The organism is Actinomadura kijaniata (assembly GCF_014138665.1).
GTDB classification, from domain to species: domain Bacteria; phylum Actinomycetota; class Actinomycetes; order Streptosporangiales; family Streptosporangiaceae; genus Spirillospora; species Spirillospora kijaniata.
Window position 1 is genome coordinate 1010912 of record NZ_JACJIA010000001.1, and the last position, 55793, is coordinate 1066704.

Genomic DNA, 55793 nt, shown 5'->3' on the forward strand with positions numbered 1-55793 from the left:
ACAACACCAAGTACGTCAAGGACGAGATCAACAGTATCGCCCAGCTCTTCGACCCCAGGTACCGGGGCAAGGTCGGGATGATGGGCGACTCCCAGGAGCTCGGCAACTTCGGGATGTTCGCCATCGGCGTCGACCCGGAGAAGTCCACGCCCAGGGACTGGGAGAACGCCGCCCGCAAGCTCCGCGAGCAGCGCGACCAGAAGATCGTCCGCAAGTACTACGAGCAGAACTACATCGACGCCGTCGCCAAGGGCGACGTGTGGCTCACCATGGCCTGGTCCGGCGACGTGTACTCGCTGGCCAACGACGACGTGAGGTTCGTCGTCCCGCGCGAGGGCGGCACCATCTGGTCGGACCTGATGATGATCCCCGAGCCCGCCGCCAACCCGGCCGACGCGCTGACGCTGATGAACTGGCTGTACGAGCCGCGCAACAACGCCACCCTCACCGAGTTCATCAACTACATCACGCCCGTCCCCGAGACGCAGCGGTTCGTCCGGGAGGACGCGGCCAAGGCGACCGGGGAGGACCGGGCCGACCTGGAACGGCTCGCCGGCAGCCCCCTGGTGTACCCCACCCAGGCCGACCTGTCGCGACTGCGGACCTACCGGGTGCTCACCCAGCAGGAGGAGCCGCAGTACCAGAAGATCTTCACCCCGATCGCGCAGGGGAGCTGACCGATGACCGGACTCAAGGGGCGGCTCACGCCCTACCTGCTCATCCTGCCGGGCGGGCTGTGGCTGACGGCGTTCTTCGCCATCCCGCTGATCTTCATGGCGTCGGTGTCGCTGATGACCGGCAACCTGATCGACGGGTTCACCCAGACCTGGCACTGGCAGAACTACACCGACGCCATCGGCACCTACGGCGACAAGATCGTCCGGTCGCTGTGGTACGGCCTGCTGGCCACCGCGGCGTGCATCGCGCTGGCCTACCCGGCGGCGTACTGGATCGCGTTCAAGGGCGGACGGCACAAGTCCACCTGGCTGTTCCTGCTGCTGCTGCCGTTCTTCGTGTCGTTCGTGCTGCGCACCATCTCCTGGAAGCTGGTGCTCACCGACAACGGCCCGGTGCTCGGCCCGCTGAAGTCGTGGGGGCTGCTGCCCGACGGCTTCCACGTCCTCGACAGCGGCTTCGCCGTGGTGTCGGGGCTGACCTACAACTTCCTGCCGTTCATGATCCTGCCGATCTACGTGGCGCTGGAACGGATCGACTACCGCGTCATCGAGGCCGCCTACGACCTGTACGCCGGGCGCTTCGAGGCGTTCCGGCGGGTGGTGCTGCCGCTGTCGCTGCCCGGCGTGTTCGCCGGAGTGATCATGACGTTCGTGCCGGTCACCTCCGACTACGTCAACGCCTCGGTGCTCGGCGGCCCCGGCAACACCATGATCGGCAACGTGATCCAGTCCGAGTACTTCACCCAGAGCAACTACCACACGGCCTCGGCCCTGTCGTTCGCCCTGATGGCGCTGCTGCTCGCCGGGATCTTCGCCTACGCCCGGGCGCTCGGCACCAAGGACGTCCTGGAGGCGGCAGCACGATGACCACCACCGTCACCTCCCCCGCCCCGGCCGCCCCGCCCCGGCCCCGCCGCCGCAACCCGCTGCGCGGCCGCGGCCTCCAGCTCTACACGATCCTGCTGGTCGCCTGGCTGGTCCTGCCGGTCGCCGTGATGATCCTGTTCGGCTTCAACGACACCTCCTCCAAGCAGAACTTCCAGTGGGAGGGCTTCACCCTCAAGTGGTACGCCCGCCTGTTCGAGAAGAAGGACCTCACCACCGCGCTGGTCAACTCGCTGACCATCGCGCTGCTCACCACCGTGTTCGCCACGGTGCTGGGCACGCTGGTGGGGCTGGCGCTGGGCCGCTACCGGTTCCGCGGCCAGGGCGTGGCGAACCTGGTGATGTTCGCCGCGATCTCCTGCCCCGAGCTGGTCATGGGCGCGTCGCTGCTGTCGATGTTCGTGGCGCTGGAGACGCCGCGCGGCTACCTGACGATCCTCGCCGCGCACGTGATGTTCTCGGTGTCGTTCGTGGCCATCACCGTGCGGGCCCGCGCCGTCGGCCTCGACCCCCGCATCGAGGAGGCCGCCAAGGACCTGGGGGCCGGGCCCCTGACCACGTTCCGGCTGGTCACCCTGCCGATGATCATGCCGGGTGTGGTGTCGGGCGCGATGCTGGCGTTCGCCCTGTCGGTGGACGACTTCATCATCACCAACTTCACCAGCGGCGCGACGCAGACGTTCCCGCTGTGGGTCTGGTCCTCCACCCGCACCGGCACCCCGCCCCAGGTCAACGTCATGGGCACGCTCATCTTCGCGGTGGGCGTCCTGCTGGCGGTGGTCAACATCGCGGCGTCCCGCCGCCGGGCCCGCAACACCTGACGCCCGCGACACCCCCCAAGGCCTCCCGACCCACAACTTCATAAGGAACCAACGGAAAAGAATCCTGGTCCGCGCCGGGCGAACGGTCCGGCGCGGACCGCCAAGGGAGCTGAAAGTGTGAACGCTCTAAAGGCGCTCACCCACGCTGAACCGTCCTCTTACTGGCTCACCGACCCGTCCCGGCCCGATCCGGGAGCCGCCCTGGCCGGGCGGGTCACCTGCGACCTGGCCGTCGTCGGCGGCGGTTACACGGGACTGTGGACCGCGCTGCGGGCCAAGGAACGCGACCCCTCGCTCGACGTGGTCGTCCTGGAGGCCGACCGGGTCGGCGGGGCGGCCTCGGGCCGCAACGGCGGCTTCTGCGCCGCCAGCCTCACCCACGGCATCGGCAACGGCCTGGACCGCTGGCCCGACGAGATGCCCGTCCTGGAACGCCTCGGCCGCGAGAACCTGGTCGCCATCGGCGAGACCCTCGAACGCTACGGCGTCGACGCCGAGTGGGAGCTCACCGGCGAGATGAACGTCGCCACCGAGGAATGGCAGATGAAGGACCTCCAGGAGGTCGCCGACCGGGCGGCCGAACTGGGGTGGCGTCCGTCGCTGCTCGGGACCGACGAGGTCCGCGCCGAGGTGAACTCGCCCACCTACGTGGGGGCGCTGTGGGACCGCGAGGGCGTCGCCATGGTGAACCCCGCCAAGCTCGCCTGGGGCCTGGCGGACGCGTGCCGTTCGCTGGGCGTGCGCGTCCACGAGAACACGCGCGTGACGTCGCTGCGCCGCGAGACCAACGGCGATCTCCGCCTCGGCGGCGCCTACGGGTCCGTCACCGCCCGGAAGGTCGCGCTGGGCACCGGGGTCTTCCCGCCCCTGCTGAAGCGGCTCAGGCACTTCCTGGTGCCGGTCTACGACTACGCGATGGTGACCGAGCCGCTGACCCCCGGGCAGCGCGAGGCGATCGGCTGGCGGAACCGGCAGGGGCTCGGCGACAGCGCCAACCAGTTCCACTACTACCGGCTGACGTCCGACGACCGGATCCTGTGGGGCGGATACGACGCCATCTACCACTTCGGCAACGACCTGCGTTCGGACCTGGAACGCCGCCCGGAGACGTTCGCGACGCTGTCCAAGCACTTCTTCACGACGTTCCCGCAACTGGAGGGCGTCCAGTTCACCCACACCTGGGGCGGCGTCATCGACACGTGCAGCCGCTTCTGCGCGTTCTTCGGCACCGCCTACGACGACCGCCTGGCCTACGCGGTCGGCTACACGGGCCTCGGCGTGGGCGCGACCCGGTTCGGCGCCGACGTCATGCTCGACCGGCTCGGCGTGGGCCTGGCCAAGGGCGAGGAGACCGAGCGCACCCGGCTGAGGATGGTCCGCACCAAGCCGGTCCCGTTCCCGCCGGAGCCCCTGCGGTACGCGGCGATCGAGCTGACCCGCCGCGAGATCGCCCGCGCCGACCGCAACGGCGGCCGCCGCGGACTGTGGCTGAAGACCCTCGACCGCTTCGGTCTCGGCTTCGACTCCTGACCGGAGGGTGAGGCGCGGTCCCCGCCGGGACCGCGCCTCACCTGCGTTTTCTCCCCCTTGTCCACCGATCGGTGGACAACGGATTCCACCGGTCGGGGCTGCCGCGCGGGACGGCCCGCACGCGAGCGTGGGGGCCATGAGAGACCTGACCGTACGCATGGCCCGGTGGAGCGCCGGGCATCCCTGGCGGGCGATCGCCGGGTGGTTCCTGTTCGTCGCGCTGTGCCTGGGCGCGGGCCTGGGGATCGGCTCCAACCCCGCCGCCACCGAGGACTACCGGATCGGCGAGGCCGGACGCGCCGAGGCCATCGCCGCCGAGGGCGGGCTGGCCCGGCGGCCGGTGGACCGGGTGCTGATCACCGCCCGGCCGGGCGCGACGGCCCTGGACCCCGCCGCCGCCGACGCCGCCGCCCGGGACGTCTCCGAGCGGATGCGGCGGCTGCCCGAGGTGAGCTCGGTGGCCGCGCCGGTCCGTTCGGCCGACGGCACGGCCGTCCGCGTGGACGTCACGATGCGCGGTCCGGAACTCGACGCCGCCAAGCACGTCGCGCCGCTGCGGGCGCAGACGGTCGAGGCGCAGCGCGCGCACCCGGGCGTGCTGATGGAGGAGACCGGCAGCCCGTCGGTCAGCAGCGGCGTCGCCAAGCTGCGCTCGGACGACCTGGCCCGCACCGAGATCATCGCGATCCCGATCACGCTGCTGACGCTGCTGCTGGTGTTCCGCTCGGCGGCGATGGCGACGGTGCCGCTGCTGCTGGCGCTGTCCTCGATCGCCGCCGCGGTCGGGCTGTCGGCGCTGGCCTCGCACGTGTTCCCGGACGCGGGGGTCGGCGCGAACATCATCCTGATGATCGGCATGGCGGTCGGCGTCGACTACACCCTGTTCTACCTCAAGCGGGAACGCGAGGAACGGGCCCGTTCCGGCGGACGGCTGGACTCCCGCGCCCTGGTGGAGCTGGCCGCCGCCACCTCGGGACGCGCCGTCGTCCTGTCGGGCATCGCCGTCGCCGTCTCCAGCGCCACCCTGTACCTGGCCGACGACGTCATCTTCTCCTCGATCGCCACGGCCGCGATCGTGGTGACGCTGGCCGCCGTGCTGAGCTCGCTGACCGTTCTGCCCGCCCTGCTGGCCGTCCTCGGGGCGCGCGCCGAACGCCGGGCCGCCCGCCGCGCCGCCAGGAGCGGGACGCGACGGCCGAAGGCCCGCGCGGGCCGCTTCACCGAGGCGATGCTGCGCCCCACCGTCCGGCGTCCCGGCGTGACCCTGGCCGTGTCGACGCTGGCGATGCTCGCGCTGTCCCTGCCGCTGCTCGGCCTGAACCTCACCGACATGGGCCAGGAGACCCACTCCCGTTCCATCCCCGCCATGCGGACCTACGACCGGATGAACCAGGTGTTCCCCGAGCTGAAGGCCAACCACCAGGTGCTGGTGCGCGCGGAAGGGACGGGCCGCTCCGCCGAGCTGACCGGCGCGCTGCGTGACCTCCAGCGCCGCGCCGCCGACGAAAGGATCTTCGCGGGCACGCCGGTGCTGCGCACCTCGCCCGACGGACGCATCGCGATGCTGCACCTGCCGGTCCCGCACTACGTGAGCGACAGGGCCGCGCAGGACTCCCTCGCCCGGCTGCGCGCCGAGCTGATCCCGGCCACCACCGGCCGCCTGTCCGGCGTCGAGACGGCGGTGTCGGGGGAGGTCGCCCGCTACGTCGACTATCCCGCGCACCAGAAACAGCGGCTTCCGCTGGTCATCGGGGCGCTGCTGCTGGTGACCTTCGCGGTGACGGCGTGGGCGTTCCGTTCGGTCGTGCTGGGCGCGGTCGGCCTGGCGCTGAACCTGCTGTCGGCGGCGGCGTCGCTGGGCGTGCTGGTGGCGGTCTTCCAGAACGACTGGGCGGAGGGGGCCCTCGGCTTCACCTCCACCGGCTCGATCGGGGCCCGGGTGCCGCTGTTCCTGTTCGTGATCCTGTTCGGGCTGTCGATGGACTACCAGGTGTTCGTGCTCAGCCGGGTCCGCGAGGCCGTGCGAAGCGGCGTCCCGACCCGCACGGCCGTGCTGGACGGCCTGCGCGCCTCGGCGGGCGTGGTCACCAGCGCCGCGTTCGTGATGGTGACGGTGTTCGCCAGCTTCGTCGGGCTGCACATCATCGAGATCAAGCAGATCGGGTTCAGCCTGGCGGTGGCGGTGCTGCTGGACGCGTTCGTCGTCCGCTCGCTGATCCTGCCCTCGCTGTTGCTGCTGCTGGGCGAGCGCACCTGGTGGCCGTCGCGCGGCGTCCGGCGGGACGGCGTCGTCGTACCGGCCCGGACCGACGCGACCGTAGGCTGATCGACATGGATGAACGGTCCGGAACCGGTCGGCTCCGCCGCTGGTACACCCTCGCCTGGGTGCTGTGCGGCCTGTGGCCCCCGGTGATCGCCGTGCTCGACGAGCCCGGACCCGCCAAGTACTGGTCGCTGACCCTGTCGATCGTGCTCGGCCTGGCCTACGCGGCCGTGGGGCGCCTCCCACGGCCGCTGGGCCCGCGCGTCTACCTGTGCGTCCTGGTCCTCGGCCTCGGCGCGCTGTCGCTGATGTCGGGCGGGGCCCCGCTGTTCGTGGCGGCGGCCCCGCAGTTCTGGTTCCTCGCCCGGCGGCCGCGCGAGGCCCTGGCCGCCAGCGGGGCCGGGGCGGCGGCCGTCGTCGTCGGCGGCCTCGTCGGGCACGGCCAGGTGGGCGCCGGTGCCGCCGTCACGGTCATCGCCTACATCGTGTCGGCGCTGCTGGGGCTGGGGGTGCACCGGTTCGTCCGGGACAACGAGGAGCGCACCCGCCGCCTGAACACCGAACTGGCCGAGACCCGGGACCAGCTGGCCGAGGCGCACCGGCGGCAGGGCGCGACCGAGGAGCGCGAACGCCTCGCCCGGGAGATCCACGACACCCTCGCCCAGGGGCTGGCGTCCATCGTCGTGCTGGCCGAGGCCGCCCGCACCAACCTCGACGGCGATCCCGCCCAGAGCGCCCGGCAGCTCACGTCCATCGAGAACACCGCCCGCGAGAACCTCGCCGAGGCCCGCGTACTGGTCGGCTCCGCGCCGCAGGAGGGCGTCGCGTCCGGCTCGGTGGCGCGGGCGCTGCGCCGCACGCTGGACCGGTTCGCCGAGGACACCGGCATCACCGTCACCGCCGAGCTGCCCGACGTCGAGTGCGACCGGCCGACCCGGATCGCGCTGCTGCGCTGCACGCAGGAGTCGCTGGCCAACGTCCGCAAGCACGCGGACGCCACCACGGTCGGCGTCGTGCTGGAACGGCACCCGCACGGCATCGAGCTGGAGATCACCGACGACGGGAAGGGCTTCGTGGTCGCGCGGGCGCGGGGCTTCGGCCTGGACGGGATGCGCCGCCGGATGGCCGAGCTCGGCGGCGAGCTGACCGTCACCAGTTCCGTCGGCGACGGCACCCGCGTGCTCGCCGTGCTTCCCCTCAGCGACGACCCGGAGGTCAGGTGAACGAACGGACGATCCGCGTCGTCCTGGTGGACGACCACGTCGTGATGCGCGCGGGGGTGGCCGCGCTGCTGGCCGCCGAACGCGGCATCGAGATCGTGGGCGAGGCGGGCGACGGCCGGGAGGGCGCCGAGCTCGTCGAGCGCCTGGAGCCCGACGTCGTCCTGCTGGACCTGCGGATGCCCGAGCTGGACGGGGTCTCCGCCACCGCCCGGATCGTCGCCGGGCCCGCGCCGACCCGGGTGCTGATCCTGACGACCTACGACACCGACGAGGAGATCGAGCGCGCCGTCGAGGCGGGGGCCGTCGGGTACCTGCTCAAGGACGCCACCCGCGCGCAGCTGGTCGACGCCATCCGCGCCGCGGCGCGGGGCGAGACCGTTCTCGCGCCGCGGGTCGCCGAGAGGCTGGTCGCCCGGATGCGCCGCCCCGCGCCGGTGACGCTCACCCCGCGCGAGGTGGACGTGCTGACCGCCGTCGCCGACGGCCTGTCCAACGCCGAGATCGGCGACCGGCTGTTCATCGGGGAGGCGACCGTCAAGACGCACCTGCTGCGCGTGTTCGCCAAGCTGGACGTCAGCGACCGCACGCGCGCCGTGGTCGTCGCGATGGAACGCGGCCTGCTGCCCCGCCGGGGATCAGTCCGGTGACGCGTCCTCGGCGCCGAAGATGACCGAGGAGACCTCCAGGTACAGCTGCTCCGGGTACGGCATGAACTTCACGTTCCGCAGCGCCTGCTTCTGGCCCGCCGACTCCATCACGAACTCGCCGTAGCCCAGCAGACGGCCCGTCAGCGAACGCTCCAGCTTGATGTCGGTGACCTTCGCCAGCGGCATCATCGCGACCGTGCGGTTCAGCACGCCCCTGATGACCATCACCCGGTGCTCGGTCACCAGGAAGAACTCGATCGACCAGGCGAGGACCTTCCACATCAGGTAGCCGAGCGTCACCACCCACAGCCACCACACCCAGGCCGTCCCGACCGCCGCGCTCAGCAGCGCGCACGCGACCAGCCCGACCACCACGACCGCGACCGGGGTCAGCAGCACGGCCGGGTGCCGCCGCACCGCGATGACGCGTCCCTCGTGGGACATGAGATACCGGTCAACGGTCCGTGATCCCGCGTCGCGGAAGACGACCATGTCCTGCACGTTCATCGCGATGTCCTCGTCATGATCTGTTGGTGTCAACGGTAGCCGACCCGGACGGCCCGGGGCAGTGCCCGCGCGGAGGGTTGTGGGCAACACCCCGACGACGGCCCGCCCCCCATCGAGCGCCGGCCCACCGTGTTCGCCGCGGTGACGGCAGGCGCGCGGCGCACGCCTGCCGTCCTCCGGCCCGGTCAGCAGTGGGCGGCCAGGTTCCACGGGGGCTGTGCCGCGATCTCGGCGGCCGTGGGTGCGCGCAGGCGCGCCCGGACCGCGTGGACGACGATCAGGTGATCGCGGTAGACCGGCCGCAGCGCGCCCCGGTTGGCCGTGAGGAAGGCGCGCACGTCGGCGGCGACGGGGGTGCGGCAGCGCGGCCGGCCGATCACGACGGTGTCCACCCGGCTCAGGTCGGCGGGAACCTGGTAGAGGACGGCGCCGGGCAGCGGTACGCCGGTGAACTCCCAGTTGTAGAGGCCGCCGGCCAGGACCTCTCCGCGCAGGTGGTGGAGCGCCATCACCTTCGGGAGGTGGGCGGTGCCGACCGGCCGTGCGTGCAACGTGCGCCAGGTGTCGGCTGCGGCCAGCCCTGCGGTCCAGGTGAGCGCGCCGATGAGCAGGGCCGCGGCACCCGACCGGACCCCGCGGGGGGCGGCGCGGCTCCGCCGGGCCAGGGCGGCGAGGCCGAGCGCGGCCGCCGCGATCGCCGCCGGCAGCCACATCGCCCAGTAGAAGCCCAGGACCACTCTCGCGAGAAAGCAGTGGAACAGCACCGGCGCGACCAGCGCGGCGGCGCACCAGCCGACCAGCCGGTCCCGGCGCAGGACCAGGGCGGCCACCCATCCGATGACGAGTACGCCGACCACCACCGATCCGAGGCCGTGCCCGGCGAACCACAGGTTCGCCCACCAGGGCGGGTGGGCGGTGACCCGTCCGGCAAAGCCGATCAGGTGGCCGTCCTCCACGTGCTTCAGCTGGTACTCCAGCAGGAACCGGATGCGCGGCAGCGGGTTGCCGAGCGGCAGGTACAGCGCGACGAACGTCAGCGCGGACAGGGCGCCCGCGGCGACGGTCTGCGCCAGCCGGTCGATCAGCTCGCGCCGCTCACGCAGGACGAGCACGAGGCCGAGCAGCACCGGGCCGACCAGGCCGAGGAAGCCGTTCGCCTTGGCCCCGGCGGCCAGCCCGGCGAGCACGCCGGCGGAGGCGGCCCAGCGCCAGCCGGCACGTCCACGGCGCTGGAACCAGAACCACCCGGCGGCCACCGCGCCGACCGCGAACAGCTCCGCGACCGGGTCGAGCATCGCGTACCGGCCGAAGCGGTACTCCACACCGGGGATGTGGGTGGGGACGAGGGTGATCAGCGCCCCGGCGAGCAGGCCGGTCCACCTTCCGGCGACGCGGCCGATCCAGCAGCCGAGCACGACACCGGTCGCGAGCGTGCACGCGGCGGCGACCAGCCGGGCGGCGGTCAGGCTCGGGTGCCCGGCGATCACCTGGGCGATCCCGAACAGGTACTTGACCAGCGGCGGATGCTCGAAGTTGTCGACCGTGAACTCGGCGGCGGGGCCGAGCGGAAGCTGCTGGCCGTGCAGGTAGCGCCAGCCGGCCGTGACATAGACCAGCTCGTCGACCAGGTGCCTCGGCACGGCGAGATTGGCCAGGTTCTGGACCGCGGCCCACAGCGACACCGCGACGAGCGCGGCCGGGAACGCGCGGCCGCGAAGGCGCGCGGGCATCTTCGGCCCCGCGACCACCGGGCGCCGGGGCGGCGCGGTCACCATGCCGGTCATATCCGGCTCACCCGCGCGGGCCACCGGCAATGCCGGTCTCCTCGTGGGCGAACCCTTCTGCCGACATCCCCCTGAACGATCACTTCCACCCCGAACCCCCGTAATCCGGTGCCCCCTAGCACGGAAGTCAAGATCGTAAAGGGCGGATGATCAGTTCGTGGCCGTTTCGTGGTATTCCGGTGACACCCGACCACGCGCCGGTCCTGGGACCAAGGCCCCGGCAGCGGCCTCCCGACACCCCGACCCCGTCATCGGGTTCGCGGACGTCGGGCTCGATCTCGGCCTCGGCGCGGCCCGGCTCCTGGAAGGAGGAGACGTGGAACTCCTCCTCCCCGCCCATCCGCGCGAAGACCTCGCCGGGGCGGGGTCCGCACGACCGAGACGTTGTCCTCCACGAGGTCGAGCATCTGGTACGCGTCGGTCGCGACCGGGCTGGAGGAGCGGCCGTAGCCGCGGGCCTCGGAACCGTCGTCGGAGCTCGCGCCGTGTCAGGGGAGCGTGTTGTTTCCGTTGGTCTTGTGCGGGGGGTGATCGGCGACGGAGGATGGCGGCATGGACGGCACGAAGGTGCCCCACCCCCGGGCGGGCGACGGAGGGCCCGGGGCGGGGAACGGCGGGCCGCGGGGCGCGCGCGGGGAGTTCGTGTCCGACGTCACCGGGCGGCCGGTGTGGCGGCTGCTGCTGCGCGGGCTCGGCGTCTACCTGCCGGGGTGGCGGCCCCCCGAGGGCGCGTCGCCGGTGGCGGGCGTGACGGTCGGGCCGCCGGCGTTCGTGAACGGCGGGTCCGGCTTCGGCCTGCACCTGCCCGCCCGGCGCGAGGGCCTGGAGCCCGACCGGGAGATCTACGTCCGGGGCCGCGAGGACCCCAGCTTCGGCATCGTCATCGCCGGGCCGTCGGAGGCCGTCGGCAGCCGCGTGGTGGACGCCGAGGGGCTGGTGCGGTTCGCGCGGCGGCTGACGTTCGAGGAGCTGTTCGAGAACGGCGACCCCAAGTCGGTGCCGTACGCGGTGCGCGCGGCGCGGGCGGTGCAGAACGTGGTGTTCCTCGACCGCGCCGCCGGGGTGGGGCTGTGCGCCGAGGTCGATCCGGCGGGCGGGGCCGTGTGGTGCCCGGTGCTGGTGCGGATCGGGGCCCCGCACGAGCGGACCGTGCGGGCCTACGGGTTGGCGCCCCAGACGGTCAGGTCCCACAGCTGATGGGACGGCAGGCGGCGCAGGCGCTCGGCGGCGGCTGAGGGGTCCCAGAACACCTCGTCGCTCTCCAGCTCCAGCGACTGGGCCGGGGTGAGGATCGCGCACAGCAGCTCGTCGCGGGTGCGCACGGCCATCAGCGGCCCGATCTGGGCGACCGCGCCGCCGCTCTCGTACAGGGTGCGCAGCAGCGCCTTCAACGCCACCTCGTCCTCGGGCGGCCGGACCGGGCTGACCCGCTGGGGGAGCGCGCCGCCCGGCTCGCGGGACAGGCCGCCGGGCCCGCCGTTGCGGGGCAGGTCCGCGCCGGTCGAGATGAGCACGGCGGTGAACGCGCCCGCCAGGTCGTCGGAGTGCTGGCCGCCGAGGAAGTAGCGGCGGCGTTCGGGGGAGCCGGGGGCCGTCCCGTCGGGGCCCTCCACGGTCCGGAACCGGATCTCCAGCCGGCCGGCCAGCACCGACCGCTCGTACACCTCGGTGAGGATGTCCTCCAGCGGCGCGTCGCGCGTCCACAGCCGCCCGGTCGCGGTGACGGCCGCGCCGCCGTTGCCGCGGTGGCCGGTCAGCGCGGTGGTGACGGCGTCGTCGAGGCTGCCCTCGGTGAACTGGAGCAGCTCGGCGACGACGTCCTCGACGTCCTCCAGCGTGCGGGTGAGGGTGCGCTGGAGCTCCAGGATCTCCGCGCCGCTGCGTTCCAGGTCGGTGAGGCGGTCCAGGGCGGTGTCGACCTTGCCCTCCATGGTGGCGGCGCCGGTGGCGGTGACGGTGCGGACCGAGGTCTCGACCTCGCCGAGCTTGCGGCGCAGCGCGGCCAGCGTGACGCGCTGCTGCTCCAGCTCGTGCAGCCGCCCGGCCTGGGCGCGGACGAACTCGTCGGCGTGGTGCACGACGGTCGCCAGCTCCTCGACGCGGTCGGTGTTGTGCCGCAGCCGCGAGTCCAGGGCGGGCAGCACCTCGCGCTTGACCTTCGACAGCTCGGCGGTGAGCTGCTCGCCGACCGTCACCAGCACGCTGTTCTGCTTGGTGACCTGCTCGTTCAGCTCGTCGATGCGCCGGACGAACGCGCGCTGCTGGTCCCGGCTCTGCTTGCTCGCGTACAGTTCGAGCGCCCCGACCATGACGCACATCACCACGAGGATGGCGGTGGTCATGGCGCCGTCTGGCCGGGCTCGGGGAGCGACACGGTCGGGAGCTGGTGAGTGAGGAGGGAAGGTCGGGCGTCACGGAGCCGGGGGCCGCCGCGCCGGGGGCGTGGCAACGGGTAGGGCATGGACACTCCTCGCCGGCCGGTCGGCATTTCCGAAACGTGTTGTGATCGCGACCATAACTTACGATCACGCGCGGCGACCATGACTTACGTAACCGACAGATCTCACTGACCGGGGAAGGGGACACCCCCTGCGTCGGATACCGGGGGCGCCGGCTCGTCGCAGCCCTCGAACTGCGGCACGGTCCGGGTGTAGTGCAGCCCGACCGGGCCGAACCAGCGGCCGAGCAGGCGTTCGGCGGTGCCGTCCTGGTACATGGCGGTGATGGCCTTGTTGACCGCCTCGCAGCCGTCGACGTCGTCGCGGCGCAGCCCGATGCCGTAGGGCTCGTCGCTGAACGGCGTGCCCGCGATCCTCAGCTTCGGCCCGCCGGTCCGGGCCGCCTGCGCCGCCAGGCCCGCCAGGATCAGGTCGTCGGTGGAGACCGCGTCGAGCCGCCCGCCGCTCAGCATCGCCAGGCACTGGGCGTACCCCCGGGCGCGGCCGGGCACGACGGGGACGCCCTTCTCCTCGCGGACGCGCCGGTAGGACACCGAGCCCTCCACCTCGCACAGCCGCTTCCCCTTCAGGTCGCGCGGGCCGCGCACGCGTTCGGACGCGGGCACCAGGATGTCCTGGTGGGCGATGTAGTAGGGGCCGGCGAACGTGACGCGGGTCTTGCGTTCGGGGGTGATGGAGTAGCTGGCCACCACCATGTCCACGGCGCCCCGCTCCAGCAGGGCCTCGCGGTCGGCGGAGGTGACCGGCCGGAACGTCAGCCGCCCGGCGGGCACGCCCAGCCGCCGCGCGACCTCCCGGGCGATGTCGACGTCGAAGCCCTCGTAGCCGCCGCCGGGCGTGCGCATCCCCAGTCCGGGCTGGTCCGGGTAGACGCCGACGACCAGGGACGGCCGGGTGGTGACCGACTCGGCGGCGGCCACCCCGCAGGCGCCGGCGCCGGACGCGAGCGCCACGGCGGCGGCCAGGGCACGGAACGCCCGCGCGCCCCGAGCGGCGGTCACCGGTATTCCGCCAGCCGGGGACGGACGCCGACCAGCACCAGCACCAGGATCAGCAGCCCGGCGGCGGGCACCACGAACTCCCAGCCGCGGGTGCCCTTGTCGCCGTCGGCCACGGCCTGGTCGAACGCCCTGCGGTGGATGCCGCTGAGCTGGACCAGGGAGGCGTCGTAGGCGGCGAAGTCCCGGGCCGAGCCGCCGAGCCGCTCGCCGATCGCCTCGCCGCGCCGCCCGCCGTTGACGAGCTGCCGGATGCGCTGGTCGTCGCGCTGGTACCGCTGCCAGTGCCCGAGCACCTGCGGCAGCGTCCGGTCCAGGTCGGGCATGGTGTCGTCGGCCGCGACCCGCTTGGCCTCGCTGCCGAGGAACCCGAGCATCTGCGGCGAGCGCAGGTCGCTTACGCCCGTCTGCACCTTCCCGGCGTACTCGCTCAGGCTCCGGGCCGGCAGGTACAGCACCGACTGGGACTTGCTGAGGAACACCTGCTCGTAGGTGTCGGCGCGGCCGGGGTCCAGCAGGTAGCGGGTCTGGTCGGCGTTGGCGCTGTTGCCGATCGCGCGGGCCCGCGACAGCGCCAGGATCGAGTCGAACCCGTCCTGCTTGGCCTTCTTCAGGTGCCCGGCCTGGCCGCCCAGCATCACCGCCGCCGACGCGGTCAGCAGCAGCGCGACGACCGTGGCCGCCGCCAGCGCCGGGTTCAGCAGCCGCCGGAACCGCACCATCAGGAACAGCTGCAACCCGACCAGCAGCGCCAGCAGCAGCACTCCGGTGACCACGACCCAGACGGTGCCGGAGACGACCGCGCGCCGCTCGTCCTCGTAGGTGTGGCGGACCAGGGTGCCGTTGTCGAGGGTCAGGTTGTAGGCCTTGGGCAGCAGGTCCAGCTTCATCAGGTCGGTGGCGTTCCGGTAGAGCGCGATGACCTCCTGCGACGGCGGGCCGGGCGCGTGCGAGGACTGCCCGTCCAGTTGCAGGGCGCGACCGGCGAGGTTGTCGTAGCGGCCCAGCGCGTCCAGCAGGTCGCGGGCGGTCCGCTGCTCGCTGGTCTCGTCGGCGAGCTTGCCCGCCGCCAGCAGCGCCTCGCCCGCCGCCCGGCGGTTCTGGTCGTACCGCGACAGCGCCTGCTCGCGGGTCAGGCCCAGGCCGGTGCTGCGGCCGACCAGCAGCGCGTTGGCGAGCTGGGCGTCCATGTCGGTGAGCGCGAAGTACAGGTCGCCGGTCGCCACGACCTGCGGGCCGGCGTCGTGCCCGATGACCCGCACGCCGTCCCGGGCGTCGTCGACCGCCGCCCACAGCACCCCGAGGGACACCCCGAGCGCGACGACGACGGCGGTGGTGAGCGCGCGGACGCGTCCCGCGGTCGTGGACGGCGTCAGCCGCCGCCGGCGGCGCGGGGCGGCCGGCGCGGCGGCCGGGACGGCGGCGGGCGCGGGCGTGGCGGGCGCCTGGGCGGGGGGGCCGGGCGACGGGGAGACGGCGGTCATGTCGGCTCGCCTCTCGTGAGGGTGATGGTGGTCCAGGCGCCGACGTGGATGCGGTCGCCGTCACCGACGGGGACCTCCACGTTGAGCGCGATGGGCTCGGTGGCGCCGTTGAGGCAGGTGCGGTTGCGGGAGCCGGGGTCGACCAGCGACCAGTGGTCGCCGGGGCGGGCCAGCAGCACGGCGTGGACGTGGCTGACGCCCGGGTCCTCCGGCGGCTCGCGCAGGTCGATCTCGGGGACGACGCTCTTGGACGAGCTGCGCCGCCCGATGCGGATCTGCGAACCGGTGAGCGGGATGCGGCGTTCGGGGCAGTAGGGCGGGAACGTCAGCCCCGTGTCGGGGCCGAGCTCGGCGAGGACGCGTTCGAAGTAGTCGCGGTCGGCGTTCACCACCGCGAACCATCCGGTGTCCGGAGCCGTACCACCGGCCGGGGCCGCCGGGAAGGAGGGCGTGACGCGGACGGGGGGAGAGGAGGGGTCGGCGATGGTCGGCGGGTCGGCGTCGGGGAGCTGGACCGGGTCCCGCGTGGAGGGGGACGGGGAGGACGGGCCGCCGCGCATGAGGGCGAAGTCGTAGCCGCACGCCTCGCAGAACCGGTCGGTCTTCGGGGTGCCGCAGTCCGGGCAGGGCGTGCCGGAGGAGGAGGCGGAGGTTCCGGCCGCCGCGCCGCCCGGCGGCGCGGCCGTGCCCTCGATGAGCTCGCCGCAGACGTCGCAGTAGTCGGGGGTGGCGGACCGGTGCCCGGCGGGACAGTCGACCGTGCTCAACGGCGTCACCCCTCGTCTCTGCGGGTGCGCACGGTCTTGGTGGAGGAGGTGTCCAGGGACATCTCGTCGGCCTTGTCGACGTTCTTCTTCAGCCGGATGGTGCCGGTGGCGGCGTCCTCGATGTCCACGACCTTGCGCAGCGCGGAGGTGATGGCGTCGTTGCCCGCCTCGTCGGCCAGCTGCACGGCGCGGCCCAGCCGGGCGGTGGCGGTGGCCTCGTCCCCCTGCCGGCGGGCCTCCAAGCCCTGCTGGATGACCTCGGCCAGCTCGGCCTGCCCGGTGTAGTGCGCCACCCGCTTGTTGATCTTGGTGGAGGCGGCCTCGTCGTCGGTCCAGTGCGCCAGGATGTTGCCGGTGGCCAGGACCTGTTCCGGCTGGCCGTTCGCGCCGGGCACCACGAGCTGCACCCAGGCGGCGCGCCGCTCCTTGCCGACCTCGCCCGGCTCGACCTCCACGCACAGGTGGTAGTCGCGGCTCTCGGTGCCCCACGCGCCCAGCGGGTAGTCGCCCGCCTGCGGCGCGGCCTCGGAGCGGCGGCCGGTGAGGTCCTCCACGCTCGGCAGCACCTGCTTGACGAACCGGACCTTGGCGGTCTGCGGCGTCCGCACCCGCAGCGCCACGTCGGCGACGGCCTTGCCCATCGCGGCCTCGGTCATCGCCTGGAAGTCGGCGACCAGGTCGGCGGGGTCGGCGACGATGTCGACGCTGCCCAGCAGCGCGCTGGACACCTTGCGCAGCTCGGCGACCTCCCAGTCGGTGCCGACGCCCCGGCAGTCGCACACGAACCGGCCGGTGCAGCGGAACAGCGCGGCGTCCAGCTCCTGCGGGGTCTCGTGCTGGTTCTTGCCGTCGGTCAGCAGGATCGCGTGCCGGATGCCGTCCTGGTAGGGGTCGAACAGCTGGTCGGCCAGCCGCAGCCACGAGCCGATCGCGGTGCCGCCGTGCGCCCGCAGGGCCCGCAGCGCGGCATTGGCCTCCTGCCGGGTGCGGTCGTCGGCCGGGACGAGCCGCTGCTCGCGCGGGTAGATCATGGAGGCGGTGTTGGCGCCCGACACCACCGCGAACATCACCCCGTCGCGCAGGGTGTCGACCGCGGTCTGCGCGGCGGCGACGGCCGCGCGCAGCTTGGTGTCGGGGTAGGACATCGATCCCGAGGTGTCGATGATGATCACTTCGGCGGCGCGGGCGGGGGCGGCGGCGACCGGGCCGCCGGTGGACTCGACGGAGACGATCGCGTGCACCTCGCGCCCGCCCTCGGGCAGGTACCTGTTCTGGTCGATCGCGATGCTGAACTGCGGCTGCTCGCTCATGGCTGCTCCGTGCCGGTGAGGGTGACCGGGATGACGGCCACGGTGATGTTGTCGCGGCCGCCCGCGTCCAGCGCGTGGCGGACCAGCGCGCGGGCGGTGCCGAGGGGGTCGCGGGCGGGGTCGCCGACGGCGTCGTCGGTGGTCGCGGCCAGGGCGTCGGCGCGCGGCAGGTAGTTCCACAGGCCGTCGCTGCACACCAGGACCGTGCCGGGCCCGCCGAAGGAGTAGGTGCGCACGTTCGGCCGGATGCGGCCCGCGTCCGCGCCGAGCCAGCCGGTGATGACGTGCGCGTTGGGGTGCGCCTCGGCCTCCTGCTCGGTGAGCGCGCCCTGGGCGACCATGTAGGCCGCCCAGGAGTCGTCCTCGGTGAGCTGGGCGGGCGCGGTGAGCGCGGTGAGGTCGGCGGTGTCGGGGGCGGTGGCGTTCAGGTCGGCGGTGTCGACCTCCACCGGGTCGGCCGCGGGGAGGTCGACGCGGGTGGCGTCGGGGTCGGCGTCGGGGTCGGGCGACGGCAGCCAGTAGACGCGGCTGTCGCCGATCCAGCCGACGGTGACCGACTTCGGCGTGGTCACCGCCGACACGTAGGTGCAGGACGGGGCCTCGTGCTCGGAGGCCGCCAGCGCGGTGACGGCCTCGGCGGCCCGGTGGATCGCCGCCCGCGTCGCCGACTCGGCGTCCTCGCCCGCCGCCAGCCGGGACGCCAGTTCCGCCGCGGCGGTGTCGGCGGCGGCCCGGGACGCCTCGTGCGGGCGCGGCGACGACCCGACGCCGTCGCAGACCACGGCCGCGACGCCGGTCGGGTGCGCCGACAGCGCGAGGGCGTCCTCGTTGCGGCTGTAGCGCTTGCCGCGGTCGCTGGCGCCGACCGCCAGCGGGTGCCCGTTCACGCCGGGCAGCTCCAGCTCCAGGTGGTCGCGGGCGGCGGGCTGGCGCAGCCCGCACCGCTCGCAGTAGCCCTCGGCGTCGATGCTGGTCGCGCCGCACCCGGTGCAGGTGCGCGCGGGCTCCGGCGGGGTCGCGCCGCCCAGCCTCTGTCCGCACGCCTCGCAGTAGCCCTCTCCGGCGTAGACCACCTCCCCGCACTGGGGGCAGGCCAGTTCGGCCGTCTTCTCCACGCTCGGTCCTCCGTTACAGCAACGTCCGGGGCCGGACCGCGTTGGCGGCGTCGATCAGTTCGCGTCGCTCCCGTCGGTCCTGCGAGTGGCGGGCCAGGGCCCGGTAGGTCTTCTCCAGTTCGCGGCGCAGCGACGGCTCGTCCAGCGGGACGCCGAGGACCTTCCCGCCCTGTCCGGGGCTCTGCCCGGCGGGCCGGCGCGTCCACTCCAGGGCGGCCTCCAGCACCTCGGCGGCGAGCCGGTCGCGCCGCCGCCCCTCCAGGTCCAGGCGGCCCAGCCGGTCGCCGACGCCGGTCAGCTCGGCGGCGGTCAGCTCGGCGGGCGGGCGGCCGCGCACGGTCGTGGTGATCGCCGCGACCTGCGCGGGGACGTACCGGATCGACAGGCGGGGCACCGAGTCCAGCACCGCGACCGCCGCCGCCCGGTCGCCGCGCGCCAGATGGACGCGGGCCAGGCCGAACGCGGCGTTGATGTAGGTGTCGTCGGTGCGCCACACCGTCTCGTAGAGGCGGGCGGCGTCGGCGGGCGCGTGCGCCTCGCGGCAGTGGGCGAGGGCGAGCCTGGGCGCGGCCTCGCCGGGCAGCAGCGCGTAGATCTGGTCGAACCGGGGCCCGGCCTCGGCCAGGCGGCCCTCGGCCAGCAGCGCGACCGCGCGGTGCCACGCGATCCGCCAGTCGCCGGGCAGCCCGGCCTCGACCTGGTCCAGCAGGGCGTGCGCCGCCGGGAACTCGCCGCTCTCGGCCCGGACGCGCGCGGTGGCCAGCAGCACCTCGGGGGTCTGCTCGGGGACGGACGCGAGGGCGGCGGCCTGCTGGGCCGTCTCCAGCGCCGTCAGCCCGGCCACGAGCTGGGCGGCGGGGTCGGCGGCGTCCACCAGCGGGACCGGCAGGGACGCGGCGGCGACGCGCGGCGGGACCGGCGGCAGCGCCTCGCCGGTGGCGGCGGCGTCGGTGGACACGGCCGCGCCGGGCGCGAAACGCTCCGGGCCGAACAGCGTCGACTGGGCGGGGCGCGGGTGGCCGTCCTCGGCGGCCAGCACCTCGCGCAGCACCCCGGTGAGCTGCTCGGCCATCTCGACGGCGTCCTGGAACCGCTCGTCGGGGTCCCGGTGGGTCGCGCGGCGCAGGAACCGGTCGAACGACTCGAACCGCGCCAGCACCGGCACGTCCTCGCGCGGCGGCAGATCGTACTCGTAGGTGGTCTGGTAGCCCTTGAACTCGAAGCTCATCACCGCCAGGGCCCGCCCGACCGTGTAGAGGTCGGAGCCGACCGAGGGGCCGTGGTCGGCGATCTCGGGGGCCTGGTAGCCCTTGGTGCCGTAGATCGCGCCCTCGTCGTCGCCGATCCGCCGCACGCCGCCCAGGTCGATCAGCCGCAGCTGCTCCTCGGACTGGATGACGTTGTCGGGCTTGAAGTCGCAGTAGACCAGGCCGCGGGCGTGCAGGTAGGCGAACGCCTGGAGCACCTCCAGCGCGTAGGCGATGGCCTGCGCCAGCGGCAGCGACCCGCCGCCGTTCTCCTCGCGGTGCCGCAGCAGGATGTCCTTCAGCGACTCGCCGCCGACGTACTCCATGACGATGTAGCCGTCGGAGCCGTGCTGCACGAAGTTGTAGATCTTGACGATGTTGGGGTGCTCGACCTCGGCGAGGAAGGCGCGCTCGGCGGCGGCGGCCTCGATCGCGTCGGGGTCGGTGGTGTTGAGCAGGCCCTTGAGCACCACCCAGCGGTCGGAGACGTTGCGGTCCTTGGCCAGGTAGATCCAGCCGAGGCCGCCGTGCGCCAGGCAGCCCAGCACCTCGTACTGCCCGGCGACCAGGTCGCCGGGTCCCAGCTTGGGCGTGTAGGAGAACGCGGTGCCGCACTTGGGGCAGAAGCCCTCGGTCCGGCCGGGCTTGCCCTCGCGGGTGCGGCCGACGGGCTCCTCGCAGTTGGAGCAGCGGCGGCGCTTCTCGGGGACCCGCGGGTCGCGCATCACCGCCGCGGACGGGTCGCGGTAGGGCACGCGCGGCACCTCGACCAGGCCCGCGCCGAGCATCCCGCGCCGGGCCGAGCGCCCCGAGCTGCCGCGGGTGCCGCCGGTGCGCAGGCTGCCGCCGGACATCCCGGTGCTCGCCGAGACCGAACCGGCGGTCGGGGAGGTGCCCGTGGTGCCGGGTCCGGTGGGCGCGGCGGCGGGTGGCTCGCCGCACGTGAGGCAGTAGCCGTCCGCGATCGTGCCGCCGCAGCCGGGCTGGGCGCAGCGGTCCGGCGCGGCGGACGGCGCGCCGCCGCCCCCGGGGACGGCGCCGTCGCCGGAGGTGGTCCCGGGGGCCGGAGCCGACGAGGGGGGCATACCGCATTCGACGCAGTAGCCGTCCTGGACGGTTCCGGAGCAGCCCGGCTCGGTGCATTGGGTCGTCATCCGTTCGCCCCTTTCGAGCGTGCGGCGATGGCCTGCTGGTAGCCGGACAGGGCCGTGGTCGCCCTGCGCAGGTCGCACGGCGATGTCCAGAGGAGTTCGCGGATCCGCCGGTAGGCGTCCGACAGCCCGGGGTCCTCGGCGAGCCCGAGCCGGGCGGCCTTCACCCGGTAGGCGTCCAGCCGCCCGCGCAGCTCGTCGCGGCGCTCCAGCAGGCCGGTGATGAGGTCGGCGGCGGTGCGCGCCTGCTCCAGGGCGGTGGCGGCGGCGCGTTCCAGGTCGGCGACGCGGACGGCCAGGTCGCTCCAGTCGCCCCGGCCGGTCGACGCGCGCAGGGCGTCGAGCCGTCCCGCCAGGACGGCCGCGGCGGCGGGCTGCGGCGGCAGCACCGGTTCGTAGATCTTCACCAGGACCGTCTCGCGGGCGCGCGCCGCCTCCACCTCGGCGGCCGCGGCGCGCTCGATGGTGGCGCGCAGGGCGTCGAGCCGCTGGGTGAGCCCCGAACGCAGCCGCGCCACCTCGGCGATCCGTTCGCGCAGCGCGCTCAGGTCCGCGCCGATCCGGTCGAACCGCGCGGTGTCGGCCCGGCCGTCGCGGCCGAGCGACAGCGGGTCGGTGCGCACGGTCGCGGCGAGCGCGTCGAGCTCGTGGCCGAGCCGTTCCAGGCCGGGGTCGGACAGGTCCAGCGAGACGGCCAGGTCGGCGGCAGCGTGGCGGTCCCGCAGGGTCTCGTCCAGGCGGGTCAGCAGCGGCGACCACACCGCGTCCACGGCGGCGACGAGCCGCACGGTCTCCTCGTACAGCGGGGTCATCCGGGCGACGACCTGCTGGAGGGTCAGCCTCTCCCCGGCGGGCGGGCCGAGCAGGGTGCGCCGCTCCAGCGGCACCTCCGGGGCGGGCAGCTCCACCGACGGCCCGGCCAGCAGCCAGGTCAGCTCGGCGAGCTGGGCGGGCCCGGGGCGCGGGTGCCGGGCGCGCAGCGTCTCGGCCGCGTCCAGCGCCCGCTGGTAGTGGTCGAACAGCTCCCACAGCGCGCTGGTGCGGGAGCGGACCTCCGCCTGGCGGCGGGCGGTCTCCCCGGTGAGGGCGGCCCCGTCGAGCAGCCGGTGACCGGGGTGGTCCGCCAGTTCCAGCAGCGCCGCCCCGATCCGCTCGCGCTCGTCGCGCAGGTGATGCAGCGTCCGGTCCGCCTCGTCCCGGGACATCGGCGGACGGCCCGCTCCGGAGTGGTTCAACGGCGGCCCCGCAGACGACCCATGATCGACCCCCGATTCCCCCGATGGAGCTCTTAGGGAGATCAGTGTTCCGTATCGGGAGGGGTCCGCTCAAGGGGTGCGAAGTCCTACGACAAGGGGCATGCGGGGGGTTCGGAAACCCCTGCCGCGGAGCCCTCCAGAATGTCAGTGTTCGAACGTATTATCGAACTATGGCGAACGATGCGACCCACCACGAGACCGCACTCACCGCCGCCGAGATCGCCTCCCTGGCGCTCTCCCTGGCGCACCTGGGCGCCGGACCGCAGGCGGCCACGGCGCGCCGTGCCCTGCGCGGCCTGCTGGACACCGACGCCCACGCCGACGACCTGTACGGCGACCCGCACGACGCGGTGATCGCCATGACCCTGGCCACCCTGACCGACCCGATGGACGCCGCCACCGCCGACCGCGCGCGGGTGATCGCGGCGGCCATCACCGAGCACCGCGTCGTGCGGCTGTGCTACGGCGACGCCGCCGCCAACGTCACCATCCGCGAGGTGGAGCCGGTGACCTGCCTGGTCCACCGCGACCACTGGTACCTGGTGGGCTGGTGCCGGATGCGGCGCGGCGTGCGCGCGTTCCGGTTCGACCGCATCCTGGCGGTCGAGTCCACCGGGATGCCCGCCCGTCCCCGCCGCGCCGAGCGCTACCTGCCGTTCCAGCGTCGCACCGCCACCGCCGCCTGACCGCTCGCGCCGCCCGGCCCGGCCGGGCGGCGTGCGGGGAAGGGCGCGGGCCACGGGACCGTGCGGGGCGGTTCCGTGGCCCGCGTTCCCTCAGCGTCCGATCAGGCCCGGCAGTGCGCGGGGCAGTGCGCGGGGCAGTGCGCTGGGCACCGCGCGGGGCACGGCGCGGGCGGCGCGCGACAGGTTCCGGCCGATCCGGCCGAGGGGCGTGCGACAGGGGTCGGCGGCCTGCTCGGCGCGCAGCCCGTCGATGATCTCCTCGACGGCCTTGCGGGCCAGGTCGCGCACCTCGGTGACCGCCAGGTCGTCGTCGTGCGTGCCGCGCCAGGGCGCGGTGTCGATGGGCTTGCCGAAGCCGAAGTACAGGCGTTCGGGGCGGGGGATCGGGGTGGGGCCGATGCCGCGCGTGACCGGCACCATCACGTCGTCGCGCGCGCCGCGCTCGCCCAGCAGCAGCCGGCCGAGGGCGCGGCCCGGGGCCAGCAGCGGGCTGTCGGGGTCCAGCACGGTCGTGAACATCTCCTCCGCGCCGACCGTCCCGAACGGCACGATCGGGCAGCCCGCCTCCACCGCCAGCCGGGCGAAGCCGAGCCGTCCCTCCCACTGCAACCGGTAGAGCCGGTCGCGCCCGCGGGTGGCCTCCCGGGCCCCGCCGGGGAACACCACGACCATCTGGCCCGCGTTCAGCAGCGCGCGGCAGTTGTCGCGGGTGCCGTCCACCGATCCGCCCAGGTCCATGACCGTGCGCCAGCCGGGGACCATCCAGTGCGCGTGGTCGGCCACCGAACGCACCCACACGCCGCGCCGCCGGTGGATCTCGAAGAAGATCAGCGGCGCGTCGACGATCCCGTAGACGGTGTGGTTGCCGACCAGCAGCGCCGGCCCGCTCTCGGGCAGGTTCTCCAGGCCGTGGAAGACCGGGGAGGTCCAGGCGCGCCACGGCTCCAGCGCCAGGTCGGCGGCGCGGATCAGGGGCGCCGGGGGCGGGGTCCAGTCAGCGGGGGAGGCCATGGCGCGCATGCTAGGCGAAACCGACCGGGCGCCTGACACGCGGGTCAGTGCCTACTTACAAACGTGCTGGTGGCGGCCGCTGTGAGGCTCCTCACAGCAGCCCCGCGTACTCGCCCCCGTCCACCGGGATCGCGCTGCCGGTGACGAACCTGGCCTGCTCGGAGCAGAGGAACGCCACGAACGCCCCGAAGTCGCCGGGGTCGCCGACGATCCCGGCCGGGATCTCGCTGGCGACCTGCTCCCAGTCGCCGCCGCGCAGCGTGCGCAGCCGCTCGGTGGCGTGGAAGCCGGGCAGCAGCGAGTTGACGGTGACGCCGTCCTTGGCGACCTCCAGCGCGAGGGTCTTCAGGAAGCCGGTCGCCCCGGCGCGGGCGGTGTTGGACAGGATCAGGGTGGGGATCGGCTGCCGCACGGTGATCGAGGTGATCGCCACGACCCGACCCCAGCCGCGCTCCTGCATGGCGGGCACGGCGGCCTTGCACATCGCCACCGTGGACATCAGGTTCAGGTCGATCGCGGACTGGTAGGCGTCCAGCGGGGTGGCCGCGAACCCGCCGGGCGGGGGCCCGCCCGCGTTGGTCACCAGGATGTCCACGCCGCCCAGCGCGTCCTGAGCCTCGCGCACGAACGCGGTCGCGCCCTCGGGCGTGGACACGTCGGCGACGACCGGGTGGGCGCCCTCGCCCAGCTTCCGGGCGGCCAGGGTGAGCCGGTCCCGGTCGCGCCCGCAGATCGCCACCCGCACGCCCTCGGCGGCCAGCGTTCGCGCGGCCGCGTAGCCCAGGCCGCTGCTGGCGGCCGCCACGGCGGCCCGTCGGCCGCTGAGTCCAAGATTCACTCTTGAGAGGCTATCGTCCCCGGGCGGACGCGCAGCGTACGGGCCCCGCGGCACGGCCGGCGGGGGTCGGCGGCGGCCGGCGGCTTGCCGGATCCGGCCAACACCGCCGTGCGGACGGTGGAGCGTTCTAACGTCGCGGCATGGACATCACCGACATCCGTCCGTTCCGCGTCGAGATTCCCCAGGAGGACCTCGACGACCTGCGCGAACGGCTGGCGAGGACCCGCTGGCCCGCCTCCCCGGCCGGGGAGGACTGGGCGCGCGGCGTCCCGCCCGGCTACCTGCGGGAGCTGGCCGAGTACTGGCGCACCGGCTACGACTGGCGGGCGCAGGAGGCCGAGCTCAACGGGATCCCGCAGTTCGCCACCGAGATCGACGGGCAGCGTGTCCACTTCCTGCATGTGCGGTCGCCCGAGCCCGACGCGCTGCCGCTGCTGCTGGTGCACGGCTGGCCCAGCTCGCCGCTGGAGTTCCGGGACGTGATCGGCCCGCTGACCGATCCGCGCGCCCACGGCGGGGAGGCGGCCGACGCGTTCCACGTCGTGATCCCGTCGCTGCCCGGCTACGGCTTCTCCACGCCGCTGGCCGGGGAGGGCTGGGGGAACCTGTTCCGCGTGGCGCAGGCGTTCGCCGGGCTGATGGACCGGCTCGGCTACGGGCGGTACGCCGCGCAGGGCACCGACGCCGGGACGGGCGTGGTCGGCATGCTGCCGATGCTCGCGCCGGGGCGGATCGTCGGCACGCACCTGACCGGGACGACGGCGGGCATGCCGTTCGGGCCGCCGCTGGACCCGGGCGCCTTCACCGGCCGGGACCGCGAGCGCGCCGAGCGCTTCAACGCCTTCCGCGAGGAGGGCTCGGGCTACCTGCACATCCAGGCGACCCGCCCGCAGACCCTCGGCTACCTGCTCAACGACTCCCCGGCCGGGCAGCTCGCCTGGATGACCGAGAAGTTCCACGAGTGGACCGACCCGGCCGCCAAGCTGCCCGACGACGCGGTGGGCCGGGACCGGCTGCTGACGGCCGTCAGCGTGTACTGGTTCAGCGGCGCGGGCGCGTCGTCGGCGCACGCCGTCCACGAGGGCGTGCAGGCGTGGAGGCAGATGGCCGCGCACCAGCCGCGGGGGGAGATGCCCGCCGGGCCGCCGACCGGGGTGGCGGTGTTCGCCGCCGACACCACGATCCGGAGCCTCATGGACCCGGACGGGCGGATCGCGCACTGGTCGGAGTACGACCGGGGCGGGCACTTCCCGGCGATGGAGACCCCGGACCTGCTGGTCAGCGACCTGCGGACGTTCCTGCGCCCGCTGCGCTCGGTATCGCGTCCCAGCGGCACCTGATCTTCCACTGGATCACGTGTAGCCGATCACGTGGTGCCGGACATCTCGGGGTGATTCAGAAATGAGAACCCCCGGGAGGTCAGGTGTACGTGCGAAGATCACGCCCGTCCATGGCGGCACTGGCGGCGGTGGCGGGATTCGCGGTGTCGGCGGGGGGTACGGCCTTCGGCACGCCGGTGAGCGCGTCCGCCGTGGCGCCGCCGGGTTCCGCTCGAACGGTCACGCTCATCACCGGTGACAAGGTGAGGGTCAGCGGTGGCCGGGTGAGCGTGACCCCGGGCGCGGGCCGGTCCGGCGTCACGTTCCAGGTGTTCACGGTGCGCGGGCACCGCTACGTGATCCCCAAGGACGCGGCGCGCCTGGTGGGCGAAGGGCGCGTGGACCGGCGGTTGTTCGACGTGACCCGGCTGGTGGCCTGGCGGTACGACGACGCCCACCGGAACGCGGTGCCCGTCATCGTCGAGAACGCCCGTGGCGTCCGTTCCGCGCAGGTCACCGGGCTCGCCGGTCGGCGGTCGTTGCCGTCCCTCGGCCTGGACACCGCTGCGGTGCCCAAGAAGGACGCGGCCTCCGTGTGGCGGACCCTGGCGGGCCAGAAGGGCCGTGGACTCGCCGCTGGAAGCGTCGCCAGGCTCTGGCTCGACGGCAAACGCACGGCACGGCTCGACAAGAGCGTCCCACGGATCGGCGCCCCCGAGGCCTGGCGCCAGGGCCTGACCGGCAAGGGCGTCACGGTCGCGGTCCTCGACAGCGGTTACGACGCCGGCCACCCGGACCTGAAGGGCGTGGTCACCCGGTCGCGCGGCTTCACCGACGCGGGACCGCGGGACGTGGCCGACAAGCTCGGCCACGGCACCCATGTGGCCTCGACCATCGCCGGTTCCGGAGCGGCCTCCGGCGGCAGGCACAAGGGGGTCGCCCCGGACGCCAGGCTCGCGGTCGGCAAGGTGCTCGACGACGAGGGGAACGGAAGCGACAGCGGAATCCTGGCCGGGATGGAGTGGGCCGCGACGGAGGTCCGCGCCAAGGTGATCAATATGAGCCTGGGCGCCCCGGACGAGGACGGCGTCGACCCGGTGGAGAAGGCCGTCAACGACCTGAGCGCCCGGACGGGCACGCTGTTCACGATCGCGAGCGGCAACAACGGGCCCGGCGCGCGGACGCTCGACAGCCCCGGCGCCGCGGACGCCGCGCTCACGGTGGGCGCGGTGGACGGTGACGACCGCGTCGCCGGTTTCTCCGGCCGGGGCCCCCGGCGGGTGGACGGCGCGATCAAGCCCGACGTCACCGCTCCCGGCGTCGACATCACCGCCGCGCGGGCGGGCGGCGGATACGCCACGGCGTCCGGCACGTCGATGGCCACCCCGCACGTGGCGGGTGCGGCAGCCATCCTGGCCCAGCGGCATCCGACCTGGACGGGCGGCCGCCTGAAGGCGGCCCTCATCGGCTCGGCCGCGCCCACCCCCGGCGCCCCGGCCCCGCACCAGGGCTCGGGCCGGATCGACGTGGCCAGGGCGGTCGCCACCGGCGTCGTACCGGAATCCGGCAACGTGTCCACGTACCTGCGCTGGTCGAAGCGACCCGCGCCGGTCACCCGCGAACTGGGCTACTTCAACTCCACCGACCGGCCGGTCACGCTGAAGCTGGAGCTCCGGACCGACCGGCCGACCGGCCGGAACGTCTTCGGGCTGGTCACCACCTCGCTGACGGTGCCCCCGGGCCAGAGCGCCGCGGCCGGCCTGCGGGTCACGGGTGAGGGCGTCCCTCCGGGCGTCTACGGCGGGGTCGTCACCGCCACTGCGCCGGGGGTCTCGGTCCGCACCGTGGTCGGGGCGTTCGCCGAGCCCAAGTCCCACGACCTCGACCTCAGGCTCACCGACGCCGCCGGGCGGCCCGCCTCGAACCCGTTCTGGATCGTGCCCGCGGACATGTCGACCGAGCCGGAGGCCGTGCTGGTCCGCGACGGCGCCGTCCGGGTCAGGCTGCCGGACGGGGAGTACCGGCTGATGGGCTCCGTGCCGGCCGATGCCGAGGGCGGCGGATGCGGCGCGATGATGGCGTTCCACCCGGTCCGGCTCGACCGTGACACCACGGTGCACCTGGACGCGCGCCGGGCGGCGCGGATGTCGGCGACGATCGACGACCCCGCCGCCAAACTCAGCGAGTACCGCGATTTCGCTCTCGCCTACCAGCGCGACGGCAAATCCACGGGATACACCGTGCTGACCGACTGCCCACCGGACAAGAACGGACTGTTCCCGGTGAAGGACCCCGGCCTCACCTACTACCACCACCTCTTCTGGATGAAGCAGGGCGCCGCGGGCACGCCGCCGACCCGGTTCGACGCGTATGACCTGCGCCACGGGGGGCTGCCCGCCGATCCCGCCTACGCCGCGCGGACCGCCGACATGGCCAAGGTGACCCAGACCGTCAAGGGGCAGGGACGCCCGACCACCGGATACTTCTCGCTGGTGGCCGACATGCCCGGCATCAGCCCCGCGTTGATACCCGTCTGGCCGGTGAGCGCACCGTCCACCCAGACTCTGTACGTGACGTCCGACCCGCGCTTCCGGTGGTGGGCCTCCTTCTACTACGGCGAGGGGGAACCCGGATACATCACCGGCGATGCCCGGACATGGGTCAAGGGCCGCGCGAACACCGGCACCTGGAACACGGCCGTGATCGGCCCGTCGGTGGCCGGGGTGGTCAACCAGGTCCGGACGCCGTTCGGTTCCCGGGACGGCGACGAGATCGCCGTCCTGGGCGGAGCGCTCTATGGCGACAGTACCCCCGGCCGTGGAGGGTGGGACGACCGCGCCACCGGAACGATCAAGTTGCTGCGCGGCGGCAAGGCGCTGAAGACCGTGCCGCTGAGGGAGGGCGAGCTGAGGGCGAGCGTGCCCGCCGGGCCGGGCGACTACACGGTGACCGCGTCGGGCACCCGCAAGGACTCCGACAGCCCACTGTCCACCCGTGTCGACGTCAAGTGGCGGTTCGCCTCCTCCACCACCCGCAAACCGACGCCGCTGCCCCTGCGTTCGATCCGGTTCGCGCCCAGGGGCCTGGACGGCCTGAACCGCGCCCGGGGCGGGTCGGCCACCACGCTGCCGATCTCGGTGGACGCCGTGGCCGGGACCGGGCCGGTCGCCGTCAAGAACCTGAAGGTGTGGGCGTCCACCGACGACGGCCGCACCTGGAAGCCACTGGCACTCACGGTGAAGGGCCGTGGCTGGGTGGCCCGGGTGACCAACCCCGCTCAGGGGTTCGTCTCACTGAAGGCCGCGATGACCGACAAGGCGGGTAACGCCGTCGACCAGACGGTCATCCGGGCGTACGCCATCTCCTAGGCCACGGCCGGGGAACATCCGCCGATCCCGCACTCAGCGCGCTCCGAAAAGGCGCATGAGTGCGAGGTCGGCGGTCTGGTGCCGTGTCCCGCGGCACGGCCACCGTCCGACCTCGAAGGATGGCCGCCTCACGTCCGGGCCGTCGCCGACCCGTGATCTCCAGGTGCGGCCGGAGCGTTGGGAGGGACACCGAGCAGCCGCAGGTACATGGCGGTGACCTGGGCGACCACCTCGTCGTGCCGGGCGGGATCGGCGGTCACGATCCGCGCGAACCGCTCCAGCACCCCGGCCATGGCCTCGGCGATGGCCCGGCCCGGCGCGGCGGGGTCGGCCAGGCCCCGCGCGGTGACGCGTTCGATGTAGCGGGCGGCGCGGCGGACCGGGCGCTCCCGGATCTCCCGCCAGATCTCCTGGATCTCGGGGTCGGCCAGCGCCTGGTGCTCGATCACCGTCATCAGCTCCAGGTGCGCGGCGTAGGCGGCCAGCAGCGCCGTGATCGACTCGTGGGCGAGCGCGTGCGGGTCGTCGGCGTCCACGCCGGGCACCTCGTGCGCGGCCAGGAACGCGTCGCGCACCCGCCCGGCGACCGCCCGGAACACGTCGGCCTTGGAGGCGAAGTAGACGTAGCAGGTGGCGCGGGACACCCGCGCCTCCTCGGTGATGTCGGCGATGGTGGTGCGGGCGTAGCCGAGGCGGGCGAAGACCCGCGCCGCGCTGTCCAGCAGCAGCGTGCGCGTCTCGCTGTCGCGCCCCGCGCGGACGGTGCGGGCCGCCCAGGGGGTCTTCGCCGGTGCCATCGGACCAGGGTAGACGCTCGCCCGGCTCAGGGCCGGGCGCCGAACGCGGGCCGCCCGGTCAGCTCGGGGAGCAGCCGGTAGGCGTCGCGGACCCAGTCGCACAGCAGGGGGCGGCTGTCGCGCGGGTCGATGAGGTCCTGCACGCCGAACCGCTCGGCGGTGCGGAACGGGGACGCCACCGCGGCGAGCCGCCGGCGGATGAGGGCGATGTCGCGTTCGGGGTCGTCGCTGTCCTGGAGCCGCGCGCGGAACGCGGCCTCCACCCCACCCCGCATCGGCAGCGAGCCCCAGTCGCCCGACGGCCACGCCCAGCTCCGGACGGCGCGGTGCCGGTTGACGATCCCGGCCCCGCCGACGCCGTACACGCGCCGCAGGATCAGCTCGGCCTGGGGGACGCGGGCCTGGTAGACGGCGGTGATCGCGCGGGCCCCGTGGCGGATGGTGGCGCGGCGCTCGGCCGCCGACCCGATCGTCATCCCGGCCTGGTCGGTGAGGCTGACGATCGGCAGGTGGAACGTCTCGCACAGGTCCACCAGCCGGGTGACGGCCTGCGCGCCCTCGGCGGACATGGTCGCGCCGCGGAACGGGTCGGCGGCGATCACCCCGACGGGGTGGCCGTCGAGGCGGGCGAGGGCGGTGACCGTCCCGCCGCCGTACTCGGCGTACCGGAACACCGAGCCCGCGTCGAAGACCGCGTCGAGGATCGGGCCGAGGCGGTAGGGGGCGCGGGGGTCGCGGGGGATCGCGGACAGCAGGTCGTCGGCGCGGCGGTCGGGGGAGTCGGCGCCGGCCGTGACGGGCGGGGTCGCGAAGACGCTGGCGGGCAGGTAGGACAGGAAGGCGCGGATCACCTCGAACGCCTCCGGCTCGGTGCGGACGAAGCGTTCGACGGTGCCGTTGCCCCGGTGGACGGCGGCCCCGCCGAGCTGCTCCTTGGTGAGGTCCTCGCCGGTCCCGCCGCGCACGACCGGGGGTCCGGCGGTGAACAGTTGCCCGACGCCCTCGACCATGACCGCCAGGTGCGACATGACCAGGCGGGCCGCGCCGAGGCCGACGGTGGGCCCGAGGCAGGCGGCGACGACCGGGACCAGGGACAGGTTGTCCACGACGGCGTCCCAGGCGGGGTTGACGGGGACGTAGGAGTAGCCCGCCTCCATCGCCATCTTGACGCTGCCGCCGCCGCTCGCGCCGTCCAGCAGCCGCACCACCGGCAGCCGCATCTCGCGCGCGTACTGCTCGGCGAAGACCTGCTTGGCGTGGATGGCGGCGTCGCCGGAGCCGCCCCGGACGGTGAAGTCGTCGGCGCCGAGGACCACCTTGCGGCCGTCGATCCGGGCGGTCCCGGCGACGAAGTTGGCGGGCAGGACGCCGGTGAGGTTCCCCTCGTCGTCGTGGTCGGCGAAGCCGGTGAGCGCGCCGATCTCCTGGAAGGTGCCGGGGTCGGCGAGGGCGGCGACGCGCTCGCGGACGGTGAGGCGGCCGGTGGCGTGCTGGCGTTCGACCTTGGCGGGGCCGCCCATGCGGTGGGCCAGTTCGCGGCGGCGTCCGATCTCGGCGACCTCGGCGGACCAGTCGCCGCCCGGGGCCCGCTCGGCGGCGGCCCGGTCGGGGACGTCGGCGGGTTCGAGGAACAGCAGCGCCGCGCCCTCGTCGACGAGGTCGCCCTTGGCGGCGTTGAGGAGGCGGACCACGCCCCCGGCGTCGGCGCGCACGACGTGCTCCATCTTCATGGACTCCAGGGCCATGAGGGGAGCGCCCCGGTGGACGCGGTCGCCCTCGGCGACCTCGACGCCCACCACGACGCCCTGCATGGGGGCGGGGACGGGCACGGTGCCCTCGGGCGCGGGGGTCCGCGTCGCGGTCTCCTCGCGGAGGGGTTCGGGGGCGGTGAGGAGGGGGCGGTGCCCGGCGGCCAGGAGCTCGGCGAGGTGGTCGGGGACGAAGGCGGTGTCGGCGCCGGGCAGGCCGGGGTGGCGCAGGACGGCGCGCAGCAGGCCGATGTTGGTGGGGACGCCCTCGACCTGGAACTCGGCGAGGGCCCGCTCGGCGCGGGCGCGGGCGGCGTCCTGGTCGGGACCCCAGGCGATCACCTTGGCGAGCAGGGAGTCGTAGCGCAGGCTCGTGCGGTACCCGGTGTAGCCGTAGGTGTCGACGCGCACGCCGGGGCCCGAGGGCGGGGTGAAGGCGGTGAGGGTCCCGGCGCGGGCGCGGGGCGTGCCGTCGGGATCGATGGTCTCGGCGTTGACGCGGGCCTGGACGGCGACGCCCCGGACCTGCGGCGTGCGCGCGAGCCCGACGTCGGCCAGCGTCGCGCCGTAGGCCAGGCGGATCTGCGTCTGGACGAGGTCGACGCCGGTGACCTCCTCGGTGACGGTGTGCTCGACCTGGAGCCGGGGGTTGGCCTCGATGAACCAGAACTCGTCCCCGCGCACCAGGAACTCGACCGTGCCGAGCCCCTCGTAACGGACGCGCCCGGCCAGCGCCGTGGCGGCGTCGAGGACGCGCCGGCGCAGGTCGCCGGGGAGGCCGTGGGCGGGGGCGATCTCGACGAGCTTCTGGTGGCGGCGCTGGACGCTGCAGTCGCGCTCCCACAGGTGCACGACGCCGGTGCCGTCGCCGACGACCTGCACCTCGATGTGGCGGGCGCGTTCGACGAGGCGCTCCACGTACAGGTCGCCGTCGCCGAACGCCTGGAGCGCCTCGGAACGGCAGCGCTCGTAGGCCTCGTCCAGTTCGCCGACGTCGTAGACGGCGCGCATCCCGCGTCCCCCGCCGCCGGACAGGGCCTTCACCATGACGGCCCCGTGCTCGCCCGCGAACGCCCGCGCCTGCTCCAGCGTCGTCGGCCCGGTCGTCCCCGGCACCACCGGGATCCCGGCCTCGCGCGCGGCGTCCCTGGCCCGCGCCTTGTCGCCGAACAGCTCCAGCACCTCGGGCCGGGGCCCGACGAAGACGAGCCCGGCCTCGGCGCAGCGGCGCGCGAACCCGGCGTTCTCGCTCAGGAACCCGTAGCCGGGATGGACGGCGTCGCACCCCGCGGCGAGCGCGGCCTCGACGACCGCCGCGCCGTCCAGATAGGCGGCGACGCCCTCGCCGGGCAGCCCGCGGGCGGACCCGGCCCGCCTGACGTGCGCCGACGCGGCGTCGTCCCGCGCGAACACCGCCGTGCTCGGCAGTCCCAGCGCGTCGGCCGCGCGCATCACCCGCACGGCGATCTCACCTCGGTTGGCCACCAGGATCCCGGTCATCGGCTCCCACCTGCGCGTTGACGTTGACGTCAACGACATCTTGGGGGCGGGCGGTGATCTCCGCAAGGGTGTCGGTGGCGGTGGGTAGCGTGCGGCCCGTTCGTTCGTGGAGCGAGGAGAGGGAGTGGCGCATGGGCGCGAAGACGGGGCTGCTGGCGTTCTCCGACGGGGACGTCCGGCCGTTGCTGAGGCGCGCGGCGCGCCCGGACCCGGCCGGGGTGGAGGCGCTGGTGCGGCGGGTCCACCCGGACCACGCGGTGGAGCCCGGGGAAGAGGGGGCGCTGGCGTACTCGACCTATCCGCCCGACGACGTCACCTACGCCACCGTGCTGCCGGGGGCCGAGGTGCTGTGCAGCCGGCGGTTCATGCTCGACCATCCGTCGGAGCTGCCCGAGCACCTGCTGACGCTCGGCGAGGGACGGCGGATCATCACGCACTCGATGCACTCGGTGGTGGACTGGCTCGCGTTCTCCGTCTGGGAGGACGGCGCGCTGGTGCGCTCGCTGAGCCTGTCCCCGGACAGCGGCGTCATGGAGGACATCGGTGAGCCGCTGCCGTTCGAGCTGCCGTACTGGGCGGGCGAGCACCCCGTCGAACCCGATCCCGCCTGGGACGACGGGGAGCCCTACCCGCTGCCGTTCCACCCGCTCGACATGGGCGAGGACGCGTTGCGGGCACTGTTCGGCTTCATCCTTGAGGGAGCTCCCGAGAACGACGACATCGACGCCTCCACCGTGCCGGTGCGCGGTTTCCGGGTGTTCGACCCCACGGGCGAGGAGCAGGCCGCCCGCGAGGCCGAGATGGCGAAGGCGATGGAGTCCATGGGCCCGCCACGGGTCTTCACCCTGGGCCCGGACGGAACGTGGCAGGAGGACGATCGGCTACTTGACGGCTAATGGCAAGTACTTGCTAATGTTCGTCAAGTGGGTACTGCGGAGCATGTGGAGCTGGCGCGCGAGCTGACGCGCCTGGTCGAGACGCGGATCGTCGATCCGCTGGAGATCCTGCTGGATCCCGGCGACGACGTGGGTGACGTTCGGGAACGGCTGCGGGTGCAGGCCGAGGTGTGGGCCGCGCAACTGCTGGGCCCGGACGACCGCACGGCCGTCATGGCCTCCGCGCGGCTGATCGCCGCGCTGTTCCCCGGCGACGGGCCGTTCGATCCGCCCGACGCGTGGTGGCGCACCGCCTTCGGCCGCGCCGTGGCGCGGCGGGCGGGCCACCCGGGGGCGGAGGCGGTGGGCTCCGCCACCGCGGCGGCGATGCTCGGCATCACCCGCCAGGGCGTCCACGACCTGGTCAAGCGCGCGAAACTCGATCGTCACCCCGACGGCGGGGTGACGACCGCGTCGATCCGCGCCCGGCTCAACCTCCCCAAGGAGCAACGTGTCGCAGCACGACGTGACCCTCACTGACCACACGATCCCCCTCGCCGTGCGCGACCACGGCGGCGACGGCCCGCCCGTCCTGCTGCTGCACGGCCTGGGCGGCACGCTGGACGCCTGGCGGGAGGTGGCCCCGCCGCTGACGGCCGCCCACCGCGTGGTCGCCATGGACCTGCGCGGGCACGGCCTGTCGGGCGACGCCCCCTGGGAGTGGGACGCGGCCCTGGACGACATCGAGGCGGTCGTGGACCGCCTGGGCCTCGGCGCACCGGCGATCGTCGGCCAGTCGCTCGGCGGGATGCTGGCCCTGCTGTGGGCCGCGCGCCATCCGGAGTGCCCGGCCGTCGTCAACCTCGACGGCCTGCGCTCGGCCGAGAACGAGCCCGGCAACTACCCCGGCCTGGACCCGGCCCTGGTGGAACGCGAGCTGGCGCGGCTGAAGGCGATGTTCGACGCGCAGCAGGCGGCGATGGCCCGGCCGGTGCCGTCCGAGCAGGTCGCCGCGTTGCCGCCGCGCGCCGTGGCCACGCTCGACGGTGACAGCTACCGGCGGCCGGGCCCGGACCTGCTGGCCGCCGTGCGGTACTCGCCCCACTTCCGCGACGCCGTCCCGTCGCTGCCGAAGGTCCGGTGCCCCGCCCTGATCGTCCTGGCCACCCAGGACCCGCCGGGCATGCCCGGCGGCGAACTCATGGCGGCCCTGCGCCGAGGGGTGCGCCGCGACCTTGCGCCCATCACCGAGGCGCACCCCCACATCCGGGTGGTGGAACTGGACGCCGGTCACGACATGGTGCGGGAGAAGCCCGACGACGTGACCCGGCTCATCACCGACTTCCTCGCACGCGCGCGCGAAACCTGATCAGCGGAACGCCTCCATGCGCGTTTCCAGCTCGATGCCGGAGGGGGCGCGCAGCGTTGTGCGGCGGCCGTTCAGGGTGAGCAACGCCCACCACTCCGTGCCGTCGTACACGATGCCCCAGTGCGGCCAGGCGGTCCGCAGCCGTTCCAGCCACGGGGCCGCCTCCGTGGGGGTGAGGCTCCGGGCGGGACGCATGGTCAATCCCATTTCGGCGTCATGACCCGCTCGACGGCGGACACCACGGCGTCCAGGTCGGCGACGAGGCCGATCAGCACGCTCCAGGTGCGCCACCAGTACGCCCACGTCCCGTCGGGCAACGGCGCGGCGTCGATGGGCTCCGTGCCCAGCAGGCGCGGCACCCCGCTGACCTCCACCGCGTGCGGACGCCCACGGTCGGGCTGACGGATCGCCGCCCGCAGGCCCGTGCGCGCCACGATCGCCGCCTGGAGCGCTTCCAGGTGGCGCATGCGCGCGGCCTCCTCGTTCTCGTTCCGGTCCGCGCGCCTCTCGATCTCGCGCACCACGGCGTCGAGACCGTCCACGTGACCGATCAGGTGGTCGGAGGCGTCGAAGAAGTACCCCCACAGGGGCGGATCGGTGTCCTCGATCGGAGCGGCCGTGACGCCGAACGCCACGTCGTCGCGGCGCTTCACGAGCACCCGGGAACGGCCACTGACCTCGGCGCGGTGCCGGGTGGTGGCGTTGATCCGTTCGGAGAGGGCGAAGAGGAGCCGCTCGCGGAGCGCGGCCTCATGATCGACGGGGTGCCGGGGCACGTCTTTCCTTCCTTGGGGAGAGGCGGTCAGCAGGTGGACTGGATGCCCCACGCGCAGCCCGTGGGCAGACCGTCGCGGGAGACGAGGCGGCCCTCGATCAGCCGCACGGCGTCGGTCAGGGCGAGGCTGGTGGGACGGGGTGTCAGGCGGTCCGTGATCCGGTGCGCGGCTCCGTAGAGGTCGAACGCGGGGGAGATCCGCTCGTTCCACGAGAAGAACCACCAGAGCACGCCGCTAGGCGGGTCCTCGGGGTCGCGGAGGGTGATGTGGCCGGTCCAGTCCGGGTGCCGGGGGTTCTGGACCCACACGCAGCGGCCGGGACGGCGGAACGGCGCGGGCGGGGCGTCCCTGACCTTGGCGATCATGCCCTCGTCCACGAGGGCGGTCGCGAGCTGGAGCAGCAATTCGTCGTTGTTCGGCATCGCTTTTCCGGGGGTGGGTTCCGTTTCGTTTGCCGGACCCAGCGTCGCGCCACGATCTAAGCTGCGAAATAAGGAACGGTGTGAGTTCTCAGGAATGCCACGGCTGGAGCCCCCTATGCCTGCGCCTGTCCCGATCGACCCGCGTTCAAGCCTTCGCGCCCAGTTCGCGCACACGTTGCGCGCGATGCGGGAACTGCGGGGCCTCTCGCAGAGTGCCCTGGCCAAAGAACTGATCGTGACACGTGAGGTGATCGCCAGCTACGAGAACCAGCGCAATATGCCGGATCGCGAGTTCTGTGTAAAAGCGGACGAATTCTTCGGATCCGGTGAGGTGTTCCAGGGGCTCTGGCACCACATGCAGCGCGAACACGTGGCGTCATGGTTCGAGCTGTACCTGCCTCACGAGGCCGAGGCCACCGCGATCCGCACCTTTCAGCCCGCCTACGTTCCCGGACTGCTCCAGACCGAGGCGTACATGCGGGCCGACGCGCGGTCCCAGACTCTCGGAGACGGCTGGATTGTTCAGCGCCTCGCACGGGCCGAAATGCTGCGGCGCGATGACCCGCCTCACCTGTTCGCCGTCATGGACGAGTCCGTCATTCTCCGGGCCGTGGGTGGAGCCGCCGTCATGCGTGAACAACTCGCACACATACTGGACATGGCGAAACGGCCTCACGTGCACGTCCAGGTAGTGAGGATGATGGACGGGTGGTACTACGGCCTCGACGGCGCGGTCGTGGTGCTCTCCAAAAGGGATCAGACTGGGGCGGGCTATGTCGAAGCTCAGTTCGGTGGAAGACTGATCGAAGACCCTGTCGAGGTCAGCCGTTTGGGATTGAGGTTCGACGAGATCAGAGGCCAGGCGCTGAACGAGCCCGACTCGCTCGCCCTGATCCGACGCGTGATGGAGGCCATGCAGGATGATCCAGTGGCGGAAGAGCAGCCGTAGTCAGGGCGCTGGCGAATGCGTTGAGGTCTCGGTCAACGCTCGGCAGGCCACCCTGATCCGGGACAGCAAGGACCCGTCCGGCCCCCACCTTGCGTTTCGCCACGATGACATTGCCGGACTGTTCGCTCGCATCAAGGACGGCACGCTCGACCTCTGACGAACTCCTCAACGACCCCGGCGGTGGTATTCGGCTGGATACCATCACCGGGGCCGTCGAGTGTCCGGGTGATGTTCGCGTGGTCTCAAGCGTCGGTGACCAGGCGGCGAAGCGCGGCGGCGGCGCGGGCGTTCGCGTCGGCGTAGGCGACCAGCTCGCGGGTGAGTTCGGTGACCCACGCGTCGATGGAGACCTGTTCGCGGGAGAGCACCACCCCGCGCACCTCGTGATGCACCTCGGGGACGAACCTGTCACGCGTGTCGGTCAGGTACAGCGTGGTGTCGCCGAGCCGTACGATCACGCGGCTCACCCGCCCGTCACGTCCCCGCATCCGGTCGCCCAGCGAACGGGCGCGTTCCACGGTGACGCAGCCGGGCGGCAGAGCGTCCCTCAGGGTGGTGGTGAGCACCTTCGCGTAGGCGCTCACGTCGGCCGAGTCCTGCCGCAACGCGGCGGCCACTTCGTGGAAACCGTCCATGGCGGCGGTCATCAGCGGTCCAGTCCCAGCACCAGTTGCGGCTTGGCGATCGTGTGGTCGTCGCGCAGCGGCCTCACCGCGGTGCCGATCGCGAAGAACTCCATCGTGTGCCCGCCCCAGCGGTGGTGAAGCTGGTCGAGCGCCACTCCGACGATGCCCTCGGCCCGCAGTCGCCGTCCCTCGGCCTGGATGCGCGCCATCGCCAGCTCCCGCGCGTCGTACAACGCCTGGGTGAACTCCGGGATCTCCGTGTTCTGTCCGGCGCTTCTCAGCACCGCGGCCATACGGCGGTGCGCGACGTGGTAGACGCAGGTCCCCATCACCATGCCCACCGGCGCGTACCCGGCCTGGACCAGCGTCCAGAAGTCCTGTCCGCTCAGATTGGAGGTGAACGGCTGGTTCCTGTTGTTGCGCCAGGTGGTGGTCTTGTCCTCGGCCTTGACCGCCGTGCCGATCGCGACGAATTCGGCGATGTCGTTGCCGAACTCCCGGAACTCCACGCGCAGCCGGACGCCGACGACGCCGTCGGCGCCGAGCTGGTCGGCCTCGGCCTCCATGCGGGTCATCGCCAGCTCCCGGGCGTGGTACAGGGCGTTGGTGAGCTGTTCGAGCTCCATGTTCTTGCCCCACCGGCCGAGCTGGACGCCGACGTGGTAGACGGAGCTGCCCAGGACCAGGCCGAGCGGCCGGAACCCGGCCTCCCGCACGAGCAGGAACTCGTTGACGGACAGGTCGCTGGTGAACAGCCCGTCGGGCTCTCCGGGGCGGAGTTCCGCCAACCGGGCCATCGCGTCGGCGGGCACCCCCTGGGCGGCCGGGTCCGTCATTCACTCCTCCTGGTCACAGTCGCATGAAGGACAGCGAGCGAGGCGGCCGGTGGTCCGTCCGGAACGCGGTGATCGAGGTGCCGACGAAGGTCGACTCCACCATGTGGTCCTCACCGCCCGCCGGGCAGGATCGTGCCCACGTGGTGAGGCCCGCGGTCGACAGGACGGCGCCCTCCGCGCCGCTCCGCCGGACATCGGCGGCAAGGCGCCGTCGGGCGTCGTGCCGGGTGCGCCGGACGAGGTCGGTCAGGCCCTCGACCTCCTGCGCGGGGGCGCGGGCACCGGTCTGCTGCTCGGTCCGCTCGTCGACGTGACGTACCCCGCTCGACGCGCCGAGGACCAGATCGACCGGCACCCAGCCGGAGGCGATCAGCTTGCCGAACTCCTGGCCGGACACATGTGACAGGAAGACCCGTCCCGGCCGGACCGGTCCGCGTGCCCGCACGGCGGTCCCGGACGCCCGGAACTCAAGCTGGTCGGGGGCGTCCAGGAAGGGGACGACGTCCAGCCGTACGGACACGATCCCGTCGCCGCCGAGCGACGCGCACTCGGCGGCCATCCGCTCCGTGGCGGCCCGCCGGGCACGGTGGAAGGTCCTGAGGTACGTGTGGTGACCGCCCGCCGCGGTGCCACTCCCCGTCGTGATGGTGACCGAGGTGGGGAGGGACCGACCGAGACGGTCGTGGGTGGGGAGGGGACGACCGGAGCGGTCGTACTGGACAGCCCGGGGCGCGGGGCGATAACCGCATTCGTAGGGACGGTCGTACCGCCGGCCGAGGTCGTGGACCGTGCTGTCCATGACCGCGCCGACGGGCTCGAAGCCCGCGGCGCGCAGCGCGGCGAACTCGTTGACCGACAGGCCCGAGGTCCAGGTGCCGCCGTCACGGGCTCGCGCCCCGGGAGGCAGGTCGCGTGAACCCCACTCCGAGGTGATCACCGCCACAGAATCGCACGCCTCCGGCGGACGGCGCCATATCGAAGTGCCGGGACCCGCGTCGGGGGTCAGCCGCCGCCACGCGGATCGAGTGCCGTTCCCGCGATGGGCGCGTCGGTGGCGGGGCGGGTGCGCAGGCTGCCGACCATCATCTCGATGAGCCGTTGGTAGCTGGTCTCCAGGTCCTCCGGGAGGCCGAACCCTCCCGCCGCCTCCAGCACCGCGAAGCCGTGGACGGTCGAGCGGAGGCGGCGCGCGGCGTGGATGAGGTCGGCGCCCTCCAGACCGTAGCCCCGCAGCACGGCCAGGAGGACGTCCAGCAGCCGCTGCGAGGCGGCCTGGACGCGGGGGTCGGGGTCGGGCGCCTGCTCCATGGCCCCGTAGCGGCCGGGGTGGTCCACCACGTACGAGCGGTAGGCGCGCATCAGGGAGTGCACGGCGTCGTCGCCGGAGCGGCCCACCGTGGCGGCGGTGAGCCGTCCGGTGAGCTCCTCCAGCACCCGCGTCGTCACCAGCCTCCGCAGCTCGGCCAGGTTGCGGACGTGCTTGTACAGCGACGGCGTCGCCACGCCCGCGCGGGAGGCGACGGCCGCCAGCGTGAGGGCGGCCGGGCCGCCCTCGTCCACGATGGCGACGGCGGCGTCCACCACGCCCTCGGTCGACAGCCCCACCCGCGGCATCAGGCGGCCTCGGCGCGGCGGCCGGCCAGGAAGTCCAGCACCGCGGCGGCGGTCTCGGCGGGGAACTCGGTGTGCGGGTAGTGGCCCGCGCCCTCGATGACCAGCGTCCGGCTGTCGCCGCCCAGCTCCCCGGCGATCGTGGCGGCCTCGGCGCGCGGGTCCTTGAAGTCGGGGCTCTCGCCGCCCATGACGATGAGGGCGGGCGCGGTGACCCGGGACAGGCGGCCCGCCAGGCTCGCCTTGTCGTTCAGGCCGATCGCGGTGACCGCCCGCATCCGGCCGCGGGTCCCCGCCCTGACGGCCTTGAGGTGGTCGGCGAAGTCGGCGGGCTTCGGGCCCTTGTGCAGCGACCTGTAGTACATGGCCCACAGCGCGGTGCTGCTCAGGATGACCCTGGCCAGGCCGCGCGTCAGCGGGTTCATCGCGACGGGGCGGGTGAACGCCTCCAGCAGCACCACGCCGTCCACCAGCTCGGGGTGCTCGGCGGCGAGCCACACGGCGGTGCCGCCGGAGAACGAGTGGCCGACCACGGTCGCCGGGCCGCCCAGGTGCCGGATCAGCGCGGCCAGGTCGCGGCCGGCGGCGGCGTTGTCGTAGGCGTCCCAGTCGGCGCTGGACTCGCCGTGGCCGCGCAGGTCGGCGGTGGCGATCCGGTACCCGGCGGCCGCCAGCTCCGGCGCCAGGCGGCGGTAGACCGCGCGCACGTCGCCCATCCCGGGCAGCAGGACGACCAGGGGGCCGTCGCCGGTCACGTCGTAGGCGATACGTCCACCGGGCAGTTCGAGGTGCTGGGTCATCACCGACTCCTTAAGGTTGATAGCCTTAAAGCTAATGCCATTAGCCAGTGCTGTCAAGGCATGCCGAAGGGCGCTCACCGGATTCACCGAACGGAAGGTCGGCGTCGGAGACCTCGACCTCCACGCCGCGCCGGGCGGCGATCCGGGAGCCGTCAGCGGGCGGCGGGCCAGAGGCGCCGGAAGCGCACCTGGCGGAGCGTTCTGCCGGGGGACCGCAGGTCGAGCAGCAGGGCGTCGCCTCGGTAGGTGCCGGTCACCTCGACGTCGGTGCCGTGGATGCGGTCCCTGGTGGAGAACCCGATGTGGCGGCCGTCGCGGGTGTAGCGCGTGGCGTGGACGCCCGCCGGGAGAGGGTCGGGAACGAGCCAGGTGGCGATCAGCGCCGCCTCGGCGGGACCGGGGGCCGGTTTGACGAGCACGTCCAGGACGGTGCCGTCCGGATAGAGGCGGAACACCCGCACGTCGGCCGCGAAGATCCCCTGGGGCGCGCGTCGTGAAGTCATCTCGCGGCCAACGTAGCCGCTCCCGGCCCGGTGCTCCCCCGGACGGGGGACCGTCTCACCCCCGCAGGGGATGATCATGCCCCGGCGGAGTTGCGATCTTTGTCGTGGATCGGGCCGCCGGCCCGCCGGAGCGAGGGACCCACGATGAACGCTGTGATCGATCAGCCGGTGACCGCCAGGCGGCCGCGCGACGCGTGGCGGGCCGCCCACGACCCGGTGGCCGGGGTCCCCCGCTGGGCGCGGATCGCCGCCTTCGCCGTCCCGTTCACCGTGCTGCCGGCCGGCCTGTGGCGGCTGCCGGCCGCGTTCGACGAGGGGAGCGGGTTCGGCGAGTGGGTCTACGTCGTGTTCCTGACGGTCCTGTCGGAGGCCCTCGCGTTCACCACGATCGGGCTGGTCGCCCGCTGGGGCGAGGTGGTCCCGCGCTGGGTGCCGTTCCTGCGCGGCCGCCGGATCCCGCCGAGGGCCGCGATCATCCCCGCGACCCTCGGCGCCGTGGTGCTGACGGTCCTGTGGACCGCCGCCTGGGTCGCCGAGTTCGCCGGGGTCACCCTCCGGGGCGAGCCGATCCCCGCGAACTTCCCCACGCGGGCGGGTGGCTGGAAGGCCGCGACCTACTACGCCTGCTACCTCCCGCTCCTGCTGTGGGGGCCGCTGCTCGCCGCCGTCACCTTCGCCTACGCCCGGCGCCGCCGCGAGACCGCCTGACGGCGGCCCGGCGGGACGGGGAACAACCGCGGACGCGTCCCGGTTGTAGAGGGTGGTCGGTGTGCCTGGTGTCCCCGGGCCTCACCTTTCGCCTTCGCGGAGTTCCGTCCGGCTGGAGCCGCGTTGTGCCTTTCGCCGAGAGGCGACCCGCACACCGGCCGTGAACGTGACAGGGCCCCGCCGACGACGGTCGGCGGGGCCCTGACGTTTTTCGCGGCCCCGGTGGAACACGGGAAGGGCCGAGCACGCTGCTTTTATATCGATCTCCATATCGATAGGTGATCCATATCAGTATTGGACACATCGTTTCGGTTTCTGGTCTGCTCTCCGCCATGACCTTCCACTTTCGTCTGCGGGGCCGCCTGGGCCTCGCGGTGATGACGGCGTCCGCCCTGCTGGCCGGTTCCGCCTGCGGCACGAGCGCTCCCGCCGCCCGGACGGGGGCCGCCGTTCCAGTCGCCGAGACCGCCGCCACGGCCACGCCGAAGACCAGGTTCGCCTCGAACGCCGACCTCGAACGCACGCTGCGCGAGCTCGAGACGTCCTACCAGGGGCGCATCGGCGGGGCGGCGATCGACATGAGCACGGGCAAGGCGGTCGGCTACCGGCCGCACGAGATCTTCGCCATCAACTCCACCTTCAAGGCGTACGCGTGCGCCGCGGTCCTGCGCAAGTCGCGCGACAGCGACCCCGGCCTGATGGACCGGGTGCTGCGCTGGAAGACCGGCGACCTGGTGCCCCACTCCCCGGAGACCGAGGAGTACACCGACACCGGCATGACCCCCGCCCAGCTCTGCCGGGCGACGGTCACCAAGAGCGACAACCTGGCGGGCAACCTGCTGCTGAAGCAGATCGGCGGGCCCGCCGGGATGACCGGCTTCTTCCGCTCCATCGGGGACCCGGTGAGCCGCCTGGACCGCTACGAGACCGAGCTCAACGTGTGGCGGCCCGGCGAGAAGCGCGACACCACCTCCCCCGCGGCCGCCGCGGGCAGCCTGGCGCGGATCACCGTCGGCGACGCCCTGGACCCCCGGGACCGCAAGCGCCTGATCGGGTGGCTGCGCGGCACCGTCACCGGTGACACGCGCATCCGGGCGGGCCTGCCCAAGGACTGGACGGTCGGGGACAAGACCGGCACCGGCGGCGCGGACAACCACGGCACCGCCAACGACGTCGCGGTCGCCTGGCCGCCCGGGGCCTCCGCCCCGATCGTCATCACGGTCTATACCCACCGCAACGCCAACGGCGTCGAGCACGACGACAAGGTGGTCGCCTCCACCGCCACCGCGCTGGCCAAGGCCCTCGGCAAGCTCTGACCCACCCCCGCCTCCCCCGGAACGCGCCGGGGGAGGCGGTAGGGGCCGATAAACCCGTGGCCCGCTCGCGGGGCGTCCGGTTAGCCTCGCGCGGTGATGTACGAGCATCCGTTGGCCTACCTGCTGGGCATCGAGGGCATCGCCCTACTGCGCGCGTTCGTCGGGGAGGGCGACCGGGACTTCGTCGAGGCGCGGCTCGCCGAGGTCCGCCGGTTGCTGGAGAACGAGGAGCTGGCGGGCGCGGGCGTCGAGGTGCGGCGGCTGGACACCGTCGAGGGCTACCGCGCGTGGGCGGGGACCTACGACGATCCGGGCAACGCGGCGTTCGCCGACGAAGCGGTGGTCGGGGAGATCGTCGACGGCCTCCCGGCCGGCGTCGCCCTGGACGCCGCGTGCGGCACCGGCCGGTTCGCGCGCTCGCTGGCCGGGCGCGGGCACCGGGTCATCGGCGTGGACAGCTCGGCCGCCATGCTCGACGTGGCGCGCGAACGCGTTCCGGAGGGCGAGTTCCGGGTCGGCGACCTGCGCGCGCTGCCGGTGGCCGACGACGGCGTGGACCTCGCCGTCTGCGCCCTGGCTCTGACCCACGTGCGCGACCTCGGGCCGGTGATGGGGGAGTTCGCCCGGGTGCTGCGGCCCGGCGGGCACCTGGTGGTCTCCGACGTCCATCCCGAGGCGGTGGCGCGGGGATCGATCCCGTCGCTGCGCGACGCCGGGGGGCGGCCGGCGCGGCTGGCGTCCCACCGTCACCTGGTCGGGGACTACCTGCGGGCCGCCCTGGCGGCGGGACTGCGACCGCTGCGCTGCGAGGAGCCCCGCCGGGCGGCGGCGGGGGAGCGGCCCGCGCCGACCGGGACGCTCGGCCCCTGGGACCTGTGGCCCTGGTGCCTGAACGACCTCGTCCCCGAGGCCGCCGAGGCCGCCGCCGCGCCCGCCCTGCTCATCTGGCACTTCCAGCTTGACCTCAAGTCCGCTTGAGGGTGGAGGGTCGTTCCCCTACGGAACGGAGGCCGGGGATGTCGGTGGTGGAGCAGGTGCGGGAGCGTTCGGCGGGGCTGGCCGACCGGGAGCCCGACGAGCCGTTGGACGACCTGCGGCCGCTCGCGGCGATGGTCGGGGACGCGCGGGTCGTGGCGCTGGGGGCGGCGTCGCGGGGCACGCGCGAGCTGGCGGTCCTCGCGCACCGCGTGGTGCGCCTGCTGGTCGAGGAGCGGGGCTTCCGGTCGGTGGCGCTGGAGGGCGACGATCCCGTCCGGCTCGGGCTGGCGGCCCATGTCACGACCGGGGAGGGGGACCCGCGCCGGATGCTGGCCGGGGCGCGGCCGTTCCTGCGGACCGAGGAGGTCCTCGCCCTCGTGCACTGGATGCGGGCCCGCAACGCGCGGCATCCCGGCGACCCGGTGCGGTTCGCCGAGATCCCGGAGCGACCGGCGCGCGGCGACGGGCTCGCCGGGCTGGAACGGGACCTCGCCGACAACGTCGACTGGTGGCGGGAACGCTCCGGCGACAGGATCGTGTACTGGGGCGGCATGGCGCACACCGCCGTCGGCGACCCCCTCACGCTGACGCAGGACGCGTTCGTGGGGACGCACCGCACCATGGGCGCTCACCTGCGGGAACGCCTGGGGGACGGCTACCGGTCGATCGGGCTGACCCTCGGACGCGGGACCGCCGGCGTCACCCTGCCCGCGCCGGACGCGGGGTTCGCCGGCGCCGTGCTCGGCCGGGCCGCTGCGGGGCGGGCCGGTTACGTCCTGGACCTGCGGGAGGAGCACCCCGAGCCCCTCCGCGCATGGCTCGGTTCCCCGGCGCGGACCCGGCTCGTCGGGCCCTCCTACGACCCCGCCCGCGACGCGGCCTTCCACCTGTCGGGCGGGGCGCTGCGGGACTGGTTCGACGCGGTCGTCCACACCGAGGAGGTCACCTCCGCCCGCTTCCTCTGAGCCGCCTTGGCCAAGGCTTGATCATCGCGGTGGGATCCGCGGGAGCCCCGGCGGGAACGCTTCCCCCGTGGCTGCACCGATGAGAGCGGTTCTCGCGTCGGTCCTGGTCGCGGCGGCGCTGGCGGGCTGCGCGCAGCGCCAGGGCGGCCGGGCCGCCGCTGCGGCGACCGCGGTGCTGGCGTCCGCGCAGCGCGGGGACGGCGCGGGGGCCTGCGCCGGGCTGGTGCCGAGCGCGGCGCAGAGCCTGGAGACGGAGGGCCGGTCCTGCGCCGAGGAGATCGTGAAGCTGGGCCTGCGGTCCGGGCCGGCCGACGGGGGAGAGGTCTGGGGCGACGCCGCGCGGGTGCGGGTCGGCGCCGACACCGTCTTCCTGTTCCGGTGGGGCGACGGCTGGAAGGTCGCGGCGGCCGGATGCCGCCCCCGCGCCGGGCGGCCCTACGAGTGCCGGGTGCGGACGTGAGGGAGGGGACGTGCGGGTGGTGTTCGCGGCGACGCTGCTGCTGGTCGGCGGCGGGCTGACGTACATGACGGTCATCGGGTTGCTGCACCGATGAGGTTCCTCAGGGACAACGCGCTCACGCTCCTGTTCCTCCTGCTGACGGTGCTCGCGCTGGTCGGGCAGGCGTTCAGCGGGCTGGCCGACCAGAACGAGGAGCAGACCGCGCGGGGCGCCCCGGAGACGACGCTGCCCGACTACGTGACCAGCTCGTCGTTCGCGGTGGACGTGGCCGAGAACTGGCAGTCCGAGTACCTCCAGTTCTTCCTGTTCATCCTGGTCACGGTGTGGCTGGTGCAGCGCGGCTCGACCCAGTCCAAGCCGCCCGGCGAGGAGGGCGCCGAGTCCGACGAGGAGCAGAACGTCGGCGAGCACGCCGGACCCGGCTCCCCTCCGTGGGCGCGCGCCGGCGGGCCGCGCGGCGCGCTGTACTCCCGGTCGCTGGGCCTGGTCATGGGGGCGACCTTCCTGTGGTCGTGGCTCGCCCAGTCGGTCGCCGGCTGGGCCGCCGACAACGACCGGAGGCTCGGTGACCTCCAGGACCCCCAGGGCTGGGGCGACTACCTGCGGTCGCCCGACTTCTGGAACCGCAGCCTGCAGAACTGGCAGTCGGAGTTCCTCGCCGTCGCCTCCATCGTCGCCCTGTCGATCTACCTGCGGCAGCGGGGGTCGCCCGAGTCCAAGCCGGTCGGCTCGCCGCACGACGCCACCGGCGTGGAGGGATAGGCGCGGTCACAGGGCCAGGGCGGCGGCCCAGGCGATGTAGACGGCGTTCACCGCGATCCGGGCGACGGCCCCGGCGCGGGTGTCCAGGAAGCGGGCGTCCCCGCGCGCGTGAACGAGGGCGTCGACATGGGAGACCATGTAGCCCGAGATCAGCAGCGCCGCCGCCGAGGCGCCGAGCGCGCGGGTGCCCGGAACGAGCACGAGCGTCCCCGCCGCCGCGTCGAGCCCGCCCGTCACCGCCACCAGCGGCCCCGCCCAGGGCATCCACCCCGGCACCAGCGACCGGAAGTACCCCGGTGTGATCCAGTGCATCGCGCCCGCCCCGACCAGCAGGCATCCCAGCGCCATCGCCGCGATAGTTTCCATGGCGTGATCGTCCAGCCGGCCGGGGCGCCGGGTCTTGAACGAACCGGGCGCCGCCTGCGCGCGTCCGGCCCGGTGACCGTCTTCGCCGAGGACGGCCCGGCCGCCGTCACCCGCCACGCGCACCCCGCCTGGAAACTCGTGCTGTGCGCGTCCGGCCACGTGGAGATCGACGGCCGGGGGCGGGCGCCGGGCGTGCTGGTCCCGCCGCGGCTCCCGCACACGGCCGCCACCACCGGCCCCTACACGGCCGTGTTCCTGGACCCCTGGCAGATCTCCCGGCCGTACGCCCCGCTGCCCCTGGACGAGCGGACGACGCGCCGCCTGCTGGCCGCCGACCCGCCGGACCTGGCCGCCGCCCTGGGACGGCCCGCCGTCCTCGACCCCCGCCTGGCCCACGCCCTGGACCATCTCGCCCACGCCGCCCGGCTGGAGGACCTGGCCGCCGAGGTCGGGCTGTCGGCGCACCGGCTGCGGGCGCTGACCCGCTCGGCGGTCGGCGTCCCCCTGGCACGGCTGCGCCAGTGGGCGCGGCTCCGCGTCGCGGTCACCGCCCTGGCGGACGTGCCGCCCGCCGACGCCGCCCACCTGGCGGGCCTCGCCGACCAGCCCCACCTGACCCGGCTGTCGCGCGGCCTGCTCGGGCGCACCCCGCGTTCCCTGGTCAGCGCCCCGCCAGCGCGTCGATGACCGCCAGCACGTGCGCGTCCGGCGAGCGCACCTCCCGGTGGTCGAACAGGTGGGGGGAGGGCGTCGGGTCCTCGCCGCGCTCGGCGAGCCCCCGCAACAGCTCGCCCGCGACCGCCGTGCGGTCGCGACCCCGGTGCGCGATCAGCCTCTCGCGCAGCTTCGCGTACGCCGCCGCCATGTCGGGCTCGGGGAAGGTGACGCCCGCGGCGGAGAGATGCTCCTCGTGGCGGTCGCCCCACAGCGTCCACCGCCACTCCGGCCAGCGGGCCGCCGCGCGCTGGAACGAGCCCCACAGCGTCTGGGTCGTCCACACCCCCACGTGGCGCTCGTCCACGTCGAAGTGGATCCCCGCGTCCGGGAACCGGAACGCCACGCCCGCCGCCTCCTCCGGCAGCATCCCGACCAGATCCGGGCCGTGTTCCAGCAGGTCCGACAGGTCGTTCTCCAACGCGTAGGCCCGCCCGCCGACGGTCACCGCGCAGCACGGCCACCCGTCGGGCGGCTCGCACGGCTTCGGCGGCTGCGCGTCGTCGGGATCGTGGTCGCGGACGCTCGCGGGGTCCCCGCCCACGTGGGAGACCAGGTCGCCCTGCCCGTCGTGGGCCCACCGCACGTCCCAGCCGGGCCAGGTCCGCCGCAGCACCTCCCGGATCGCCCTCCACTCGCCGTGATGCTCGATCTCCAGCAGGTGGTACAGCAGCACCCGCCGGTCGTGGTCGATGACGGCCCCGCCCTCGCCCCACACGTCGTCGAGCCACCCGTCCGGCCCGACCGGCCGCTGCGCCTCGGCGAACGCCGTCGCCGCGTCCGGCCCCGGCAGCAGGTCCAGGTGCAGTTCGAGCGCGCCCCAGTGCGAGTAGTACAGCCGCCAGGACCCGTCCCGCACGACCGCGTAGTTCGCCCGTTCACCCACGCGCCCCGCTCCCCAACACGTCGATGACGGCCAGCGCCGGGGAGCCCGCCCGCGTCCGCCGCCGCAGCTCCTCGTACGCCCCGGCCATGTCGGGCTCGGGAAGCTCCAGGCCCGAACGCACGATCTGCTCCCCGTAGCGGTCGTTCCACATCGCCCACTCCCAGCCGGGCCGGTGCGCCCGCGCCCGCTCGTCCGCCCCGCGCACCGGCTGCACCGTCCAGAACCCCGCCGAACGCCCGGCCATGTCGAAGTGGATCCCCGACTCCGGCAGCGACAGGCACTCGGTCACCCGTGCCCCCTCCGGCAGCGCCCCGACCAGGTCCACGCCCCGCGCGAGCAGGTCCGAGAACGGCGTGTCCAGCGCGTAGGCCCGCGTTCCGCCGGTGTCCGCGACCGTCACCAGGCAGCCGACGAAATCGGCGGTGCCGTGGGACGCCCACAGCGGTGACGGCGAGGACCCGTCGCGGACGACCGCCCGGTCACACCCCACGTACGCGGCCAGGTCGCCCTGCCCGTCGAAGGCCCACCGCACGTCCCACCCGCTCCAGACGCGCCGCAGCGTCTCCCGGACGGCGGCCCGCCACGCGTAGTCGTCGATCTCCGTCGAGTAGTACAGGAGCCGCCGCCGGTCATGGTCGACCAGCGCGGCGGCCGCGGCGAGCCCGTCGCCCAGCCACCCCTCGCCCCGCCGGAACCCCCCGAACTCGCGGGTGGCGGCCTCCGGCCCCTCCAGCAGGTCCCCCTCAAGCCGGGGCGCGCCCCGCCGCGACTCGTGCAGACTCCACGTCCCGTCCCGGACGATCACGTAGTTGGCCCGGTCGGCCACCTCGCCCCTCCTCGCTCCCGCCGCCCCTCACGCTACGAGGCGGATCCTCCAGGCCGCGAACCGTTTTCGTCCACGTAGAACGAGGCCACGGCGGGCTGCCCGGTGTAGTTCGGCCCCACCTGATCGTCGGCCCCCCGGTAGCGGTAGGGGAACGCGACCTCGCGGCGGCCCCGCAGGCTGACGCGACGGCGGCGGGCGTCGTGGACGAAGCCGTTCGCGCGCAGTTCGGCGGCCAGACGGCGCGGGCTTGGGACGTGGACGCCGCGCGCGTCGAAGTCGGCGACGAACAGCCCGTCCGGCGCCAGCCACGACGCGACCCGCGCCAGCGTCCCGAGCTTGTCGCCCACGTAGTGCAGCCCGTGCACGCAGGTGATCAGATCGAACGCGCCGGGCGGTTCCCACGCCGCCACCGACGCCGTCACCAGTCGCAGGTTCGCCGGTGGCACGGCCGGAAGGAAGTGGTCCACCAGATCGACGCCGACGATCTCGGTGTCGGGCAGCAGGGCGGCGGCCTCGAACAGCGCGCGCCCGGTCCCGCAGCACAGGTCCAGCCAGCGCGCGGGGCGGGCCGCGACGATGTCCACCCCGAGCCCGCGGGCGTAGCCGCGCAGCGTGCGCTCGCGGTTCATGGCGTTGTTGGCCACCACCGGGGAGCGTTCGAGGGCGTCGTCGTCCAGCAGCCGGGTCATCCCGGCATTCTCCCGGGACGATCCGCCCGGCGGTGACGGGGCGTAGCATGGCGGCCATATGAGCATGCAGGACGTTCTCGAGCACCTCCAGCGACTCGGCATGTCCGGATACGAGGCCAAGGCGTACGTCGCGCTGGTCGCCGCCGGGAAACCGATCAACGGGTACGAGGTCGCCAAGCGCTCGGGCGTCCCGCGCAGCACGGTGTACGAGACGCTCGGCAAGCTCGTGGCGCGCGGCGCGGCCTACGAGCTGCGCGGCGCGGCCGACGCCACCGACTACCTGCCTCTGCCGCCGCACTCGCTGCTGGACCGGCTGCGCCGCGAGTTCGACGGGTCGGTGGAGGCGCTGCAGACCGCGCTGCCCTCCGTGGTCGCCGCCCCCGAGGCGCACCCGATCCACAACCTCAAGGACGGCGAGGCGATGCTGGCCCGCGCCGGGGACGTGCTGGCCGGGGCGCGCCGCGACCTGTTCCTGTCGGTGTGGCCGCAGGAGCTGCGCCGCCTGGAGGGGCAGGTGCGGCAGGCCGCCGGGCGCGGCGTCGAGGTGTCGGTCATGACGTTCGGCAAGGCCGCCGACCCGTTCGGCGAGGACCGGGTCGGCCACGTCTACGAGCACCGCTACTCGGCCCCCGAGGCGGTGCTCCAGGACCTCGGCTACCGGCTGATCGTGGTGGTGGGGGACCGGCGCGAGGCCGTGGTCGGCGGGTTCGGGCGCGACGGGTCGGCGTGGGGCGTCTACACCGCCGACCCGGCGGTGGCGCTGATGGCGGCCGAGTACGTCCGCCAGGACATCGCGCTGCAGATCCTCGCCGAACGGGTCGGCGCCGACGAGCTCAACCGCCTGTTCGCCACCGACCCGGGCCTGCTGCGCCTCCTCGGCCGAGGCCGCGCCCCGAACGGCGCCTAGGGCTTGTTTCAAAGTGGGCCTCAGCCGCGCACGCGAGCGCGTTACCTGACCTGCGGGCCCGACGCCGGAGGCGAGGGCCCGCGGGTCAGATCGCGAAGCGATGTCGCGCTCGCCAAGCCCTGGTGAGGTGCGAGCCGCCAGGCGAGCGCCGTGGGCCAGGGCTTTGAAACACGGCCTAGCCGCCACGGGCCCAGCCCCGGTCGCAGGAGTAGGCGTGCCGGTCAGCGGCGGGACCGTCAGGGCGTGCCCGCGGGGGCCCGTTCCGTGGAACGGGCCCCCGCGGGGTCTTCCCGGGTCAGTGAGGGATCACTCCCGGCCGAAGTTCTGGACCCACCACGGGCCGCCGGAGCCGTAGGCCGCTCCGGCGCCGATGGCCTTGAGGCCGCAGTTGAGGATGTTGGCCCGGTGGCCGGAGCTGTTCATCCAGCCCTTCACCACGTCGGCGGGCGCGGGGTAGCCCTTGGCGATGTTCTCGGCCGCGCCCGCCGGATATCCGGCCGCCCTGATGCGGTCCCACGGCGTCCTGCCGTCGGGGGAGTTGTGGCTGAAGTAGCCGCGGTCGCGCATGTCCTCCGCGTGGCCGCGGGCGGCCTTGCGCAGACGCTCGTCGATCCGCAGCGGGGAGCATCCGGCCTTGGCGCGCTCGGCGTTGGTCAGCCGCACCACCTCGTCCTCGGCGGTGGTCTGCTTGGAGCCGCCCGCCGGAGGCGTGGCCGGGGGCGTCGTCGGCGTCGCCGTCGGCTTGCCGGGAGTGGGCGACGGGGGTTTCGGGCTGGCGGTCGGGTTCGGCTTGGGGACGGTCGTGCAGGACGGGACCGCGGCGGAGGTGTCCAGGTAGACGTAGGCCGCGCTCACCCACCGGTCGCGCGGGAGCCGGAACCACACGTTCGAGCTGGCCCCGGGGGCGCGCACCTGGTCGCCGCGCGCCGAGCACGTGATCCGGACCTTGTCGCCGGTCCGGGCGTGGCCGACGATCCGGTAGGTCAGGCCGGGGCCGCCGCGCAGGTTGACGGCCCGGTACCAGCCGGAGTTCACGACCCCGGTCGCGGACCCGGCCGGGGGACGGCCCGTGGGCGGCGTGGCGGTCGGGCTGGGCGTGGCGGTCGGGCTGGGCGGGGTGGTCCCCGGAGTGCCGGCCGTCGGCTCGTGGCGGATCCGGCCCCGGCCGGGCTGCACGCGCTGGCCGGCGCGCTCGGCGTAGCCGCCGTAGGCCGCGGTCCCCTCGCGGAACGTCCAGCCCCCGATGGTCTTGCCGTCGACGGCGACGGGCTGCCCGCCCTGCCGCAGCGCGAAGTGCACGTGCGGGCCGGTCGCGCTCCCGCCGCAGGGCAGGTCGGTGCCGATGAGCCCGAGGTACTCGCCCTGGCCGACCCGCGCGCCGTCGGCCGCCTGCACGGTGTCGCGCATGTGGTAGTACTCGGTCGCGTAGCCGTTGTCGTGCACGACCCGGATCAGTCCCCGGCTCCGGTCGGTGCTGCAGAACCGGTACACGCGCCCGGCCGCCGCGGCCAGGACCCGGCCGTCGCCGCCGTTGAAGTCCAGGGAGTTGAACGGGCGGCTGCCGCCGCTGTTGCCGTGCGGGCCGCCGCCCATCACCCAGGAGTCGCCGACCTTCCAGGGCAGGCGCAGCCCCGTGTCCCCGGCGCCCCTGGCCGAGTTGTAGCGGGTCAGCGTGCGCTTCTCGGCGGGCGGGACCACCGAGGCGGGCGCCTGGCGCAGGTGCCGGGTGAACTTCGCGGTCCCCTCCAGCGCCACGTCCCAGCCGCGTCCGGTCCGGCGGGCCAGGAACAGGGAGGTCACCGGCTTGGCGTGGTCGGCCCGGCCGGTGGGCGGGAGCGCCGAGGAGCCGAAGACCCACCGGTGCCGCCGGTCGGAGCGGCGGGCCTCGACGACCGGGGCGCCCCGGTCGTCTCCGGCGGCGCGGGCGCGCTGCCGGACCAGGGTCCGGCCGACCTGCTCGTTCAGCAGGCGCTGCTGTCGCGGGTCGGCGGCGCGCTCCTGGTCGGCGCCCGGGTCCGCCGGGACCGGGTCGGGCGCCGCCGCGCTCGACAGCGCCTGCCGTCCCGGGTCGGGGTCGTTCGCCGTCAGCCCGACGGCGCCGAGGGAGGTGAGGAACAGGGCGCCGGTGGACGCGGCGACGATCACGCCGCGCCGGCGGCGGGACGCGGACGGCCGGTCGGGGCCGTCCGCGCTGGTGTCCTTGCGCAAGGTCTCTCCTGCGGGGGTCAGGAACGTCGGGTCCGCGCGGCCCTCCGGGTCGGGAGCGGGGCCGCGCGGACGCGCCGGGGACCGTCCGCGAACGGAAGATCAACCCGGCGCCGCGAAGGACCATAAGGGCGTATCGCCGCGAAACCTGGCAAAAGTGGTCCGCTTAAGGCGGCCTTAAGGAAGTGCTCATCCTGGCTTCAGGGTGGGAGGAGCGAACGCGCCCCGCGCCGTCTACGATCATTCGCCAGGGCCGGGATGTCCCATCGGGCACGCGGTCGTTCGGGGCGTGCGACGGAGGGTGACATGACGGAGCGGGAACACGACTGGGCCGCGCTCGGGATCGACGTCACCAGGCCGAGCATCGCCCGCGCCTACGACTACGCGCTCGGCGGCAAGGACAACTACGCGCCCGACCGCGGCTTCATCGACCAGCTCAACCAGGTGCTGCCCGAGGTGACCCGGCTCGCCCGCGACAACCGCGCGGCGCTGCGGCGCGGCGTGCGGCACATGGCCGAGACGGGGATCCGGCAGTTCCTCGACCTGGGCTCGGGGCTGCCGACCGTGGAGAACACCCACCAGGTCGCGCAGGCCGTCGCGCCCGAGAGCGCCGTCGTCTACGTCGACAACGACCCCATCGTGCTGGCCCACGGCCGGGCGCTGCTGGCCGAGAACGAGCGGACCACGGTGGTGACGGCCGACCTGCGCGAGCCCGCCGCCGTGCTGGCCCACCCCGAGGTGAACCGGCACCTGGACCTCACCCGGCCGGTCGGCGTCATGCTGGTCGGCGTGCTGAACCACCTGCACGACCAGGAGGACCCGCGCGGCATCGTCCGGGCGTACATGGACGCGGTGCCCTCCGGCAGCCTGCTGTTCATGACGACCTTCGTGGACGTGGACCCGGCCAGCGAGGAGCTGGAGAAGGCGTTCCTCGGCATGCTCGGCACCGGGCGGTTCCGCTCGTTCGAGGAGACCCTCACCTGGCTGGAGGGACTGGAGATCCTGGAACCGGGCCTGGTGCACATCCCCGAGTGGCGGCCGGACGGGCCGGTGGGCCTCCCGCTCGGCACCATCGGACGCCTCGGCGCGGCGGCGCTGGCCCGCAAGCCCTGACCCGCCGCGCTAGGCGGGGTCGAGCATCGTGAGGTAGACGTCGAGCTGGTGCCCGCCTTCGAGCATCGCCCTGCTCTGCCGCCGCAGCCGGGCCCGCCACCCCTGGAGCACGTCCTCCAGGGCCGGGGTGTCGCCCGCGGCGCGCAGCTGCTCGACGAACACCCTGATCTGGGCGAGCGGGTATCCGCCGCGTCGCAGGTGGCGCGCCGTCCGCGCGTCGCGCACCGCCTCGGGGGGATAGAGGCGGTGGCCGGTGGCCCGGTCGCGTTCCGGGCGGACGATCCCGGCCTCCTCCCACTTGCGCAGCGACGCCGGATGCATCCCGAGCTGGTGGGCCAGGGCCCCGATGGTCAGCGTCCCGGCCCGGTCCCGCTCCGGGGCGGGCGCGGTGGCCAGGGCGCCGAGCGCGGCGGCGACCTCGTCGAGGGTGTCGCGCTCGCGCAGCAGGTCGGCGTGCGCCCGGTCGAGGAGGCGGAACACCGTCTCCTCGTCGCGCCGGTGGGCGGCCCGCATCATCGCCGCGGCCGTCTGGTGCCCGTAGCCGGGGCGCAGGGCGAGGAACGCGCGCAGCGCCTGCGCGTGGACGGCCGAGTAGCGGCGGTACCCGGTCTCGCCGCGCTCGGCGGCGGGGAGGATGCCGTCGTCCTCGTAGTTGCGGACCGCCTGGGTGGACAGGCCGTGCTCGCGGGCGAGGTCGACCGGCCGCAGCGCTCGTGGTGCCATGACTCCTCTTTGAGGGT

54 protein-coding genes (1 of these 54 cut by a window edge) are annotated in these 55793 nt (G+C 74.0%); 25 read left to right on the forward strand and 29 right to left on the reverse strand.

What is annotated here, in order from left to right; genetic code table 11:
* The 7 genes from HNR61_RS04870 to HNR61_RS04900 form a co-directional block, all read left to right on the forward strand.
* A protein-coding gene (locus tag HNR61_RS04870) for an ABC transporter substrate-binding protein (protein WP_182841816.1) crosses the window boundary here: on the forward strand, positions 1–677 show its 3' portion. The gene continues 562 nt to the left of window position 1, outside the view; only the last 677 of its 1239 coding nucleotides appear in the window; its start codon lies beyond the left edge, outside the window; the stop codon is at positions 675–677.
* A 3-nt stretch (positions 678–680) separates the two neighbouring features.
* Positions 681–1544 carry an ABC transporter permease gene (locus tag HNR61_RS04875; protein WP_067828266.1) on the forward strand — a complete coding sequence of 288 codons (864 nt, stop codon included), beginning with the start codon at positions 681–683 and terminating at the stop codon, positions 1542–1544.
* Positions 1541–2383, forward strand: coding sequence for an ABC transporter permease (locus HNR61_RS04880; protein ID WP_182841817.1), 843 nt, complete (start codon positions 1541–1543; stop codon positions 2381–2383). Before HNR61_RS04875 ends, HNR61_RS04880 begins: the two co-directional genes overlap by 4 nt.
* Positions 2384–2500: 117 nt before the next feature.
* The gene (locus tag HNR61_RS04885; protein WP_182841818.1) at positions 2501–3913 is read left to right on the forward strand and encodes an NAD(P)/FAD-dependent oxidoreductase; all 1413 of its coding nucleotides are present in this window, start codon (positions 2501–2503) and stop codon (positions 3911–3913) included.
* Positions 3914–4049: 136 nt separating this feature from the next.
* Positions 4050–6239, forward strand: a complete 2190-nt coding sequence (locus tag HNR61_RS04890; protein ID WP_182841819.1) for an MMPL family transporter — start codon at positions 4050–4052, stop codon at positions 6237–6239.
* 5 nt (positions 6240–6244) lie between these two features.
* Positions 6245–7399 (forward strand): sensor histidine kinase, encoded by a 1155-nt coding sequence (locus HNR61_RS04895; RefSeq protein WP_182841820.1) that lies wholly within the window; start codon positions 6245–6247, stop codon positions 7397–7399.
* Positions 7396–8046, forward strand: a complete 651-nt coding sequence (locus tag HNR61_RS04900) for a response regulator (RefSeq protein ID WP_182841821.1) — start codon at positions 7396–7398, stop codon at positions 8044–8046. The genes HNR61_RS04895 and HNR61_RS04900 overlap by 4 nt, the downstream gene beginning before the upstream one ends.
* On the opposite strand, the gene HNR61_RS04905 is transcribed toward HNR61_RS04900, so the two are convergent.
* Both HNR61_RS04905 and HNR61_RS04910 read right to left on the reverse strand, forming a co-directional pair.
* Positions 8035–8553 (reverse strand): PH domain-containing protein, encoded by a 519-nt coding sequence (locus HNR61_RS04905; protein WP_182841822.1) that lies wholly within the window; start codon positions 8551–8553, stop codon positions 8035–8037. The two genes, HNR61_RS04900 and HNR61_RS04905, sit on opposite strands and share 12 nt — an antisense overlap.
* A 185-nt stretch (positions 8554–8738) precedes the next feature.
* Positions 8739–10337 (reverse strand): ArnT family glycosyltransferase, encoded by a 1599-nt coding sequence (locus HNR61_RS04910; protein WP_182841823.1) that lies wholly within the window; start codon positions 10335–10337, stop codon positions 8739–8741.
* 552 nt (positions 10338–10889) lie between these two features.
* Between HNR61_RS04910 and HNR61_RS04915 the strand changes: the two genes are divergently transcribed.
* Positions 10890–11534 carry a hypothetical protein gene (locus HNR61_RS04915; RefSeq protein WP_246441950.1) on the forward strand — a complete coding sequence of 215 codons (645 nt, stop codon included), beginning with the start codon at positions 10890–10892 and terminating at the stop codon, positions 11532–11534.
* Here the strand turns inward: HNR61_RS04915 and HNR61_RS04920 are convergent.
* From HNR61_RS04920 to HNR61_RS04955, 8 genes are all read right to left on the reverse strand, one after another.
* Positions 11495–12679, reverse strand: coding sequence for a hypothetical protein (locus tag HNR61_RS04920; protein ID WP_182841824.1), 1185 nt, complete (start codon positions 12677–12679; stop codon positions 11495–11497). The genes HNR61_RS04915 and HNR61_RS04920 overlap by 40 nt on opposite strands.
* A 221-nt stretch (positions 12680–12900) precedes the next feature.
* Complete coding sequence (locus HNR61_RS04925; protein ID WP_182841825.1) at positions 12901–13797, reverse strand: glutamate ABC transporter substrate-binding protein; 897 nt, start codon at positions 13795–13797, stop codon at positions 12901–12903.
* Entirely contained in the window at positions 13794–15278 is a 1485-nt protein-coding gene (locus HNR61_RS04930) for a GlnX family signal transduction membrane protein (RefSeq protein WP_246441952.1), read from the reverse strand. Before HNR61_RS04930 ends, HNR61_RS04925 begins: the two co-directional genes overlap by 4 nt.
* The gene (locus HNR61_RS04935; protein ID WP_182841826.1) at positions 15275–16045 is read right to left on the reverse strand and encodes an FHA domain-containing protein; all 771 of its coding nucleotides are present in this window, start codon (positions 16043–16045) and stop codon (positions 15275–15277) included. The genes HNR61_RS04930 and HNR61_RS04935 overlap by 4 nt, the downstream gene beginning before the upstream one ends.
* A gap of 5 nt (positions 16046–16050) precedes the next feature.
* Positions 16051–17355 (reverse strand): vWA domain-containing protein, encoded by a 1305-nt coding sequence (locus HNR61_RS04940; RefSeq protein WP_182841827.1) that lies wholly within the window; start codon positions 17353–17355, stop codon positions 16051–16053.
* Entirely contained in the window at positions 17352–18470 is a 1119-nt protein-coding gene (locus HNR61_RS04945; protein WP_182841828.1) for a PP2C family protein-serine/threonine phosphatase, read from the reverse strand. Before HNR61_RS04945 ends, HNR61_RS04940 begins: the two co-directional genes overlap by 4 nt.
* 13 nt (positions 18471–18483) lie before the next feature.
* Positions 18484–20871 carry a serine/threonine-protein kinase gene (locus HNR61_RS04950; protein ID WP_182841829.1) on the reverse strand — a complete coding sequence of 796 codons (2388 nt, stop codon included), beginning with the start codon at positions 20869–20871 and terminating at the stop codon, positions 18484–18486.
* Positions 20868–22073 carry a hypothetical protein gene (locus HNR61_RS04955; protein ID WP_246441953.1) on the reverse strand — a complete coding sequence of 402 codons (1206 nt, stop codon included), beginning with the start codon at positions 22071–22073 and terminating at the stop codon, positions 20868–20870. The genes HNR61_RS04950 and HNR61_RS04955 overlap by 4 nt, the downstream gene beginning before the upstream one ends.
* Before the next feature lie 221 nt (positions 22074–22294).
* Between HNR61_RS04955 and HNR61_RS04960 the strand changes: the two genes are divergently transcribed.
* Positions 22295–22810: a helix-turn-helix transcriptional regulator gene (locus HNR61_RS04960; protein ID WP_067813238.1), complete on the forward strand. Its 516-nt coding sequence runs from the start codon at positions 22295–22297 to the stop codon at positions 22808–22810.
* 90 nt (positions 22811–22900) lie between these two features.
* On the opposite strand, the gene HNR61_RS04965 is transcribed toward HNR61_RS04960, so the two are convergent.
* Positions 22901–23821: a lysophospholipid acyltransferase family protein gene (locus HNR61_RS04965; RefSeq protein ID WP_182841830.1), complete on the reverse strand. Its 921-nt coding sequence runs from the start codon at positions 23819–23821 to the stop codon at positions 22901–22903.
* 91 nt (positions 23822–23912) lie between these two features.
* The gene (locus tag HNR61_RS04970) at positions 23913–24659 is read right to left on the reverse strand and encodes an SDR family oxidoreductase (protein WP_182841831.1); all 747 of its coding nucleotides are present in this window, start codon (positions 24657–24659) and stop codon (positions 23913–23915) included.
* 140 nt (positions 24660–24799) lie between these two features.
* Here HNR61_RS04970 and HNR61_RS04975 point away from each other — a divergent pair, with 140 nt between their 5' ends.
* Together HNR61_RS04975 and HNR61_RS04980 are read left to right on the forward strand one after the other, a co-directional pair.
* On the forward strand, positions 24800–25999 hold the full coding sequence (locus tag HNR61_RS04975; RefSeq protein WP_182841832.1) for an epoxide hydrolase family protein: 1200 nt from the start codon (positions 24800–24802) through the stop codon (positions 25997–25999).
* A gap of 263 nt (positions 26000–26262) precedes the next feature.
* On the forward strand, positions 26263–29346 hold the full coding sequence (locus tag HNR61_RS04980) for a S8 family peptidase (protein ID WP_182841833.1): 3084 nt from the start codon (positions 26263–26265) through the stop codon (positions 29344–29346).
* Between the two features lie 128 nt (positions 29347–29474).
* Here the strand turns inward: HNR61_RS04980 and HNR61_RS04985 are convergent, their stop codons facing one another.
* Together HNR61_RS04985 and HNR61_RS49045 are read right to left on the reverse strand one after the other, a co-directional pair.
* Positions 29475–30143 carry a TetR/AcrR family transcriptional regulator gene (locus HNR61_RS04985; RefSeq protein ID WP_182841834.1) on the reverse strand — a complete coding sequence of 223 codons (669 nt, stop codon included), beginning with the start codon at positions 30141–30143 and terminating at the stop codon, positions 29475–29477.
* 26 nt (positions 30144–30169) lie between these two features.
* Entirely contained in the window at positions 30170–33391 is a 3222-nt protein-coding gene (locus HNR61_RS49045) for a carboxyl transferase domain-containing protein (RefSeq protein ID WP_182841835.1), read from the reverse strand.
* Positions 33392–33522: 131 nt separating this feature from the next.
* Between HNR61_RS49045 and HNR61_RS04995 the strand changes: the two genes are divergently transcribed.
* The 3 genes from HNR61_RS04995 to HNR61_RS05005 are packed head-to-tail and all read left to right on the forward strand — an operon-like array spanning position 33523 to position 35635.
* Positions 33523–34287: a DUF6928 family protein gene (locus HNR61_RS04995; RefSeq protein WP_182841836.1), complete on the forward strand. Its 765-nt coding sequence runs from the start codon at positions 33523–33525 to the stop codon at positions 34285–34287.
* Positions 34288–34314: 27 nt separating this feature from the next.
* The gene (locus HNR61_RS05000; RefSeq protein WP_182841837.1) at positions 34315–34806 is read left to right on the forward strand and encodes a hypothetical protein; all 492 of its coding nucleotides are present in this window, start codon (positions 34315–34317) and stop codon (positions 34804–34806) included.
* Entirely contained in the window at positions 34778–35635 is an 858-nt protein-coding gene (locus tag HNR61_RS05005) for an alpha/beta fold hydrolase (RefSeq protein ID WP_182841838.1), read from the forward strand. The genes HNR61_RS05000 and HNR61_RS05005 overlap by 29 nt, the downstream gene beginning before the upstream one ends.
* On the opposite strand, the gene HNR61_RS05010 is transcribed toward HNR61_RS05005, so the two are convergent.
* From HNR61_RS05010 to HNR61_RS05020, 3 genes are read right to left on the reverse strand one after another with little or no spacing between them, the layout of a single operon-like run.
* On the reverse strand, positions 35636–35830 hold the full coding sequence (locus HNR61_RS05010) for a hypothetical protein (RefSeq protein ID WP_182841839.1): 195 nt from the start codon (positions 35828–35830) through the stop codon (positions 35636–35638).
* Between the two features lie 2 nt (positions 35831–35832).
* Positions 35833–36411, reverse strand: coding sequence for a hypothetical protein (locus HNR61_RS05015; protein WP_182841840.1), 579 nt, complete (start codon positions 36409–36411; stop codon positions 35833–35835).
* 26 nt (positions 36412–36437) lie between these two features.
* Positions 36438–36833, reverse strand: coding sequence for a hypothetical protein (locus tag HNR61_RS05020; RefSeq protein ID WP_182841841.1), 396 nt, complete (start codon positions 36831–36833; stop codon positions 36438–36440).
* A 115-nt stretch (positions 36834–36948) separates the two neighbouring features.
* On the opposite strand from HNR61_RS05020, the gene HNR61_RS05025 reads away from it, so the two are divergent.
* The gene (locus HNR61_RS05025; RefSeq protein WP_281400302.1) at positions 36949–37782 is read left to right on the forward strand and encodes a helix-turn-helix domain-containing protein; all 834 of its coding nucleotides are present in this window, start codon (positions 36949–36951) and stop codon (positions 37780–37782) included.
* The gene (locus HNR61_RS05030) at positions 37754–37939 is read left to right on the forward strand and encodes a DUF397 domain-containing protein (RefSeq protein ID WP_067813216.1); all 186 of its coding nucleotides are present in this window, start codon (positions 37754–37756) and stop codon (positions 37937–37939) included. Before HNR61_RS05025 ends, HNR61_RS05030 begins: the two co-directional genes overlap by 29 nt.
* 85 nt (positions 37940–38024) lie before the next feature.
* Here HNR61_RS05030 and HNR61_RS05035 read toward each other — a convergent pair whose 3' ends face one another.
* The 6 genes from HNR61_RS05035 to HNR61_RS05060 form a co-directional block, all read right to left on the reverse strand.
* Positions 38025–38429 carry a hypothetical protein gene (locus tag HNR61_RS05035; RefSeq protein WP_182841843.1) on the reverse strand — a complete coding sequence of 135 codons (405 nt, stop codon included), beginning with the start codon at positions 38427–38429 and terminating at the stop codon, positions 38025–38027.
* Positions 38429–39244 (reverse strand): heavy metal-binding domain-containing protein, encoded by an 816-nt coding sequence (locus HNR61_RS05040; RefSeq protein ID WP_182841844.1) that lies wholly within the window; start codon positions 39242–39244, stop codon positions 38429–38431. Before HNR61_RS05040 ends, HNR61_RS05035 begins: the two co-directional genes overlap by 1 nt.
* A gap of 13 nt (positions 39245–39257) precedes the next feature.
* Positions 39258–40181, reverse strand: coding sequence for a heavy metal-binding domain-containing protein (locus HNR61_RS47325; RefSeq protein WP_182841845.1), 924 nt, complete (start codon positions 40179–40181; stop codon positions 39258–39260).
* Between the two features lie 65 nt (positions 40182–40246).
* Positions 40247–40858 (reverse strand): TetR/AcrR family transcriptional regulator, encoded by a 612-nt coding sequence (locus HNR61_RS05050; protein ID WP_182841846.1) that lies wholly within the window; start codon positions 40856–40858, stop codon positions 40247–40249.
* Positions 40858–41655: an alpha/beta fold hydrolase gene (locus tag HNR61_RS05055; protein ID WP_182841847.1), complete on the reverse strand. Its 798-nt coding sequence runs from the start codon at positions 41653–41655 to the stop codon at positions 40858–40860. Before HNR61_RS05055 ends, HNR61_RS05050 begins: the two co-directional genes overlap by 1 nt.
* 152 nt (positions 41656–41807) lie before the next feature.
* Entirely contained in the window at positions 41808–42158 is a 351-nt protein-coding gene (locus HNR61_RS05060; protein WP_182841848.1) for a hypothetical protein, read from the reverse strand.
* Positions 42159–42302: 144 nt separating this feature from the next.
* On the opposite strand from HNR61_RS05060, the gene HNR61_RS05065 reads away from it, so the two are divergent.
* The 6 genes from HNR61_RS05065 (at position 42303) to HNR61_RS05090 (ending at position 47347) form a co-directional block, all read left to right on the forward strand.
* Positions 42303–42866 carry a hypothetical protein gene (locus tag HNR61_RS05065; protein WP_182841849.1) on the forward strand — a complete coding sequence of 188 codons (564 nt, stop codon included), beginning with the start codon at positions 42303–42305 and terminating at the stop codon, positions 42864–42866.
* A 332-nt stretch (positions 42867–43198) separates the two neighbouring features.
* On the forward strand, positions 43199–44182 hold the full coding sequence (gene bla, locus HNR61_RS05070) for a class A beta-lactamase (protein ID WP_246441957.1): 984 nt from the start codon (positions 43199–43201) through the stop codon (positions 44180–44182).
* A gap of 96 nt (positions 44183–44278) precedes the next feature.
* On the forward strand, positions 44279–45160 hold the full coding sequence (locus HNR61_RS05075; protein WP_220509051.1) for a class I SAM-dependent methyltransferase: 882 nt from the start codon (positions 44279–44281) through the stop codon (positions 45158–45160).
* A 38-nt stretch (positions 45161–45198) separates the two neighbouring features.
* The gene (locus tag HNR61_RS05080) at positions 45199–46125 is read left to right on the forward strand and encodes an erythromycin esterase family protein (RefSeq protein WP_182841851.1); all 927 of its coding nucleotides are present in this window, start codon (positions 45199–45201) and stop codon (positions 46123–46125) included.
* A 79-nt stretch (positions 46126–46204) separates the two neighbouring features.
* On the forward strand, positions 46205–46585 hold the full coding sequence (locus HNR61_RS05085) for a hypothetical protein (protein ID WP_182841852.1): 381 nt from the start codon (positions 46205–46207) through the stop codon (positions 46583–46585).
* Positions 46586–46675: 90 nt separating this feature from the next.
* Positions 46676–47347 (forward strand): DUF6766 family protein, encoded by a 672-nt coding sequence (locus HNR61_RS05090; RefSeq protein ID WP_182841853.1) that lies wholly within the window; start codon positions 46676–46678, stop codon positions 47345–47347.
* A 6-nt stretch (positions 47348–47353) separates the two neighbouring features.
* Here the strand turns inward: HNR61_RS05090 and HNR61_RS05095 are convergent, their stop codons facing one another.
* On the reverse strand, positions 47354–47713 hold the full coding sequence (locus HNR61_RS05095) for a DoxX-related protein (RefSeq protein WP_182841854.1): 360 nt from the start codon (positions 47711–47713) through the stop codon (positions 47354–47356).
* Positions 47714–47716: 3 nt separating this feature from the next.
* On the opposite strand from HNR61_RS05095, the gene HNR61_RS49825 reads away from it, so the two are divergent.
* A complete protein-coding gene (locus HNR61_RS49825; RefSeq protein ID WP_220508896.1) occupies positions 47717–48400 on the forward strand; it encodes a helix-turn-helix domain-containing protein in 684 nt (227 codons plus the stop codon).
* On the opposite strand, the gene HNR61_RS05105 is transcribed toward HNR61_RS49825, so the two are convergent.
* The 3 genes from HNR61_RS05105 to HNR61_RS05115 are packed head-to-tail and all read right to left on the reverse strand — an operon-like array spanning position 48375 to position 50828.
* Complete coding sequence (locus tag HNR61_RS05105) at positions 48375–49313, reverse strand: hypothetical protein (RefSeq protein ID WP_182841855.1); 939 nt, start codon at positions 49311–49313, stop codon at positions 48375–48377. The genes HNR61_RS49825 and HNR61_RS05105 overlap by 26 nt on opposite strands.
* Positions 49306–50139: a hypothetical protein gene (locus HNR61_RS05110; protein ID WP_182841856.1), complete on the reverse strand. Its 834-nt coding sequence runs from the start codon at positions 50137–50139 to the stop codon at positions 49306–49308. Before HNR61_RS05110 ends, HNR61_RS05105 begins: the two co-directional genes overlap by 8 nt.
* 32 nt (positions 50140–50171) lie before the next feature.
* Positions 50172–50828 carry a class I SAM-dependent methyltransferase gene (locus tag HNR61_RS05115; RefSeq protein WP_182841857.1) on the reverse strand — a complete coding sequence of 219 codons (657 nt, stop codon included), beginning with the start codon at positions 50826–50828 and terminating at the stop codon, positions 50172–50174.
* Positions 50829–50892: 64 nt separating this feature from the next.
* On the opposite strand from HNR61_RS05115, the gene HNR61_RS05120 reads away from it, so the two are divergent.
* Positions 50893–51735, forward strand: a complete 843-nt coding sequence (locus tag HNR61_RS05120; protein ID WP_246441959.1) for a TrmB family transcriptional regulator — start codon at positions 50893–50895, stop codon at positions 51733–51735.
* Positions 51736–52041: 306 nt separating this feature from the next.
* Here HNR61_RS05120 and HNR61_RS05125 read toward each other — a convergent pair whose 3' ends face one another.
* Positions 52042–53943, reverse strand: coding sequence for a CAP domain-containing protein (locus HNR61_RS05125; protein WP_182841859.1), 1902 nt, complete (start codon positions 53941–53943; stop codon positions 52042–52044).
* Positions 53944–54246: 303 nt separating this feature from the next.
* Between HNR61_RS05125 and HNR61_RS05130 the strand changes: the two genes are divergently transcribed.
* Positions 54247–55053, forward strand: coding sequence for an SAM-dependent methyltransferase (locus HNR61_RS05130; protein ID WP_182841860.1), 807 nt, complete (start codon positions 54247–54249; stop codon positions 55051–55053).
* Positions 55054–55062: 9 nt separating this feature from the next.
* On the opposite strand, the gene HNR61_RS05135 is transcribed toward HNR61_RS05130, so the two are convergent.
* The gene (locus HNR61_RS05135) at positions 55063–55776 is read right to left on the reverse strand and encodes a MerR family transcriptional regulator (RefSeq protein WP_220508897.1); all 714 of its coding nucleotides are present in this window, start codon (positions 55774–55776) and stop codon (positions 55063–55065) included.
* Positions 55777–55793 lie beyond the last annotated feature (17 nt).

Excerpts from the sequence above, each read along its gene's own strand:
- HNR61_RS04875 (WP_067828266.1), top strand. The coding sequence starts at position 681 with ATGACCGGACTCAAGGGGCGGCTCACGCCCTACCTGCTCATCCTGCCG.
- HNR61_RS04880 (WP_182841817.1), top strand. The coding sequence starts at position 1,541 with ATGACCACCACCGTCACCTCCCCCGCCCCGGCCGCCCCGCCCCGGCCC.
- HNR61_RS04890 (WP_182841819.1), top strand. The coding sequence starts at position 4,050 with ATGAGAGACCTGACCGTACGCATGGCCCGGTGGAGCGCCGGGCATCCC.
- HNR61_RS04895 (WP_182841820.1), top strand. The coding sequence starts at position 6,245 with ATGGATGAACGGTCCGGAACCGGTCGGCTCCGCCGCTGGTACACCCTC.
- HNR61_RS04905 (WP_182841822.1), bottom strand. The coding sequence starts at position 8,553 with ATGAACGTGCAGGACATGGTCGTCTTCCGCGACGCGGGATCACGGACC.
- HNR61_RS04910 (WP_182841823.1), bottom strand. The coding sequence starts at position 10,337 with ATGACCGGCATGGTGACCGCGCCGCCCCGGCGCCCGGTGGTCGCGGGG.
- HNR61_RS04915 (WP_246441950.1), top strand. The coding sequence starts at position 10,890 with ATGGACGGCACGAAGGTGCCCCACCCCCGGGCGGGCGACGGAGGGCCC.
- HNR61_RS04920 (WP_182841824.1), bottom strand. The coding sequence starts at position 12,679 with ATGACCACCGCCATCCTCGTGGTGATGTGCGTCATGGTCGGGGCGCTC.
- HNR61_RS04930 (WP_246441952.1), bottom strand. The coding sequence starts at position 15,278 with ATGACCGCCGTCTCCCCGTCGCCCGGCCCCCCCGCCCAGGCGCCCGCC.
- HNR61_RS04940 (WP_182841827.1), bottom strand. The coding sequence starts at position 17,355 with ATGAGCGAGCAGCCGCAGTTCAGCATCGCGATCGACCAGAACAGGTAC.
- HNR61_RS04950 (WP_182841829.1), bottom strand. The coding sequence starts at position 20,871 with ATGACGACCCAATGCACCGAGCCGGGCTGCTCCGGAACCGTCCAGGAC.
- HNR61_RS04955 (WP_246441953.1), bottom strand. The coding sequence starts at position 22,073 with ATGTCCCGGGACGAGGCGGACCGGACGCTGCATCACCTGCGCGACGAG.
- HNR61_RS04960 (WP_067813238.1), top strand. The coding sequence starts at position 22,295 with ATGGCGAACGATGCGACCCACCACGAGACCGCACTCACCGCCGCCGAG.
- HNR61_RS04965 (WP_182841830.1), bottom strand. The coding sequence starts at position 23,821 with ATGGCCTCCCCCGCTGACTGGACCCCGCCCCCGGCGCCCCTGATCCGC.
- HNR61_RS04975 (WP_182841832.1), top strand. The coding sequence starts at position 24,800 with ATGGACATCACCGACATCCGTCCGTTCCGCGTCGAGATTCCCCAGGAG.
- HNR61_RS04985 (WP_182841834.1), bottom strand. The coding sequence starts at position 30,143 with ATGGCACCGGCGAAGACCCCCTGGGCGGCCCGCACCGTCCGCGCGGGG.
- HNR61_RS49045 (WP_182841835.1), bottom strand. The coding sequence starts at position 33,391 with ATGACCGGGATCCTGGTGGCCAACCGAGGTGAGATCGCCGTGCGGGTG.
- HNR61_RS04995 (WP_182841836.1), top strand. The coding sequence starts at position 33,523 with ATGGGCGCGAAGACGGGGCTGCTGGCGTTCTCCGACGGGGACGTCCGG.
- HNR61_RS05010 (WP_182841839.1), bottom strand. The coding sequence starts at position 35,830 with ATGCGTCCCGCCCGGAGCCTCACCCCCACGGAGGCGGCCCCGTGGCTG.
- HNR61_RS05020 (WP_182841841.1), bottom strand. The coding sequence starts at position 36,833 with ATGCCGAACAACGACGAATTGCTGCTCCAGCTCGCGACCGCCCTCGTG.
- HNR61_RS05025 (WP_281400302.1), top strand. The coding sequence starts at position 36,949 with ATGCCTGCGCCTGTCCCGATCGACCCGCGTTCAAGCCTTCGCGCCCAG.
- HNR61_RS05030 (WP_067813216.1), top strand. The coding sequence starts at position 37,754 with ATGATCCAGTGGCGGAAGAGCAGCCGTAGTCAGGGCGCTGGCGAATGC.
- HNR61_RS05035 (WP_182841843.1), bottom strand. The coding sequence starts at position 38,429 with ATGACCGCCGCCATGGACGGTTTCCACGAAGTGGCCGCCGCGTTGCGG.
- HNR61_RS05040 (WP_182841844.1), bottom strand. The coding sequence starts at position 39,244 with ATGACGGACCCGGCCGCCCAGGGGGTGCCCGCCGACGCGATGGCCCGG.
- HNR61_RS05050 (WP_182841846.1), bottom strand. The coding sequence starts at position 40,858 with ATGCCGCGGGTGGGGCTGTCGACCGAGGGCGTGGTGGACGCCGCCGTC.
- HNR61_RS05055 (WP_182841847.1), bottom strand. The coding sequence starts at position 41,655 with ATGACCCAGCACCTCGAACTGCCCGGTGGACGTATCGCCTACGACGTG.
- HNR61_RS05060 (WP_182841848.1), bottom strand. The coding sequence starts at position 42,158 with ATGACTTCACGACGCGCGCCCCAGGGGATCTTCGCGGCCGACGTGCGG.
- HNR61_RS05065 (WP_182841849.1), top strand. The coding sequence starts at position 42,303 with ATGAACGCTGTGATCGATCAGCCGGTGACCGCCAGGCGGCCGCGCGAC.
- bla (WP_246441957.1), top strand. The coding sequence starts at position 43,199 with ATGACCTTCCACTTTCGTCTGCGGGGCCGCCTGGGCCTCGCGGTGATG.
- HNR61_RS05075 (WP_220509051.1), top strand. The coding sequence starts at position 44,279 with ATGTACGAGCATCCGTTGGCCTACCTGCTGGGCATCGAGGGCATCGCC.
- HNR61_RS05080 (WP_182841851.1), top strand. The coding sequence starts at position 45,199 with ATGTCGGTGGTGGAGCAGGTGCGGGAGCGTTCGGCGGGGCTGGCCGAC.
- HNR61_RS05085 (WP_182841852.1), top strand. The coding sequence starts at position 46,205 with ATGAGAGCGGTTCTCGCGTCGGTCCTGGTCGCGGCGGCGCTGGCGGGC.
- HNR61_RS05090 (WP_182841853.1), top strand. The coding sequence starts at position 46,676 with ATGAGGTTCCTCAGGGACAACGCGCTCACGCTCCTGTTCCTCCTGCTG.
- HNR61_RS05095 (WP_182841854.1), bottom strand. The coding sequence starts at position 47,713 with ATGGAAACTATCGCGGCGATGGCGCTGGGATGCCTGCTGGTCGGGGCG.
- HNR61_RS05115 (WP_182841857.1), bottom strand. The coding sequence starts at position 50,828 with ATGACCCGGCTGCTGGACGACGACGCCCTCGAACGCTCCCCGGTGGTG.
- HNR61_RS05120 (WP_246441959.1), top strand. The coding sequence starts at position 50,893 with ATGCAGGACGTTCTCGAGCACCTCCAGCGACTCGGCATGTCCGGATAC.
- HNR61_RS05130 (WP_182841860.1), top strand. The coding sequence starts at position 54,247 with ATGACGGAGCGGGAACACGACTGGGCCGCGCTCGGGATCGACGTCACC.
- HNR61_RS05135 (WP_220508897.1), bottom strand. The coding sequence starts at position 55,776 with ATGGCACCACGAGCGCTGCGGCCGGTCGACCTCGCCCGCGAGCACGGC.